This window comes from Acinetobacter tandoii DSM 14970 = CIP 107469 (assembly GCF_000400735.1).
GTDB lineage: Bacteria > Pseudomonadota > Gammaproteobacteria > Pseudomonadales > Moraxellaceae > Acinetobacter > Acinetobacter tandoii.
Genome location: NZ_KE007368.1, coordinates 407,930 through 465,600 on the forward strand (window position 1 = coordinate 407,930; position 57,671 = coordinate 465,600).

A 57,671-nucleotide genomic window follows, 5' to 3' on the forward strand; every position below is an offset into this window, starting at 1 on the left:
TATCCGACACGCAACAATCACCGTTTGACGCTCTGTCTGAGCGTGAAATGCAAGTCGCCATGATGGTGGTAAACTGTATTAGCGCGCAAGAAATTGCAGATAAACTTTTCGTGAGTGTAAAAACAGTCAATACCTATCGTTACCGTATTTTTGAAAAACTAAATATCGATAGCGATGTAAAACTCACACATCTAGCGATTCGTTACGGTCTCATCAAACCTTAAAATAAAACTATAACTTTCAATATCATAATCGGTTTGCAGCATGCAACATTCCCAATATTTCGAATTAAATCAATACTTTTTTGGGCTGTGGTATGCCGCTTACCGCTTATTAATCACCAGTTGTCTGGTCCTGATTTTTATTCTGACCCAAGATGAACTAGCAAACAACTACGAATTTCCTCAACTGTATTTTTATGTACTCTGGGGTTATTTTTTCATTAACTGCGTACAGTTTTTTAATCTCAAACATTTTAAACAGCATATTCCGCAGCAGTTTGCATTCATTTTTATTGTCGATGTTATTGCCTTAAGCCTACTCACCATCGCCACCAATGGTCCAAGTTTAAGTATCAGTATTCTGTTCTTAACCACCATTTTTGCCGCTTCATTACTCCTCAAGACACAAAAAGCCTTAATTATTACCCTCATTGCGGTGATTGCTGTTATCTATCAACAATTCTTGATCAGCTTTCTAACCCAACACTCGTTTCATAATTTGGGTAATAGTGTCATCTTGGCGGTTTTATTTTTTGTCTTTTATGCTTGTGGGCAAATTGCAGTTCGACGTTTTCAGCTGCTCGATCATGTCAACTTTTCCCAATCGCAGGAATTAAAACGCCTGCAAAATATTAATCGCTATATCTTAGAGCAAATTGAAACAGGCTATCTGGTCTTAGATGAAAACTGCCATATTGTTTTAAGTAACCCTGCCGCCTGTGCTTTATTGGGCATTGCGCCATTTTATGCCTTTGATAAATATCCACTGTATAAATTACAACCTGATTTGTTTGAGTTACTGAACTTTGATCAGGTACAAAACGGAGAGAAATTTCAGTTTGAATCTCAGCTTAGCCGCTACCATTTGCATATTGAAGTGCAGAAACTGATTGTACCACAGCAGGTACTGACACTTTTGGTGATTCAAGATGGGCAGAAAATGAATCAGCAGGTACAACAATTAAAATTGGCTGCTCTGGGACAACTCTCAGCCAGTATTGCACATGAAATTCGTAATCCATTAGCCGCTATTGTTCAGGCCAATGAACTCTTGCCACATAGTACGATTGATCAGCAGCAAACGCTGAGCCAAATGATTAGCAAGCAGACCAAACGCATTGATAAAATTGTGCAAGACACCTTAAGTATGGTGCGTAATCAAGCCACTCAACCCATTACCATTCAGCTTGATCATTTTATTCCTCTTTTTATTCAGGAAGATCTACCAGATCTTAAAACCAAAATCTTATGTCACATTGCTCCTCAACTCAGCTTAAATTTTGATGAGGCACAATTTAGACAGGTATTAATTAATTTAATTCGCAATGCAATCCGACATAATTCACCTGAACGCAGTACAATAGAACTCCACTGCTATACGCAGGATAAAAACATTCACATTGATGTGTGTGATTTTGGGGAAGGCGTGGCGATTCAGGATCAAGCCCACCTGTTTCAACCGTTCTTTAGTACTGCAATTACAGGAACAGGTTTAGGATTATATCTATCACATAGCTTTTGTGAGGCCAATCAAGCCCTCTTAAGCTATGTAGAACAACAACAGGGAGCTTGCTTTCGCATTCAATGCCGACAGCTGACTTAATAATTCAATTTTTACTGGGGTGTTATAGTGGCGCAACAACCACTCGTTTTATTTGTAGATGACGAAGAAGACCTATGTACGCTGATGCAAATGATGCTCAGCCGTATGGGGATCGAAACGCATGTAGCTTATCGTATAGCACAGGCCAAAAAAATGTTGTCTGAACATCATTATGATGTCTGTTTTACCGATTTAAATCTTCCTGACGGAAGTGGCTTGGAATTGGTTGAAGAAATTTCTCAACAATATCCGCAGTTACCTGTCGCAGTGCTGACAGCCTACGGCAATATGGATATTGCGATTGCCGCACTCAAAGCGGGAGCTTTTGACTTTGTCAGTAAACCGATTAAACAAACTCATCTTGAGCAACTCTTGCAAAAGGCTCTGAACAATCCTGTACAGCCACAAGCTTCTAGTGAAGATGCACTTGAACAACGAATGTTGATTGGTCAGTCTGCACCTATCGAACAACTCCGCGTGACTTTAAAAAAGATCGCTCGCTCACAAGCTCCCGTGTTTATTACAGGTGAATCTGGTACAGGCAAAGAAGTTGTTGCAAACTTGGTACATCGCCTCAGTAATCGCAACGAAGGCCCTTTTATTGCCATTAACTGTGGTGCGATTCCTTCTGACCTACTCGAAAGCGAGTTGTTTGGACACAAAAAAGGCAGCTTTACAGGTGCAACTCAAGACAAACAAGGTTTGATTCAATCGGCACATGGCGGAAGTTTATTTCTAGATGAAATTGCCGAACTACCACTGAATATGCAGGTCAAATTACTCCGTGCAGTTCAGGAAAAAGCCATTCGTCCAATTGGCTCAGATACTGAAATTGATGTCGATTTTCGAGTGATCAGTGCCAGCCATCAAGACTTAGAATCACTGGTGCAACAGGGTAAATTCCGACAAGACCTGTTTTTCCGCATCCATGTGATGGATCTGGTTCTCCCCCCTTTACGCGAGCGTGGTCAGGATATTTTAATTCTCGCGCAGCATTTTATTCAGAAAGTCTGCCGTGAATGGGAAATTGAAGTCAAAGCATTAACTACACGTGGCAAAGAATTCTTACTGGCACAGTACTATCCAGGCAATGTTCGTGAACTGCGTAATATTATCGAGCGGGCCATTACTTTAAGTGATGATGACTATATTGATGTACAGCATTTACAAAGTGCCCCGTTCCGCCGTAGCGTCAACACCCCAGTATTATCAATTGACCAAATGTTGACAGCACCTTCAGAATTAACGCTCGCGCCACGGAAACTGCCTGATGAAGGTTTGGAACTTTATCTAGAAAATATTGAAAAAGAGATTCTGCTCAATGCATTGAATATTACCCATTGGAATCGTACTTTAGCGGCCAAAAAACTAGGGATGTCCTTCCGTTCTTTGCGTTATCGCCTGAAAAAGTTTGGACTGGATACAGATGAATAATTAACGGCGATTCGCAACAATCTCTGCAACATGCTCTAGATAAGTCTCTTCTTTCATATCATGTTGCAAGGGATATAGCTGATCAGGCTGAATGCCAACCCCTTCAATCATTTTGCCTGATGGGGTGTAATAATGCGATACCGTCATTTGTAGTGCAGCGCCATTCGACAATGGGAACAGTTTCTGCACCACACCTTTACCATAACTTTTTTCTCCAACCACCCAAGCACGACGATGCTCTTTCATCGCAGCCGTAAAAACTTCTGCCGCTGATGCCGAACGAGTATTAATTAATATACCGACTTTAAGATTCTGAAACTCTGAGCTTGGTAGAGCTTGAAATTGCTGATTACCTTCAGAACGGCTTTTGGTAGTGACAATAATGCCCTGATTTAAAAATAGGTCTGCTGTTTCCACTGCTGCGGACAATAAACCACCAGGGTTATTTCGCAAATCAATCAGCACGGCCTTAAGACGAGATGGATTATTTTCTTCAATTAAACGCTTAATTTCATTGGCGGTATCTTGTTGGAATACCCGAACTTTAAGCAGTAGCACTTGGTTATGTAGCAGTTGTGCCTCAATGTCTGTTTCAATTTTCTTGGTCCGAACCAAGCTAATTGGCTTGGTGGTCTGCCCCAATTGCACACTCAAAGTCGAGCCAATCGAACCATACAACAACGCATTGACCTGTTCACGGTTCAACTTTCTTAATTCTTGATCATCAATTTTGAAAACGGAAACGCCATTACGCAAGCCTTGCTTATAGGCATCGGCTTCTGGCTTGAGTCCTTGAATCGTCCATTGTCGCTGATTGTCGTAATTTAAATTAAAATCGACTGAAGCCAAGTCACCATCGGTATATTGCACCAACTGCTTATAATCTTCGGGTGATAAATAACGAGAATAGCGATCTAAACCACTCACCAAACCTTGAATGGCTTGTTGGAAAAGTTGTTCATCATTTTTATTATCGACGTAATTGTCTTTGACAATGCCATAAATCTGGACAAACTGCTGAATCGATTCAACAGGGACTTCGGGATAACTTTGTTCGACTTCATCAAAATCTGGAGCAGTGTCAGTCTCATTCACTGCCCCAATTGCAGGTCCACAACACATGAATACCGCTGTTAAGGAAATAGCACATTTCAAGTGTTGTGTCATTGATTCACCTATAAAAAGCCAAATTAGGCTTGTAGGGTAATAAGGTTACGACCTTGCATTTCTGCTGGAACGGGTAAGTGCATCAAGTTTAACAAGGTTGGCGCTACGTCAGCCAATACACCACCTTCCGCGATTGTAGCTTGCGTTGGCCCCACATAAATAAACGGCACCAATTCCGTTGTATGTTGAGTATGCACTTGACCACTCACGTAGTCCTGCATTTGCTCTACATTACCGTGATCGGCAGTAATCAACATATGGCCTTTTTTAGCCATAACTGCATCGTAGACACGACCTAAACAGGTATCCACAGCTTCTACAGCTTTCACTGCTGCTTGGAATACACCTGTATGTCCGACCATGTCACCATTGGCATAGTTCACCACCAACAGATCATATTCACCCGAATTAATCGCCGCGACCAACTCATCAGTCACTTCATAAGCGCTCATTTCTGGTTTTAAATCATAGGTTGCCACATTCGGTGATGGAATTAGGATACGTTTTTCACCTGGATATTCATCTTCACGGCCACCACTAAAGAAGAACGTCACATGCGCGTATTTCTCAGTTTCCGCAATACGCAACTGTGTTTTACCCAAAGTCGAAAGGTATTCACCCAATGAATTATGCAATGCCTCAGGCATATAAGCCACAGGAGCATCAATAGTTGCTTGATAACGTGTCAACATGACGAACATCGACAAGTTCGGCACAACTTTACGTTCGAAGCCAGCAAAATCTTGCTCTACAAAAGCTTTGGTAATTTCACGCGCACGGTCAGCACGGAAGTTCATAAAGACAATGCTGTCACCGTCTTGAACTTTAGCCACATCACCAATGCGGGTTGCTTTGACAAATTCATCAGATTCATCGGCTGCATATGCTTGCTCTAAGCCTTCAACTGCCGTTGCTGCTGTACGAACTGCCTCACCTTCTGTCAATAAACGATAAGCTTGTTCCACGCGATCCCAGCGATTGTCACGGTCCATGGCATAGTAACGACCAATCAGGGTGGCAATACGTCCTTGATTTGGATATTGCGCAAATAAAGCATCGAGTTTTTCTAATGAAGGTTGTGCACTTTTTGGTGGTGTGTCACGACCATCTAAGAAGGCGTGTAAATACACCTTCGCACCACGTTTCAGTGCAAGCTCTGCCATCGCGACAATATGGTCTTCGTGTGAATGTACACCACCTTCTGAGAGCAAACCCATAATATGGACTGCACCTTGAGCGGCTTTGGCTTTTTCAACCGCATCAATCAAAACTTGCTGTTCAAAGAAAGCGCCTGTACGAATATCTTTGGTAATTCGAGTAAAGTCCTGATACAACACACGACCAGCACCCAAATTCATATGACCGACTTCAGAGTTACCCATTTGTCCATCTGGCAAGCCAACGTCTTCACCAGAACCAGAGATTAATCCATGCGGATGTTTTTGTTGCATAGCAGTCAAGTTTGGTCGTTGTGCTGCAAGGAAGGCATTATCTTTAACCGCTTCACGGTGTCCAATACCATCCATAATTACCAATACGTGGGGGACTTTGCCAGCAATTGCATCCGTCATGATTTACACTCTTGTCTATAAATTGGTCGCTATATCTTACCGAATTTTCGTGCAAGACTCCATGTATGCAACAGGCTTAAACTCACTTGTACAGATTGTTTTCGTCAATCTGTACAAATTCCTAGCGAGCACGGCGCAATAAATAACCACCAACCACAAACATAATGACAATCGGGACAAAGACGAACCAAGCGGGCGATGGACTATAGACCAAACTGGCATAACCCAGAAAATCTTGTAAATAGAAGAATCCTAAGCCAATAAATAAGGCAATCACCAAACGGAAACCCATGGATTGTTGGCGCAAAGGTCCGAAAATAAAAGAACAGGCGATTAAAACCAGTGCAATTAAAGCAAATGGCGAACCGACTTTTTGCCAGAATGCCAACTGATAGGTTTTTGGGACTTGGCTATATTCATGCATATACCGCATAAAACTCACCAGTTGGCTTGGTGATAAATCTTCAGGATCAATGGTCACCATGTGGACATATTTCGGTTGCAATGCCAAAGCCAAAGGTTGTTGCGCTGCATCACGTTTGATTGCATTGCCCGCATCCTGAATTGCCATTTGTTCGGTATCTTGCAAATTCCAACGACCATCCTGAACAAATTGTCCCTGTTCAGCATTCAGTACGCTATTCAAACGATATTCTTGGTCAAAATCAACCACTTGAATATTCCGCAATTGACCTTGTGAGTTGGCATAATCAATATAAATAAAGCGCTGCCCTTCTCGAGTCCAATAGCCTTTGACCTCACCTAACGCCGCAACGCTACGGTGACTTTTCACACTCTTGGCCTGTTCATTGGTATAAGGAATCACCCACTCACTTAAGACGAAGGATAAAATCACTAAAATTAAAGCCGAACGAATCACCCAGCCGACAATACGCCACAGGCTAATCCCGATGGAACGCATCACAATCAATTCACTGTTGGATGCCATTGTTCCCAAGCCTAATACCGCCCCAATTAAAGCAGCAATCGGCAAAATCTCATACAAGTACCGCGGTGCGCCCCATAAGACATAAATCAGCGCCTGCCAAGCAGTATAGGTATCGTTCAGTTCACTCAATTCGCCTAAATAGGTAAATAGAATCTGTAATACCGACAAGACCGCTGTCGCCCCCAACATGGCATAGGCTGTGGTCTTAGTCACATGTTTCGCGACAATACGACGTGCAAACATTTTAAGACCTCACTCGCTGAATCTGCTTCTTAATTTTTGGAGCTAGTTTTTGCTTACGCGAGAAAATCGCGGCTGCCATTGCATAGACAAAAAGCACCAATGGGTAGGCCCAAATTCCAATTTCCTGTTTGCTGACACGCGTTTTAATCGCCATCATCGCGACAATTAAACTGGCAAAAATTAACAGTGCAGGAAATAGTTTTAAATAACGTCCCTGACGTGGACTCACTTCAGATAAAGCTACGGCTAATCCTAATGCTACAATCATGACCAGTGGAACGAACATCCGCCAACCCAACTCGCTGGCCACAATTGGATCATTACGGTTTTGCCATAACTTACCCGTGGTTAAGGCCTCAACTTCTGAGCTTTCGAATTTAGCTTCTTTATCATTTTCTAAACGTAAGCGATAACTTTGAAATTCGGCTTGGGTATATTTTGGCTGACCTGGATAAATTTCATAACGACGACCTTGTACCAAATCGACCACATTGGCAGTGTCATTCGCGACTTCAACCCGTGTTGCCTCTTTGGCCAAAATCATGACATCAGGCTTACCTTCTTTTTCTGCACGCTGATAAAAGAAAATATCTTTTAGATTTCGCCGATCTTCTGATAAATCGCCAGCGTAGATAGTATAAGGGCCTGAAGAAATGAATTCTTTCGGGCGCACCAAATCAAAACCTGTACGAACTGCCTGACTGGTGGTGAGCTGTTCAAATTGACGTAAGCCCCAAGGCGACATCCACAGCATTAACACACCCTGTAACAGCATAAACACCAAGGTCAAGGGAATAAGCATACGTGCCAATTGATGTCTACTAACGCCACTGCCATTTAGCACAGCCATTTCATGGTCGACATATAAACGACCAAACACCAGCATGAGACCAATGAAGAAACCCAAGGGAAAAATCAGCGTTAAAAACTCAGGCAAACGATAACCGATGATGCTGAATAAAATGCCTGCATCTAAACGACCTTGAGCAGCTACGCCGAAATACTTGATTAATCGGCCACCCATCATGATTAAGGTCAACAAGCCAATCACAACCAATGAATTAGACACCACTTGCTTGACTAAATAACGCCGAATAATCAAATTGATTCTTCCAATTTCAAAAAGAGTAAAAACTACCGTTAGTTTACCCGAATGTTAAAAATATAAAACCTATTCCCCTGCTTCTGCATTGAAACTCGAACCATAAAAATGTTTCAATGGCTGAATGACTTAAAACCCTCAAAGGCGTGAAGACCCCCTATGAAACTCAGCTTGAATACCGCTCTACCCGCTCCCGCTAACAATCAGGCTTTATTCATTTTAGCCGACAATACTCAGCTTGCTCAGATCGCATCAACATATCAAATCAATGACTTAGAGCAAATTGCACAAGCTACGCAATTTAAAGCTGGATTCAACGAAACTTTACCACTCTTGGCAAAGATTCCTGAATTTGCCCATGCCACTCTGATTGGACTCGACAAAGTTGAAGATTTGCAACCTGCAAAATTAGCAAAAATTGCACAAACTATTATCAAATCTTCACAAAAAAAATATCAGCAGATTCAAGTTGATCTGAATGCTTTGCCTGAAGCCTTGCATTATTTATTTGCCTTAAGCCTGACCCAAGCGGCTTATGGTTATGATGAGTTTAAATCGAAAAAGAACGAATTTTTACTCAATGAAATCGGACTCATTGCTGCGCAAAGTCCTTTAAATAATTCACAATTAAGCCTGATTCAAGCCATTCAATCGGGTCAGGATTATGCACGTGACTTAGGCAACCGTCCGGGCAATATCTGTTTCCCTGAATATTTAGCCGATCAAGCTTTGGCTTTGGCACAACAATACCCAGAACAACTCAAAGTCACCATCATTAATGAACAGGAAATGGCAGATCTGGGCATGTTTGCCTTTTTAGCGGTCAGCCGTGGTTCAGACCGCCCAGGTCGTATTATTACTCTCGAATATAAAGGTCAGCCAGATCAAGCACCTATCGTTTTGGTTGGCAAAGGCATCACTTTCGACACAGGTGGCATTTCACTGAAACCAGGTCTAGGCATGGACGAAATGAAATTCGATATGTGTGGTGCCGCCTCTGTACTTGGCACCTTACGTGCTTTATGTGAAGCTAAGTTACCAATTCATGTGGTAGGTGCAATTGCCGCCGCAGAAAATATGCCTTCTGGTCATGCAACCCGCCCAGGGGATATTGTCACCAGTATGAGTGGTCAAACGGTTGAAATTTTGAATACCGATGCTGAAGGCCGTTTGGTGCTCTGTGATACCCTGACCTACATCAAACGTTTTAACCCTGAATTGGTGATTGATATTGCGACCTTAACAGGTGCATGTGTGGTGGCTTTAGGTTCTGTCTTAACAGGCATGTTTACCCCAGACGATGAACTCGCTGCTGAATTAAATGCCGCAGGTCAGACCAGCTTTGACCGTGTATGGCGTATGCCTGTGATTGATGATTATCAAGAGCAGCTTGATTCACCTTTTGCTGACATTGGTAACATTGGTGGTCCAAAAGCAGGTGCAGTAACCGCTGCATGCTTCTTGCAACGCTTTACCCGTGAATACCGTTGGGCACATTTAGATATTGCAGGCACTGCATGGCTTTCAGGCAGCAGCAAAGGTGCAACAGGCCGTCCAGTACCGTTGTTAATGCAATTCTTAGCCAACCGTGTTAATACGAATGGCTAAAGTTAGCTTTTATCTGTTTGAAAAAAGTCCAGAACGGCAAGTCGAAAGTACTTGCCGTTTGTGTCGTAAAATTCTGCGTCAACCCAAACGGATTTGGCTCTATTGCCCCGATGCTGCATTACAGCAGCAATTGGATGAACGCTTATGGAGTTTCGATGCAGCCAGCTTTATTGGACATGGTATTGACCAAGAACATGCAAATGTCTGCATCTCGGCACGCTTACCCACAGAAAATGATTGGATTGTGTTTAATTTTAACAATCAGGCACTTGATCAATTTCATGAATTTAGCCAAATTATAGAAATTATTGAAAATAATGATTCTGCTAAACAGCTCGGTCGTGAAAAATTTAAACAATATCGACGTTTAGGCATTGAACCTCAAACTTTCAAGCTTTAACTGTTCAACCTTAGGGAGAAATATGGTGGCATTAAATGTCGGTCCAGATTTTAAACAGCGCTGGCTAGAAGCGCCTGAAGCTGTACGTCAGACATTTATGGATGATCTGAATCATATTTGTGATTTATTACAACCCGAGACACAGACTCAACTCTGGCTTGCAGCAGATCAGAAAGCTCAAGCACGAGCACAGCAGGTTATAGAACAAGCTTATGCAGATTTAAAAGCACGTCTGATAGAAGAAGCACGAATTCGTCGTCAATTGGCTTTAGAACAATCCTTAGCCAATAAGCGGGCTGCAACTGAACAATATGCCCAACAATTATTTGAGGATGAAAAACGTCAATATGCTGAACAAACACATACTTTAGACAGCTTGCGCCAGCATATTGAACAAGAAACGCTACGCTATACCGAACGCTATCATGTCAATGATAGTCACCAAAATCTGAACTTTGCCCCAGGCATGGTGCATGTTTCAGATCAACAAATTTTGTCTGAATTAGAAACTGTGCGCTTACGCTTAGAACTCGAGGCCGAAGCTCACATTGAACAAGCTGTGAGTAAATTCCGTAATAAATTACGTTCCGCAGCGCAAGAAGAAATTGAATACATATTACATAATTCTAATTTTTCTGATGTAAAACCAACCGTTTAATTTTTCTACTTCAATTTGATGGGTGTCATGAAAATGACACATAAATGTCACAATATAGTCATCACTTTAAAATAAACGCTTTAAAGTGTTGACGCCAAAAATTGACATATCAATAAATTAGGAAGAAAAAATGGACCTACTGAACCACGTTTCTCACCGCATTGCTGCTCTCGATTCAGGCGAACAATGGATTGTGTCTGCTCAAAAACTACTGATCAGCCGCACCGATTTTCAATCACTTTCGATCTTTCTTTCCCGCGAGTCAGAAAAAGGCCATTTCAGCATTTCCCCACAGGGACTCAACGCAAGCTACCATGCTGAACCCGTGGTGACGATTATTAAACATTAACTATTGACCATGAATCTTTAAATATTCGCTTCGCAAAGTTGAGTGACTTGTTTGCGCAAGTCACTCGATAAACTCAAGGGTTGCAAAAAAGATATTGCCCGCGCCATAACCAATACTGAGTAAAACGCCAATCCAGATTAAACTTCCAATGGTGTTGTACCACATAAAACTAGAAAACTTCATCTCTCCTGCACCCGCCGCAAAAGGAGCAAATGAGCGCACAAAAGGGATAAAACGCGCCAGAATAATGGTTTTGCCGCCATGTTTAACAAAGTAATGATTGGTTTTACTCAGATATTCAGGCTTCATCCAACGTGAATGACGATGTAGATACTTAAAGCCTAATTTTTTACCCGTATAATAATTCACGGCGTAACCTAATATCGCAGCAATTATGAGTAATATTCCCATACTATGTAGCTGAATAATCGCAGAGGATGAACACAAAGCGCCTACGGCGATCAATAAACTATCGCCAGGCAGAAAAAACATAAAGACAAAACCCGTTTCTGCAAAAATAATCAGAAACAAAATGGCATAAATCCATGTTCCATACTGCGACAGCAAAAGAGGCAGCATTTGTTCTAGATTTAGAAAAAAATCAAGCATTACATAAATCTAGGCTAATCAATTTAAGTATCACGTGCTTTGTTTCACTCGAATAAAAAGAAAACAGCCCTTTATTTTAGGCTGTTTTTGCATCTGATATGTATTTTTATTTTAAAAAGCCATTTGCCGCCAAGAAATCCATACTGATTTTAGACTGTGCTTGAGTCTCTGCTGCTTTATCACCTAGCAATAAACGTTCGATATAACGTGCTAAAACATCGACTTCCAAATTCACTTTCGAACCCGCTTTCCACGTGCCAATATTGGTACGTTCTGCCGTATGTGGAATTAAGTTCAGGCTAATAATATTACCGCGCAAATGGTTAATCGTTAAACTGATACCATCTACTGTCACCGACCCTTTCTCGGCCAAATATTTGGCAATTTCTACAGGTGCCGTCACTTCAAAATAAAGTGAACGCGCATCCTCACGGACCAAGGTAATTTCACCGACAGCATCAACATGACCACTAACAATATGTCCACCAAACCGTGTGGTCGGCAACATGGCTTTTTCTACATTGACAGGTTGTCCGACCTTCCAGTGACCCAACGTCGTTCGATTTAAACTTTCACGTGACACATCTGCAGCGTACCAATTGTCGCCCCATTCAATCACCGTTAAGCAAATCCCATTGGTTGCAATTGAGTCACCTAAGTGTACATCTGACATGTCCAAATCCGTTTGAATACGTAAACGTACATCACCACCCACGCTTTGCAAGCTTTCGACTCGACCAAGGCTTTCAATAATTCCTGTAAACATAATCTTTCTCTTTTTTTTGAATTTGGACTTACCACAATGCCAATTGGGTACTCACACCTGAGGTATCGACGCCACCCAATTCTGCGAAATGATACAGTTGACCGAGTAACTGACGTAATGGCGGACCTGGCTTCGCATGAGTATCGGTAATCACAATAAATTCCAATACACGTGCACGTTCCGACTGGCGTTGCTTACTCACGCGATAACGCGGAACATCTTGGGTTAACAACGTGACACGTCCACGCTCAAGATTGGCTTTAAGTAAATCGGCCGCTTCAATATTACCATCGGTTGAATAACTGGTCAGAATATAACGTGCATTGATGGTCGACAATAACTTTTCATAGGCTTCCTTAGCATACTTAGAAGAATTGTACGGACTCGGGCGCTCTTTACGCCATGCGCGGTCAATTCCACTCTTAAAACCTTTGGTGTCTGGACTAGGCAAATCTACTTGATCCCATAAGGTCAAGGCATTTAATACATGATAGTTACTGCTATAAGCATGTTGGTTATAAGGTGGATCTAAATACGCTACATCCACTTCAAAACCACTCATCTGATTGGCCAAATGCTGTGCATCGACACACCACATTTCTGCGGCAGGCCGTTTTGGATCGCCTATTTCACAAAAACGGCTTGGGGTCAGCCAAAGCAAGGATTCAATACGCTCCAGGGCTGTTTGGGTTTTACCACCCCAACCATGATGAAAACTTTTAAAGACACCACTGGTATTGCTGACAAAACTGGCTGAATACAATAATGGCGCCAATAAAGCACTCATTTCCACATCATCAATCGCACCTTGCGCTTGCCAAGTGGCAATTTGCTGACGAATTGCATCTATCCGCATGCCATTGCGACGTTTAAAGAACAATCGGTCACGGGCAGGGTCGTAAATTTCATCGTTACGTGGGCATAGGTTATGTGTCACCCAACCCTTGACTTCTGGCAGGCGGTTTAAATAGTCAATTGCCTTTTGATAGCCACCCAATTCTTTAAATGCAGGTGCATCCACACAGGCCAAAATGGCATGGTTCAAGGCATGACTATAAGGTTCCCAGTCATTGGCAATCACACGATAACCATTTTGACGGGCCAAACGGGAGACCACACCACTACCCGCAAAAAAGTCAGCAAAAATAGGCGAACGACCTTTGGCATTCAAGGTTCCCGTCTGTTCAAGTGCCTCTAAAATCAGATGTAATAAACGACGCTTGTTTCCTAAGTAAGGAACCAATTGATGGAATAAGTATTCGTCTGTGGTCCGTGCCGCGTGACGTCGTTTATGATAAACCGTAGACTCTTGATTCATATAGACTCTTGAAGGGGAGTTAGTCTTAAGCGCACATCATTTCCAACTTGGGAAACATCGATGAGCTTAAATCGAAGTTGCTCTGCCAAATGCTCAAACTCTGCATTAAACATCGCGCGTGCGGATTGACCTAATAAGGTGGGTGCAACATAACTGATCAGCTCATCCACCAAACCCTGCTGTAGGAAAGCACTGGATAAAGTCGCACCTGCTTCTACCAACACATCGTAAATTTGAAAATCTTTTAAGGTTCTTAATAAACTTTCTAAAGATTGAATTTCTAACTGTATCACACCCAACTGCGCCAGTTCAGGACGGAAGGGTCCCATGACCATGACCGTATCGGGTTGTTGTAAAATTTGGGCATCTAAAGGTAGTCGGCCTTGTCGATCTAAAATAACGCGTTTGGGCTGAACCACGGTATTGATATCTTCAACATCTGGCAGTTGACGCACATTTAATAAACAGTCATCTGCTAAAACCGTATCAATGCCTGTAATCACTGCGCCTGAAATGGCACGCCAATGCTGAACATCCAATCGAGCCTCTGCGCCAGTAATCCATTTCGATTCCCCTGATGCCATTGCAGTTCGACCATCTAAACTGGAAGCAACTTTCAAGCGCACATAAGGCAAACCTATTGCCATCGCCTTAAGAAAGCCACGGTTCAATGTCGCAGCTTCAGCCTCACACACCCCAGTCCTGACTTGAATACCGGCTTCCTGAAGAATATGAATACCTTTACCTGCCACTAAAGGATTAGGGTCGGAACAAGCAACGACAACTTGGGCTATTCCCGCTTCAACCAAGCCTTTGGCACAAGGCGGAGTCCGACCATAATGTGCACAAGGTTCTAAAGTAACATAAGCCGTTGCACCATGTGTTAAATCACCTGCTTGCCGCATGGCAAATACTTCTGCGTGAGGTTGTCCCGCACGTGGATGAAACCCCTCACCCACTAACTGTCCATCTTTGACAATCACACAACCCACATTTGGATTTGGCTTAGTGGAATACTGCCCCTGTTGTGCCAAACGGATAGCACGTTGCATCCACATTTGGTCTTGGTTTAACTCAGACATGGGCATACTCATTCATGTTCACGTTGCTGCATCTGTTCAATTTGACGACGAAAAGCTTCTACATCCTGAAAGTCCTGATAGACCGAAGCAAAACGCACATAAGCGACATGATCCAAAGCAAATAAAGCTTGCATGACAATTTCACCGATGGTGCGTGACTTCACATCACGTTCTCCTAAACGACGAATATGCAGTTGAATATCGCTCAACACAGCTTCAATTTGTTCTTGTGTGACGGGACGCTTTTGTAAAGCATGCATTAACGAACGACGTAGCTTTGCTTCGTCAAAAGGCTCATTTTTACCGTCTGATTTAATCACACGTGGCATGACTACTTCAAAACTTTCAAATGTGGTAAAACGCTCACCGCAACTAATACATTCACGGCGACGTCTAATTTGACAGCCTTCAGCGGCTAAGCGCGAGTCAATAACTTTACTGTCTGCGGCGTTGCAAAAAGGACAATGCATGGCGGTTGAATTAAACATAACATTCTTGAATTCTGAGTGTAGCAAAAATTCTGGTTTTTGTAGAGCATTACGCTAGATATGGAAAAAAAACAGCCCTTTCGGGCTGTTTTACACAATATATTGATTATATCGTAAGAAAATTATTCAATGCGTTCGCCATGTTGACTTAAGTCAAGACCCATACGTTCATCATCAGCTTCAACACGGATACCAATCACAACATCAATTACTTTTAGGATTATGAAAGTTAACACTGCAGAGTAAGCAATAGTCGCAAGTACACCTTCAATTTGAACCCACAATTGGCTCATCATATTTGCAGGTGCTTTATCTCCCATGATGAATTCACTGGCAAAGACTGCTGTGAGAATCGCGCCAACAATACCGCCAACACCGTGTAAGCCGAAAGCATCTAATGAGTCATCTGCTTTAAGGGCACGTTTCAGACCTGTAATCCCCCAGAAGCAGACCACACCACCAATTAGACCCATCGCCAAGGCACCACCAACGGTCACGAAACCAGCCGCAGGAGTAATCACAACCAGACCAGCTACCGCACCAGATGCGCCACCCAGTACAGATGCTTTACCGCGTACCACTTTTTCAGTAATTAACCATGCAATTGCCGCTGCTGCCGCTGCAACTTGTGTGGTGACCAGTGCATAACCTGCGGAACCATTTGCACCCAATGCTGAACCGCCGTTAAAACCAAACCAGCCAACCCAAACAAGGCTTGCACCAATCACCGTTAACGTCAGGTTATGCGGTGCCATAGATTCACGACCTAGCCCCATACGTTTACCTAACATATATGCTGCAACTAGACCCGCAACACCTGAGTTAATATGTACGACTGTACCACCCGCAAAATCAAGTGCACCATCGTTAAATAACCAGCCACCACCCCAGACCCAGTGGGTAATTGGTGCATACACCACAACCACCCAGATCGCGATAAATGCGACAAAGGCTCCAAATTTCATTCGTTCTGCAATTGAACCACTGATAATAGCAACTGTAATAATCGCAAAAGTCATTTGGAAAATAACAAACAGAATTTCAGGAATTGTGCCTGTTAATGCGGTTGTGGTAATCCCTGACAACATGATCTTGTCAAACCCACCAATAAAGGCATTTCCTTCAGTAAATGCAAGTGTATAACCTACAATTACCCAAGCAAGGCTCACTACTGCTGCTGCAACAAAACTATGTGCCATGGTGCTTAATACGTTTTTCTTACGAACCATCCCGCCGTAGAAAAGCGCCAAGCCAGGAATGGTCATTAACAAGACCAATGCTGTGGAAACTAGAATCCAAGCTGTATCACCCGTATCGAGGGTTGGTTCTTCAGCCACAGGAGCTGCAGCTTCTTCAACTGGAGCAGGTGTCGCAACTGCTTGTACATCTGGCGATGCCGCTGCAGTCGTTTCAACTGTTGTTGTGACTTCTTCTGATGGAGCAGATGCGGTTACGTCTTCAGCCCAAGCAACAGAACCACCTAAAAGTGCGCCTGATAGACTCAGCGCGAGTAGCATTTTTTTCATTCGTGTCCCCCAACCTAATTTTGCGAGTTACTCGATACTCTGCAAACTTTATGCCAAATTAAACAGCATCTGGACCTGTTTCACCTGTACGAATACGGATTACTTGCTCTAAGTTAGTTACAAAGATTTTTCCGTCACCAATTTTTCCAGTGCTCGCAACACGAGTGACCGATTCAATCACTGCATCAACCATTTCATCGCTAATCGCGATTTCAATTTTAACTTTTGGAAGAAAATCAACGACATACTCTGCGCCACGATACAGCTCAGTATGACCTTTTTGACGGCCAAAACCTTTGACCTCTGTCACAGTGATCCCTTGGACACCAATTTCTGACAATGCTTCACGCACATCATCTAATTTAAAGGGTTTTACAATTGCAGTTACTAGCTTCATGTTTGTTTTTCCTTCGGCTTTTTTCACCAGTAAGGTTTTATGTTCAATTTTCGTGCCAAGATTTCTAAGGTTGAGGGAAATAAAAACCTGATACACAACTCTATTTATACCTTATTTTTATCTTTTAATCGAAGCTTAGGTCTTTAATATTCGAGATTTTTAGCCAAAAGTCGGCTATTTTCGCCAGATCATGTTCAGGATTATTGAGATAGCACTATAGTCTCTGTCGAAGCAGTGCTACACTGCTCCCGCTCTTCTTCAGCAATGTGGATACAACAATGATTGAAACTTTATTACAAGCCATTCTAGAACAAATAGAACAACCAAAAACCGATTTGGAACATAATTTAAGAGCCCTATTAAATGAGGCCGTGACGAAAATGGATTTGGTTTCTCGTGACGAAATTGAACGTCAGAAAACTGCGCTTAACAATGCCAATCAACGCTTAACCGAATTACTCCTGCAAGTCGAAGCTCTTGAACAAAAAATTCAGAACAAAAAATAAGCACATTATTAGTGCAATAGAAAACCAATAACGATCAAAAATAATGCACCAAAATGGAACAATAACATGTCTTTTGCCAAAATAAATACGCGAGGGCTATTGGGTCTGCACGCCCCACTGATTGAAGTCGAAGTTCATTTAAGTCAAGGATTACCATCACTTACTATTGTAGGATTAGCAGAAGCTGCTGTTCGGGAAAGTAAAGATCGGGTTCGTTCAGCCATTATTAATAGTGGCTTTCAATTCCCAAGTAAGCGACTCACGATTAATCTCGCACCCGCAGATTTGCCCAAAGATGGTTCACGCCTAGATTTACCGATAGCGTTGGGTATTTTAATTGCATCTGGGCAACTCCCAGAACAAAATATCGATCATCTTGAATTTATTGGAGAATTGGCACTAGATGGTCAATTACGTCCAACCACTGGGACTTTAAGTATTGCCATCGCATGTCAGCAAGCTCAGCACCAATTGGTTTTGCCCGAACAAAATGCATTTGAAGCAGCACAACTACCCCATTTTGATGTGTATGCAGCAAAAAATCTCAAAGAAGTTTGTGAACACTTAAGCCAACACAAACCGTTATCTCCAGTGCAAAAGCCTGTCGACTCGCCTTTACATCGCTATAAATTTGATCTGGCTGATGTGAAAGGACAACTTCGTCCACGGCGTGCTTTAGAAATTGCAGCAGCAGGTGGTCACTCCTTACTGTTTCGCGGCCCCCCTGGCACAGGCAAAACCTTATTGGCATCGCGTCTACCTAGTATTCTGCCACCGCTCAGTTCTAGTGAGAATTTAGAAGTAGCCAGTATTTATTCTGTTGCCAATACGCAGCATCATTTTGGACACCGCCCCTTTCGCGCGCCACATCATACCGCTTCAGCCATTGCCTTGGTGGGTGGAGGTTGTCGGTTCCACAAATAAATCAGAGTTTACACAAATAAACTAGAGTGATTAAAAAAACTATATTATTTATACACTAACTTCATTAAATCCAATAAGAGACATGTCTACTACGAACAATGAAAAAGTGGTAACTATTGATTGTTTTCCAAATGATAATATACGCAGAGTAGCGTATAGATATGGTGGCTTTTGTCGGAATGAAGGTAGTGACGCCACAAACCCTTTAATAGAAGTTTTATTAATAGAAATTGGTAAGAATGACCAATGGCTTGATTTGAAGAAATGCTCTACTTTTTTCGTACCATTTCTGGACATTGATGCTGTCCAACAATGTAGTATTTGGAAAGGTAATGTATTAACAGATGAAGTCTATAATTTCTTAGGAAAGCTATCCTCTCGACAATTTATATTTGATTTTACAAATCATAAGCCAAAAAACATTAGATCTATAGATAAGATTCCAAACACATCTGAATATTATATTCCTCTTAAAAAAATTATGCTGCCTCAAAAAAATGATTATGTTATTCAAGGCTACCCTTTTAACAAATATAGTCCTGAGTCATATCATAAAGTAAATTATTGCCTAATGTTATCTAATGACAATATCCAAGTAATCACTTCCGCAGTTCATATCTTGCATAGCCTATTTGTCAATCGCAAAGATATTAGAGGATCACTATTATTCACACCAATCCAAACCATTGTTAATCGTTATCTTGAGTTCTATACAACAGAAATTATTGATGACCAAACTGATTATAAAATTAAGATAAGAAAACCATATGGACACTTGGGCGATACAGCCATTATCTTTCTTGCAAATCTTGCATTGAATGAACACGTACAAAATATTATTGATAAAATTCAATATAGTATGGAAATATCTAATTTCAATGCTTTGTCTTTGCAAAACAATAATAATGCAAGGTATCCCATTGTACTTCCCCCACATCCAACAAAGCTTTCTGTTGAAGCGGAAGGCATTTGGTTAGATGATAAAAAAGAACGATTCTTCATCACTCGATTCAAAAGAGTTGATCCTATCGACGATCATGTAATTGATGTAAATCAAGACCATGTAGATACTGTACCGAAAGATACTGATCATAAACCTATACCACGCGAAAGAAGCAAGAATAAGAATGAACACATCAATACTCAACAGCCACCCTCAAGAGTTAATGGTGAGTACCGAAAAAGGTCAGATGTTCAGGCAGGAAATACTCATGGAATACTAAAATACTCATTTAATGAACCTAAAAGTGATCCAGTAAAAGTTGATACCAATATTCAATCCTATACCGATAAGTCTGAGGATGTTGAAACTTCTTCAGATCAACCTTATGGTAATGAAAAATCAGATGTTAAGAAATCTGAAACAGTCGATAAACCACCCGTAAGAGATGAACGCTTTGATATTGAATATATTATTCAATCACTTCAGAGCCTAGTCTTAAAAAAAGACTCACCATTAAAACAGGTGTCCTCAGTTAATGAATCTGGCAATAATGTAGCTGGATTCAATTTACTTCAAATCAAACCTCTTATTCCTGCTCCAGAACACCCATCTTGGGTTGATGCAAAATTAGGAAGAAAAATTTTATTTTTAAAACTTGAATTAGAAAACCACAATGGTCATTGTTATTTAATTGATATCCACAAAAACAGAAATCATGAAGCTTTCTGTGCTTTTCTTATTCTTACAAATTATAAGCTAACCAGTAATCAAATAAAAAAAATATGTATAGCGCTTGAAAAAACAAAAGGTGTTAAGAGATGGTGTCAGGAATGTAGCAGATTTACTAAAAAAATTATACCTATTACACACTCATGTGCTACGCCCGATGAGTGGGCTAATAAATTTGGAAGCTTATTTTTAAATTTAAGCAAGTAGATCAAAATAGCCTTTAATCCAATAGCTTAACTGAAGGAAATATGTTTCAATTAGACATAGATTAAGGGTTAATTTCTTATATTTCTTCATGTTATCCAATTTTAATCTAATAAAATTTAATATTTTATTATTGGTCAATTTATTTCAAGAGAAAAAATATGGCTACAAGTGTAATTAAAGCATTTGATGATTTCATGAAAGAAACTGTAAATCTAGATCAATCAAGAGTTGCTACAGCTCGAAATAGTAGAAACTGGCTTCTAGACAGGATTGCCTCATTTCCAGAGAATGACTTGTCTTTCCCAATTTTGCATAATGAATATAACCTAAATTATGGTTCATTTGAACGAAAAACAAAAACAAGACCTCTTGATGATATTGATATGATGATTGGCATCAAAGCTGATGGCTGTACTTATATCGAAACGAACGTTAATGATGTCAAAATTTATTTTCCTGATCATTATAATGGTCGTCTCAATGCTTTTAGGCATACAACTTACGGAAAGGAAAGTACTCTAAGTTCTACAAGAGTGGTAAACAAATTTATTAAGAATCTTTGTGAAATAGATCAATATAGTAAAGCTGAAATTAAACGTACAGGTGAAGCTGCTACTTTAAAACTCATTTCATATGAATGGAATTTTGATCTTTTGCCATGCTTTATGACAACATCAGAAAGTGATGGTAGATCTTATTATTTAATTCCAAATGGAAATGGCGATTGGAAGAAAACAGACCCTAGAAAAGATCGAGCAAGATTAAGCTCAATCAATCAATCATGTAATGGCTACGTCTTAAATGTTATTCGGGCTTTTAAGTACTGGAACCAGCGCCCCTATCAAACTAGATTGCCATCATATTTACTTGAGACAATGATTAGCGATTACTATCAAAATGAAATTCATTACTCAAGAAGCAGTCAAGTCTCAAAATATGTGGATATGGAATTCATAAAAGTTCTTGAGTATTTAATAGATAACATATATTTGACTGTCCATGACCCAAAAGATATCACATATAATATTAATGACTTAAATTTTGAACACCAGCAATCTATGCGTACTAGATTCAGTGTTACACTAGAAAAAGCTAGACTGGCTAGACAATATGAATCAGATACAAAACCGAAGGAATCTATTAAGAAATGGCGAGAAATTTTTGGTGATGATTTTCCTGAATACACTGGAACATAAATATGTCAAATATCGCTCAACGCCAAAATGAGCCTGAAAATATCAAGATATTACAAGCTCAAAGACAAATGTACTCAGATGTAAAATTTCGAATGATATTGATTTTTGGAGTGGGCGTTATTCTTCCAATAATTGTTTCATTTTTAACATTTGCACTCAATAATGATTTTTTCGCAAAATTATTAGCATTTGAAAAAAAAGATATAGGTTACTTCTCAGCATGTATCGGGATATTCTCAGCTATCGTTGTTGAAGTAATTAGCAATTTTTTAAAAAAAATGAAAGAAGATGCTGCCAAAATCCAAGAAGTATTTGATACAAATGTGTTCGATCTACCTTGGGATAGCATTAATATCGGGAAAAAGCCTGATCACAGTCTAATATTTAAAAAAAGTAAAGAATTCAATAAACGACATCCTACTTATACTGGATTTGATGATTGGTACACTCTTAAAGCTGCAACATTCAAATATCCTGAGGCAATAGCATTTTGCCAACAACAAAACCTTAATTGGGATAGCTCATTAAGAAAAGATATTGTAACAGCTTCAAAATGGATATTAGTTGTTATCATTTTAATAATGCTAGTGCTAGGCATTATAAATGATTTCACCTTAAGAAACCTTCTAACAAATGTTGTATTACTTGTATTACCAATTTGCTTATTTTTCTACAAAATAATTACAGAGAATAATGAAACAATTCAAGAAATGGATCGATTGAGAGAAATTAATGAAAATTTAATTGATTCTACAATTTCAAATAGCTTGAATAATACTAATTTTATATCCAAATGTCGCCAACTACAAACAGCCATTTACAGCCATAGAAAATCCGCAAGACCAATACCCAATTGGCTACATAAAAGAAGGAAAAAATATCAAGAAGAGGAATCTGCTGATAGGATGCAACAATATCTAGATACACATCAATAAGCTGTCATTAAAAAGTAAACATGTATTCTTTTCCGAATTGGTTTGATACTCTCTCCACCCATTGCTCTATTTTATCAGCTGTCATGACTTGAAAATCTCGCCAATAATATTTCATCTGCTTCCATACCATCTCGATTCGATTTAACTCAGGGCTATAAGCTGGAATAAAATACAAATTCGTCGAAAAGTTACTTTTAAGTAGCTCTCTGTAATCAGCCATCTTTTTACTTCTATGAATCGAGGCATTATCAACAATAAGAACCAATGGAAGGTTATAAGTCTGTTTTACTTGTTGAGCTATTCCAGTTAAATAGGCATAAAACCAAGTGCTTGTAACTGACTCTTGTAAACAACTTGTCACCAGTTTCCCCGTTGAAAGCAAACACCCCATGACATTAACTCGTTTTAATCTTATTGCATCAACCGCATGAACATCACCTATCTTTGTCCATGCATAGCGGTTATCAGGTGTAGATGAAAACCCTGTTTCATCAACATAACCTAATATAATTTCACCACGTGCCGCTTGCTCTCGTAATTTTTCAATCTGCTGTGTTGCTTGTTCAAATGCAATCGGATCTCTTTTTTTTCAAGCTATGACGGGTACGCTTGAAGACCATACCTGAATCACGTAAAAACTTACGAATGGTTTCAACAGACACGGACACTTCGTATTCTTCATGTAGTTTGACTCGGATTTGTTCTGCATTGAGTGGACTTGTATTGACCCAATCTAGGATTTTCGCCTGATAGTCTGAGATCAATGTATTGGGCCGACCTGAGCGATGACCTTCTTTAATCGATTCAAACTCATACAATTCCCAACGTCGGCGTTGTAGCCTTATGGTTTCTGGGATACGTTCTTGTAGAGTGGCAACTTCCGCAACACTTTTACCTTCAGAAAGCCAGAGAATAGTTTGGGCACGTTGTCTTTCACGCCAATGTTTTGCATGCTTGGCCAGAAAAATGAGTCGTTCTCGCTGTTCTAAACTAAGTGGTACAGAAACAATTCGAGGCATGTGTGAACATCTGTTAACTAAAAAAACTTTTTCGCATGATTAGTTATTTTTGTCAACTTAAAGAAGAGTAAGAGTAATACTCTTTTAGACGAGAATTATCAAATGTTTGGGGAGTTTCTAAAAACTTACAAAGGGCCATTACCTGAAATTAAATCACAAAAAGCAGAGATCGAAGAAGACTATATAGAAAAATACAAAAAATACTCTAAAGAACCCCGTGACGAATTTGACTTGATAGAGAACACGTCTATGAAAATTGGTGGTCGGACTGTATTTGGAGGATATGGTACTGGAAAAAAACGCTAAAAATTAGGGCAATAATTCTTTCATGTCTACTTCTAGTGCGGTGGCGATTTCATACAGCTTTTCAACAGTAAGGTTTACTTCGCCACGCTCAATGCGACCGATATAACTGCGGTCAATACCACACTGTAACGCTAAAGCTTCTTGTGTAATTTTTTTCTCTTTTCTTTTTTTGCGTATTAATTGACCAATCTCAATAGATAATTCTAACATTTAAAATAAATTGTTCAAAAAATAGAAATATCACCGTATATTTTAAATTGAATATAAATCATCATTGATCTAGAAATATAATGAGAACTGAACAAGAAATTTTTAAAGAATTAGAGCTACTTAGTACCAAGGAAGGGTTTTGGGAAGTTGTAGCTTTTTTTTGCTGGAAGGACACTTTTATTCACTTTTCTAGTGATAAATTGGATAGAGAAGCTTTTTCACAAGCATTCGATAGGACTCGGCTATCTAGAACCGAGCTTTCGACACTCGTTGGTCTTGCGTGTAAAAGTGGATTCAATACAAAAAAATTGGGTTCTGATGAATTAAAAGAAAGAGCTGAACATATATGGAAACTTTTTGATGAACTACATCATAGCTTTTACCCATCACTAGATATAGCAACCTTATCTGAACAATTTGATACCAAAGATGGGGATGGTTTAGCTGACTTTGGTGAATTCATGAAAAAGCTAACCCGAAGTGAAAATAAAAATCACTTTATGCGTGAAGCTATTTTTTACGGAGGCGATGGAGTTTTTAAACATCAATATAGAGATTTAGCTAAGCGTCGCTATTATCTCGATGAAGATTGGGTTGAAGTAAACAAAGGCTTTAAAATTTCTCAAGCAGTCGATGTCATTTCCACAATAGAAAAAATTCAATTAGAAAAAGCTAATAAAGCTATCTCATCGGCAAAAAGTTGGCCATTACCCTACCATCTACTTGTATTTAGTTTCGATATCTCCGAAATTGTAACGCAAAGTGGTTTAAGCAAAGAAACTGTCGGAGCCGTGGTAGCTGCATTTTCTGCCAAACCTGAAGAAGGAATGGATTGCTTTAAATCTGTCGATGATTTTAATCATAAAAATGCGTTCCCCATAGCCAAAATTGATGAGAATACCTTCGTAAGCTTTCAAGCATATAGCTTATGGGAAGCCTTATATGAAAGTCCATTTTTTTGGTTTAATGCAGATGACACCTATAAAGCTGTAGCAAGCAATCATAGAGGAGTTTTTACAGAGGAGTTTACTGCTGAGCGTTTAGCACTGGTATTTGGTGAAGAGAATGTTTTAACCAATATAGATATCTTTGATGGTAAAGACAAAGCTGGTGAAATTGATGTGTTAGTTACATTTGGTGATTTTGCAATAGTAGTGCAAGCCAAATCGAAAAAGCTAACTCTTGAAGCTCGTAAAGGAAACAGTAAACAGCTCGAAAGTGATTTTAAGAAAGCGATTCAGGATGCTTATGACCAAGCGTATTTGTGTAGTCAGCTATTACAAAAAGACGGATATGTGTATAAAAATGAATCTGGAAACGAAGTGAATATTCGATCTAAGTTCAAGATGATGTTTCCTGTTTGTATTGTATCAGATCATTACCCTGCTCTTGCTGCTCAAGCTAGGCATTTTCTAAATTATCAGACTACAGATGTGATAAAACACCCTTACGTAATGGATGTTTTTTTAATTGACATGATTACAGAAATGTTGCCATCTCCTTTAAGGGTTCTCGACTACCTTATTAAGCGAAGTGACTATGGAGACTCGCTCTTTTCTAATCATGAACTGGTAATACTCTCAACTTACATTAAGCAAAATCTTTATTTTGATGAAGATCCTGCGCTAATTATGCTTGATGATGATATCTCTGTAGATCTCGAACTGGCAATGTTAGCTAGAAGGGATGGATATGAAGGTGAAGTAACACCTGAAGGTTTTCTCACAGCACATAAAGATACACACGTAGGGAGAATAATCGAAGATATCGAATTTTCAAGTGATTATTGCCTTCTAAAACTAGGATTACATCTTCTGTCGATGTGTGGTGATAGTATTAATTTACTCAACGAAGCAATTTCAAAGATGATTGATCAATTTAAAAAAGATCAGTGTCATCATGATATATCTCTTCCCATATTAGAGGATAAAACTGGTTTAACGATTCACTGTAATGAAGAGGCTAATGAGATAGCCTTTAAGAAACTCATTTCACATTGTGAAAAGCGAAAATATACTTGTAAAGCAGATTCTTGGGTAGGGTGCTGTTTTAGCCCAAACCGTGCTAGATTTCGATTCGCTTCTTATCATGAAAGTAAGTGGGTCCAATCAGATGAAATGGAAAATTTAGTTGCAGATCTGAAACCTATTTCACAAGAACATCATATAAGAGACTTTAGAAAGCTTTCGTTTGGAGATCAATCACGGATACCCCATAAAAAAATAGGAAGAAATGAACCTTGTCCATGTGGCAGTGGCAAGAAGTATAAACGTTGCTGCATACCATAATTTAGGAGGCAGTATATTTTATTTTTTCGATCATATAGTGTAGAAAAAATCAGGAAAATTATTGGGAGTATTAAATTTCCTAAATTGTTAAATTTGAGATAATATTTTTTGAATAGCCGTTAGAAAACCTGCCCTCAAAAAATAGGCGTTCTTTCTCATCTTTCACTGTACCATGACTTGCAACAATCCAACCTTGAGTTCAAGCAGCGTTCCATTTATGAGCAGATAGTTTACCATACTACATGTGTCAATAAAGGCAACGATCATGCTTTTATCATTGCTGATATGCCATTTATGAGCTATTCATCTCCAGACTATACTTTCAAAAATACTTTCCTTCTCATACAACCTAGCTCTCATATGGTGAAAATTGCAGGTGATTTATGGCTTTCAGAAATAATGAAACAATTCATTCAAAATGGTATACCTATAGCCATCATTATATTGATGACGGTTAATTCGTTAATATACGATTTTGAAAATCTACTTTAGGTAACCAATAAGACTGATTATTTAGTAAAATACTATATCCATCATCTGCTTCTGTAATCATTTCAAACCTGACCTTTAAAGAATCCACATATGATACGTTATGAAAATAACGTAATCCATGTTTCACCCAACGTAATAAATCTTCTGTGTTATTCAGTTCTTTATTCGCTAATTTTATAATTTCATCTTCTATTTTTTGCTTTCGTTTTTCATTGAAATTTTTTGATTTTTTAAAAGCCAAATAATCGATGGATGTATCAAAATTTTTATTCAAAAAATTAATGAACCCTGTTAGTGCAGCAGCCTGACCAGAAAAGTCGATAAGATAAGCTTTTACATGATCTAAGTTAGGTAATGCAGCTCCCGATGCACAAACATAGTGCATAAGAGCAACCGCAGGCTTTATTGCCAGTTTTATTGAACGGATACTGGTCTTTCCATCTTTCATTTTTATATCAAGCTCACCTTTATAAGACATAACCACATCATAAGCAGTAGAGGGTTGAGCAAGGCTTAAAATCAGTTTTTCTATCTGATCTTGTTGAGAGCAAAAATCTTTATCCCCTAATGCTGCTTTAATGTGATGGACTTCATCTAGCCAATATGTAACCAACTCAAATTTTCTAAGCCCACTAGTTCTTAAAACAGCCAATAACTGTTCAGCTGTAGGAATTGTATCAGTCCATAATTCTTCGGTTTTGATAAAAAAGTGGGTATGTTTATTGAGGTACAAAGCTGCTTTATTTGCACCCACTTTATCTTCTAACCAGAGTAAATATTGCTCATATTGAGCCTGTAAGTGGTGGGATTGCAATGCTTTAATATTCCGTCTAGCTTTCTCCCATAGATTCTTATGCCAGTAACAATTGTCACATAGATCAGGATAACCTGCTGGTATCATGACATCACATTGCTTGCATTTCTTTTGGGCATTATTCCTACATTTTTTACAAATCTTAGCCCCTGTATCGTCTTGCTCTAATATGCGATATTTATGACAAGAGGCGCATGTTTCATAATCTCTAGTAGAACATTTGGGACATACTCTTAAATCATCACCAAATCTTGAAATATGCGTCAGTTTTTGTGATGGTGTATCACATCTCTCACAACGCTCAATTGGGCGAAAATAGACAGAACAGCTATTACAAACCCTACCATATTCAGTGAGCGTTCCTATCGGCTTATTGGCTTGATTACAGCGAATACAAGGCTGTTTTTTAATGCATTCGTTACAAATAGCCTCATCATCATTTTTTGGCAATCGGGCATATTCGCCACATTTTGGGCAAGTCCTTTTTTTAAAAATTCGGGCATAACAAGTTGAACAATACTTGTTGCCCTTATATCTTTTTTTAAATTTATCAATATTAACCCTGTTACAGCCACTACAGCCTTGTTCATGGGGCAATTGAGCTAAAGTCACTTGTTCCCCCTTTCTGTAGCTTTCTTAAAAGCCTTAACCACTTCCGTTGTACACTTTTTTTGGATTTTGGTTTACCCATTGCAATGGCATTATCTTTAGGCAAAACAATCTTACTTGGCTTCAACATTTTTTCTTTCATTAATTGAAGCTGTAAAGGTAGTTTTTTTCTTTTATCCCAAAAATAAGAACGACTTACACGATACTCTAAAGAACGTTCCACAATCAAATCACAAGGTAGTGCCATAATTTTATTTAAAATTGACAATAATTTTTCACGCTCCTGAACAGACAGAAATTCAAAGGCTACAGGTGTAATAGGATAATCTATATTTAAATCAATATTAAAACTTTCAAACATTTGCAAAAGATTAGGACTCTTCATATTTAGAGGGGATCGAATGAAACTCAACCATGTACGAGCAATCTCAAACCACTCTGTTGATGAAATATTCTTTTGGTTATATTGCCCAAGCTGTGACTCTAAAACCTGATCGGCTTGATGCTGAAATCTTAGTGCATCCACGTCTACTGGACGTTGAATAAATGTACTTAAATCAGCATAACATGAAGTACAAATCGCTAATGAGCCATGTTCTATATCAACTTTTGTAGGTTGTAGTGTAATTCTGCATTGAGGGCAATGATCTATTAATATAGTTTTATGAATATCACAGCCACTATGCCACCCCATACGCCATTTAATACGTAAATATGGTGGTGTATGGGTAAAACTTAGACATTGCGTACAAATTTGACGACCTGATACATTTGAACGATTCCGAATACCTAGAGCCAATATCCAAGGTATACGCTGATTTTTGTTATAATTTATTGGGATCAAAGCAGGGAAATAGCTGCTTAACATAGTTTCCTGAACTTCATGTTTATTTATAAAACAATGTTTTAACAATACATCTAATTTTTCTTCACTTAATCCCCGATCAATATCTATCGTTAGTCCTCTCCATTTTTTCCACAAAAGATTTACTAAAGTTAATGGTGAGCAGCCTAAATCCAAAGCAGAACGTATGAGCCAAGAGGAAAATACTTCACCCTCTTGAATAGGGGTACGAATATACCAACGTTGTTCTACTTGTCGCATGGCTATTTTCCTATGAAAAACAGAATACCTAAACCACGTTAAGGTTTAAATTTCTAATATTCCTCATACCCTCGGTTGGTTTAAGCCATTTAAATTTATGAACAATTTCTTCAGTAATTTCTTCATCACCTTGTACGATTGCCTCTTTAGCACACTCAATCAATAATCTATTTAAGTCACCAAAATTCCCACCTGAAATTTCAAATATAAGGGTGGCAAGTCTTTGAGATGCTAAATCAGAACGTTTCTTTAAAGGCAATAACCGTACATAGCTTAATAATAGCCTTAGAAAATCCTGATTCAGTTCCCATTTTGGCAACATTGCTACATCAAAACGGCTGGCATATTGAGCATCGGTATGTAGGATCGTGACTGCTTCACGAGTTCCAACGCCAACGATATTCAGACTTAGATCATTACTTAGATTCTTTAAGGTATTCATCACTTCGGAAAGAAGTTTGGTAGAACCTGTTAAACAATTATGGATTTCATCAATAATCAGCATTTTTGTTTCATACTTCCGCATTAGGTGTACAGCCTGATTCCGTAACTTTGCTTCGGGATCAGTAGGACGAAATGGGACAAAGAAATGATCCAATATATTGATATAGAGTTCTTTTACATTCGCTTTAGCAGGAGCTAAAATGGTTAAAACAGGTTTTTTTACAGACAGCAGCTCCATATCTATGTCATTCACTGTTTTGGTATAATGCTGCTTTGTGAATTCGTGGATAATTGTCGTTTTACCCATATTAGAATCACCTACAATCAATAAACATTCTGGGCGAAGTTTCCTAGGACGATTCAAAATGTCAGTTAAAGTATCCAAAATTGTGACTGCTTTTTTATAGCCAATCCAACGATCAGAAAATAAAGTATTGATACGATCACTATCGCTTAGAGACATTACTTCAAGTACATCTTCTGCAAGATGTTCATATTTTTGCATTGTCATCCCCTTAGATCCTCAAATGCAGTTAATGGAATACTCCATAAATCATTAGTCGGCTGAACACTGTTTTCGACAACAGCCGGTTTTTCGGGTTCATTTTTTACAGACAAATGATGCGTTGCTTTTGCATTTTCTTTTTTACGTTGATTTACCCTCCGTTGCTTCCTAGTCAAACTACGGGATTGTTTCAATTGCTCTCGTAAATGAAGAATTGCCTTATAAATCTCATCCTGATTTTGGTTATCCTGCTGTTCACCACGAAGATATTTCTGCACTTGTTTGTATTCAAATAAGCTAATTGGTGGTATTTCTCTTTTAGCAGTAGGCACTTTAAAATATGTGTTGGATAGAGGTTCATAAAACCAAATTAGAGAAATATCCCTTGGATCACGTTTAAACAGAAATTTCTTTTTTTTCTTTTTATTTACATCTTCAGGGTCAATACAATTCACCCATTGTCGCAAACAATCAGCAAAATAAAATAGATTGTCTTTCTGCACACCTACACGTTGAATTGTTGATTCAAATTCAGGAAGAAAATCAATAAATAACGTGTCTTCATCCGAAACTCTCTCTTTTAAACCTGTTCCGACTGTAGTTTTCGTTCCCCAAACACCATCTTGCCATTTCTGTAAAGGTGACATACCGAGCTTGGAGTGTTTCTTTTGGTGATAAACTTTAGTGATCCAATAAACAATATAATATTCTAATTCTTTCAGCGTCATACAAGCATGACCTGCTGAATCATAGGTTCCACGTTCTTGGATATTTGAGAAAGTTGTACCATCCAATATGTGCATTTCAAGGTTAACAACACCAATTAAACGTTCAATATGTCCACCAAATCTTGCCCCACCAATCGGACGAAACTCCCAATGAATCCCATATTTCAAGCAAGCTCGACTGATATGGTTAGTTCTAAAGTCAGGACCATTATCTGTATGCACAGAATCCATAAGACCTTCAACTTGCCAATCAGCATCTATATCTAATTCAAGAAGCTTCCGTTTTTTTGACAAAATACTGGAAGCAATACACATGGCAACAGATGTTGCACTAGGGGCTTCTAAGGACAAGTAATAACCAACCACCATTCGAGTATTTACATCAATAGCTAATGTTAGAAATGGTCGTCCAATCGCCTCTCTAAATTCATCATCAACAATTTCAATATCTAGTGGAGTATGATCTACCTGTACATATGCCAAGGGATAATCAGCATTCGGAAACTCTCCAGCAGCTGATGCATACTTATCCTGTGCTGCCTTAGAACCATGACGAGCCTTAATCACCATATAGTCATTTAAGGCTTCTATTTTTCTACGAATTGAATTGTCATGGGGTGCTTCTAGTTTAAGACGAGAACATTCTGCCTTAATAAAATCTATAGTCTTTGCAATACTAGGCTTTCTGGCATTGAGATATTCCTCTTGAATACCTTGGTTAATAATATTCATAATTTGAGGAGATAACCTAGACTTCTTGGTCGTCCACCCCCTTTTTTTAGGAACTAACACTAAGATAGAATTATTTTCTCTAAAATCTTTTAACCATTTCCATAAAGTGGAACGGTTAATGTCATATTCACTTGCTCTTTGCTCGACCAATTCAGTTGTTGAATACTTAATTAACGGCTTAATAACTTCATAACGGTGTAAAGCTATTTTCCATGCTTCATGCGTAATATCCCAATCACCCTTATTTATATCTTTAGTTTGGATATTTTCAGCTTCAAATACTTGTAGACAATCTGCACTTACTTGCAAGCAACGTACAGAATCTAAACTAGAAATCACAATATCGTTGGCATTCAGAACATTAGCAATCTTATACGGTTGCCCTTCATACTTAACGATAACATTTGGTTTGAGTATGATCCGACTCCGATCAATACTTACAGTATCAGCCTGAACCATTTAAAATCTCCTTACAATTCGATCATCTTGATTTACCCAAATCACTGTCTCTGCTGTTAAGGGACAATATAAATCACACATAATTTTTCTTTTTGCGACCAATGCCCATACTTGATGAATACCTCTAAGAATATTGGTTTTATCCTTAAAAATATGTGCAGGTAACTGATTAATAGTCGATTGACCAAGACTATCTAAGGTCTCAATTAAAGTTTGTTCGTCATAGACATCCACATGAGAACGTCTAAATCTTTTCAAAAAATTAATATTTTCCCAATACTGATCATATAACCTTGATTCATTTATAATCTTGAATTTCCAACCTTTTTCTTTAGCAAAAGCATTAGCTGCCTTAAATTTTGGCTTTAATTTATTCCAATCCTCTATAAGCTTTTTTCTAGGTTTTATTTCTATTAACAGTGGACAGGGGATTTCCTCAAAATCATCACAATTTGCACTAGAAAACTGTACTAGGAAATCAGGAGTATAAGTAGATTCATTACCCAACTCTGTTATATAAGGAATGGTAATAGGCTGACTTACTATATCTATGACATTGTTATTGAACTCTTGCTTAATCAAAAAATCACGCTCAAGAGTAGATTCACACCAAATTGTCTTTTCCCCTCTAAAAGCGTAATTTACCGAAATACTCCCATATACAGTTTGAGATTTCCTAACTGGGGAATATTCATCACTGATTCTTTTCATAGAATGCCTCTTACAGCCACTCGTGCCTATTCATGTAAATTTGCAAGCCACTCTTGCTTATTACTGTCATTACTCTAATCTATTTGTGTAATTTTAGAGTGGCAACTAATTGTTTTCTTATCATGCCACTCTTATCTATTGCTGTAAATGACAGAGGTTCACATCCTAAACCAGGCGAAATTACTTTAGCCCATTTAGGCGTTCTATTTTTAGATGAACTTCCTGAGTTTGATCGTAAAGTCTTGGAAGTACTTAGACAGCCTTTAGAATCTAAAGAAATTGTGATTTCTCGGGCATCCCGTCAAATGACTTATCCTGCCAATTTTCAGTTAATCGCTGCAATGAATCCTTGTCCATGTGGCTATGCATTTAATCAGGATCAGCGTTGTCAATGTTCCACAGAGGCCATCAAACGTTATCAAAATCGAATTTCTGGTCCCCTATTAGATCGGATAGATTTGCATATTGATGTACCACCGCTTACGGTACATGAATTACAAGAACATGCACCTGCTGAAAACTCTGATCAAGTGCGTCATCGTGTGACTCAAGCCTATGAGCAACAAATTCAACGACAAAATTGTTTAAATCATGCTTTGAATCCACAACAACTGGAACAATTTGCAGGATTGAATGAACAAACCAAAAAAATGCTTGAATTGGCTCAACAACGTTTAAATTTATCTGCACGGGCCTATCATCGGGTATTAAGAGTTGCCAGAACCATTGCTGACCTAGCAAATTCTGTTGAAATTCAAACTGGACATTTAAGTGAAGCTCTATCGTATCGGCAGCAAAGCCTTTAATAGGGTTAAATTCCAAATAAAAAACCTCTAGTCCTAAGAACTAGAGGTTTTTTAACACCCTTAAATTTAGAATGTTTTGGTTAAGGTAAACACTGCGCCTGTTTCTACACCACGAGCTGTTGCATCATCCATAGCATCTGTATCTATATTTGTACCTACTGCTGCTAATTCAGCAGTTGCCCCAGAAATTGATTTAAATGCATAGTTAACACCGACTTTCCAATCTACATAGTTATCGTCGCCGCCGAATGAATATTTATCTTCATCATCCACAACGGTATAGCCCACACTTGCTACACCACCAAAACCTGTTGAACCAAATGGAACAGAATAACCTGCATTCACATTCCAGCTATTTGTATCAGCACCTGCATAGTCATTGGTAAAGTTCACATTGGTCAGAATGCTATCTCCTTCAGCCAACACACTTGCGAAAGTCAATTTGCCATAAAATTCAACCCAACTTAAGTCAGATGCGCTTGGATAGTTGTAATACAGGACACCCACATCCAATAAAGGTTTGCTGGCAAAGCTATCCAAGGTGGTTGCAAAACCAAGCGATGGATCTAGCTCTAGATTTGGCGTCCCTGAACCAAAGTTTATATTCGAACCCCAAAGCCCAAAATACACGCCTGAATCATGTGCAAGTGTGAAACCTGCTTGTACTGCTGGATCATTTTGAGTTTGAGACAGTCCACGAAAACGGTAGTCTGTTGTTACTGCTGCATTGCCGCTAAAAGAAAGACCAAATGGTGATGCTGCTTGATCATCCGCAAAGGTAAATGTTGAAGCCGCTGCAACAACCGCCATAGATAATACTTTTAATGTGAATTTCATTCTGAGGTTCCCCCACATCGAATTACGACGTTTTGCTGTAATTAATAAACTCAGAAATGTATTAGCAAGCGCTATGCCAACTTTAAAAAATATTTGTACATTGCTGTTCGCTGTCAAATATTGAGAAACTTCAGGCTGAACTATCAATTTCCATAGTGATAGCGTTTTATAAACCATACGCTGTGTCTAAAAAGTTCTGAACTTGATCGGCCATACCATAAAATGACTCAACATATCTGTAACGTAAAAAGACCGTAAATTTCATATAAAACAATAAATAATAAATACTTAAAAAAATTATTCTTTTGCTTGTTATCAAAACTTCTTAATAAGGCTGATCAATATTTCTCATCGGGACAGCTCAAATGATCAGCATCACCCCCTATCGAAAAAGCGTTGGATACATCACTCAGACCATTCATAGTTCTTATATTGTTCCGTTGAAAACGGCATAACTCGCTAAATAAACAGTATAAAATTTATTTTAAGCTTACCAATCAATAAAGTCGTGTAAGCCCCGTATGACATTTATATTGTTCTCAATATCATTAAATTCACATTTATCATGGTATTTGTAGCAAAAAAAGAGACTGGGGTGATGAGGTACATTTCTGTTTGGCTTTTACAATGAAGAACACATTGGATTGGCAAAATTTAAATCAACAGCGCTAACTGAGCATGAAAATGCTTTATTTTTGTTCACAAGTTAATTTTCTCACCCTAAATTGTACAAAATACATGCACTATAACTGACCATGTCCGAATTTAGAATTTAATGCGAATCACAATATAATCCAACATTCCATGCTACGCATTCAGCGCAAATTGCTCTGCACCTAAATGAAACATTTCTCATTTTCATTTAGAAATTGAATTGATTCATAAAAGCAAGACACAATCTGAATATAAAACGATCAATTAAGTCGATAATGAAGAAAAAATAAACAAAAGAATATGTGATTTTTCTGTGTTTGATCGAAACAAAAACAGTGGAAATTTTCCATTTAATAAAATATATTTTTATTATGAATTAAAGGCTTAAACATAAATAATGTTTATCACTAGCAAAACAACAAGAAAGCAATTTCGTCAAGTAGCTCGTAACAAGAATGAAATAAAATTAATAAAAATCTATCTTTTTTATAGATTAATTATACAATTTATTAAAATTTCGAGTTATGCCAAAAAACGAAATTCTGAATCTATCTTTTTTTGAGGTTGTTTCTTATGCCAAAGGCGCAAAAACTTACATTAGCAGTATTAATTCAGGCTGCCCTTATTACTACAGCTTATGCAAGCGAACAAAGTGAAGCAAAAGGATTTGTAGAAGATGCTGAAGGATCAGTGTTGTTCCGCACTGGTTATTTATCTCGTGACAAAAAACATGGTACAGCAGATACGAGTTCAGCTGCTCAAACTGCAATGGTTAAAATTGAATCTGGTTATACCAAAGGCCTTGTTGGTTTTGGTGTAGGTGTAATTGGTGATGGTTCATTCAAACTTGGCGAAAATAACCACGCTGGCAATGGGATGATTCCATTACACAATGATGGTGCAAAAGATGCAAATGGTCATGTTGATGCTTATGACCACTGGGCTCGTGGTGGCGGTATCGTAAAAGCACGTATCTCTAATACTGAAGTTCGTTATGGTACTCAAGTACTCGACTTGCCAGTACTTGCAAGTAATACTGCGCGTCTAGTTCCTGAATATTTTGAAGGTGTTTTAGCGACTAGCCGTGAAATTAAAGGTTTAGAGCTTACTGCTGGTAAATTCACTAAAAACCAATATTCAGACCAAGTAACCACTGATGGCAATGAATTAGATCGCGCAGTGGTTTGGGGTGCAAAATATAAATTTAATGATCAATTAAATGCATCTTACTATGGTACTGACATTAAAGACCGTTTAGAGCGTCATTATATCAATACCAATTACAAGCAAGCGTTGGCAAACAATAGCTCATTAACTTATGACTTCAGTGGTTACCACACTGAATGGGATAAGGGCGCGAATAAATATTTGTATTCTCAAATTGGTTCAGCAAACGATTCTTTTGACAACACCATTTTTGCATTTTCTACGACCTACAACACTGGTCCACACAATGTAATGGTTGCGTACCAACAAAACAGTGGTAATACTGGTTATGACTATGGCTTAGGTAAAGGTGTTGGTGATGGCCATCAAACAGTTTACTTACCAAACTCTTACCTTTCTGACTTCATTGGTAATGATGAAAAATCACTTCAACTTCAATATAGCCTAGATTTTGCGAATTATGGTGTACCTGGTTTAACGTGGACTACTGCATTTGTTTATGGTTGGGACATTAAAGCAACTGACAATAAAGGCACTATGATCAGTGATAATGAACAAGAACGTGAATTCTTTAACCAAGTCAAATATACAGTTCAATCTGGTTTCGCGAAAGATGCAAGCTTACGTTTACGTCACTCATACTACCGCGCAAGCGATGCTTACCAATCTGCATACATCGGTGACACCAACGAATGGCGTATCTGGTTAGATATCCCTGTAAAATTCTTCTAATTTGAAGACGTTTTCAGAGATCTAAAAAAAACCTGCACAATGTGCAGGTTTTTTTATGGATTCAGAAAAATTAATTTATCCAAATCCTTATTTTATTGAGAAATTATTTTGCAGCTTCAATTGCTTTAAGCACTTCTTGCTTAGCAACTTCAGCACCTTCCCAACCTGTTAACTTCACCCATTTGCCTGGCTCTAAATCTTTGTAGTGAGCAAAGAAATGCTCCACTTGCTGAATTAAAAGCGGAGGAAGATCAGTATATTCCTGAACATCTTTATAGATTGGCGTTAATTTTTCGTGTGGAACCGCGATAAGTTTCGCATCGATACCACCGTCATCTTCCATGTTCAATTTGCCCACAGGACGGCAACGAATGACTGAACCTGGCTCAACTGGATGCGGTGTTACAACAAGCACGTCAAGCGGGTCACCATCTTCAGACAAAGTATTTGGTACATAACCGTAGTTCGCTGGGTAGAACATTGCTGTACCCATGAAACGGTCTACAAATAAAGCGTCAGAATCTTTATCAATTTCATATTTGATTGGCGCTGCATTTGCAGGAATTTCAATGATGACATAAATGTCATTTGGTGCATCTTTACCCGCAGGGATATTGCTGTAACTCATAGCATCACTCTTTAACGATTTAAATTATATTGAGACCGAAATTAAAGTCTTCGGTTTAATCACGGAGCGATTATACATCTGCCCCGCAAAAATAGGGAATATGCACGTTCATTAGCTGAGTTTGATCACCAAAATCAGCAGTGAAATTGGACACAATAAAGATAGACACCAGACAATTGAACGCAATGTCGCCCAATTGGCCAAATAACACACCCCATAGATCACACGTAAGACCAAATAAGCAATACCAAAAGTCATAATCACAGATTGTGACACAACCATATATTCCGCCATTAAAACAGCAGCAATAAATAAAGGTAATCCTTCAAAACTATTTTGTTGTGCGGCATTGGCACGTGCAGCAATACCTGTTGAATTGTTCAAAAACTCACGCGGATATTGATTGTCTTTGGCCTGAAAACCACTCGTAAGTCTGGCAATAAAACTAAAAACATAAGGTAATAAACATGCAAATAAGATGAGATAGACAATACCGCTAATACTGTGCATCAATTGAGTTCTCGTAAGAGTATTAATTAGCCTTATCATAGCATGGCAATTCTAGAATATTTTTTGTTAAATATAGTGTTTTGATTACCAAGCCATTCGGGAATATCTATGTCATTTAATGCGGAGCAACACAAACTGTTCGATGAACTGGAAAAACAACGCCAACATCAACGGCAGATGGATCGTGTACTCGCTATTGTGTTCCCTATTGTTGCTTTTTTACTCACAGTCATTTGCGCCAATATGAACATTTGGTCTACTGTCTGTACCTTTATTTTGCTCTGGGTTGCATTTTGGGCTGTAGGCATTCGTCGCCTGCCCCTCTGGCATTGGGTGCTGATTACCCTGATTTACTGCTTGGTGGATAATTTCTTGAGCTACGGCACTTTTAATCGTTCTGGCTTTAGCCGTCAGTTCGGCACCATCTTTATTTTTATTGGTATTGCAGGTGTAGGCCGCCCTTATTTTGACCGCTGGCTGATGAAGAAAAAATAAGCCATAGCAAAAAAAAGCGCCCTGAGGCGCTTTTTTATACAAAATTCTATGCAGTCTTACGTAAATCTTTACGTAAAATTTTACCTACATTTGATTTTGGTAATTCTTCCATAAACTCTACATAACGTGGGCGTTTATAGCCTGTTAAGTTCTCTTTTGCAAATTCAAGAACTTCTTCAGTGGTTAAAGAGGCATCTTTTTTCACAACAAACAATTTTGGTACTTCGCCTGATTTTTCATCAGGTACACCAATTGCAGCAACTTCAAGCACTTTTGGATGCTTGGCAATCACTTCTTCAATTTCAGAAGGATAAACGTTGAAGCCAGACACTAAAATCATATCTTTCTTACGGTCAACAATTTTGGTGTAGCCGCGATCATCCATTACACCGATGTCACCTGTACGGAAGAAACCATTCACCATCACTTTGGCAGTTTCATCTGGACGATTCCAGTAACCTTTCATCACCTGAGGACCACGAATACAGATTTCACCTTGCTCGCCCAATGCAACTGGATTGCCATCATCATCTAAAATTGCAATGTCAGTTAATGGTAATGGAATACCAATCGTGCCACTGAATTCATCCGAAGCAGGTGGGTTTGCTGTTGCTACAGGTGAAGTTTCAGATAAGCCATAACCTTCAATAATGTTCGTACCTGTGACTTTCTTCCACGCTTCTGCAGTCGATGGAAGTACGGCCATACCACCGCCCATAGCCATTTTAAGTTTGCTGTGGTCGAGCTGTTTAAACTCTTCATTATTGACCAAAGCATTAAATAAGGTATTTACTGCTGGGAAGAATGTTGGTTGATATTTGCGTAATTCTTTCATCACCGCAGGTAAATCACGCGGGTTCGGAATTAAAACATTGGCTTGACCTTTATACATACCGTACATAGCACAAACCATAAACGCGAAAATATGATACAGCGGCAAAGCACAGAAAATACGGTCATCTGGCTGACCATCTTGAGCACCAAATTTACTTTGGAAAATACCATCACACTGTAATAAGTTAGCCACAAGGTTACGATGGGTTAACTCAGCACCTTTAGAAACACCCGTAGTACCACCAGTGTACTGTAAAACAGCCGTATCACTGAGGGTTAGATTTGGACGTTTATAGTTGCTTGGGCTTACTTTTGACATAGCCGCGTTAAAACGGATATGACCTGGAATATTCCACGCAGGAATTTGCTTACGTACTGAACGCAACACAAAATTCACTAGAGTCCCTTTTAAAGTACCCAACATGTCACCGACAGAGGCAACCACGACATGTTTTACTGGCGTTTTACCAATAATGCTCTGATAAACCGAAGCAAAGTTTTCAATAATGACTAAAACTTCAGAACCTGAATCATTTAATTGATGTTCAAGCTCACGCGCAGTGTATAGCGGATTAACGTTCACAAGCACCAGACCTGCACGCAATACACCAAGAGCAACCACTGGATATTGGAGAACGTTTGGCATCATGACTGCTACACGAGAACCTTTCGCCAAACCTAAACTTTGTAGATAAACAGCAAATTTACGACTCGCTTCGTCAAGTTCACTGAATGTAAGCGCTTTATCCATAAAGATAAAAGCATCACGTGAACCAAATTTTTGGAAATTACGCTCAAATACATCAACCAAAGAGGTGTTCTCTGGCGGTAATTCTACAGTTTCAGGAATTCCTGTCTTGCGGTATTCAGCGAACCAAATCTTTTCCATAATCCCAATCTCTCCAATCTATAGTCCTTAAAATATGCAGCTTTTTTTTCGGGTTTGTGTGTGTTTATTTAGCTTGTTGATGCACATTCCCGTATCCATTTTCACGAACACAGCCACATATATAACTTATTTCAACAAATACATGCTAGTTTTATCTCTGAACCAACAGTCTATTTGCTTTTTGATATCCACGTGGTAACAGTTGCCCTTTTGTCGCACGCTTGCCCATGTATTTTTGTAAATCATCGCCTTTTATTTTAAGTTGTTGCTGGCCTGCAACCACTTGAATTATTTCATCTAAATTTAAGGTTGTCATAGATATAATTTGATCTTTATCTTCAAGTTGTATCAATTTATTACCTTTACCTTTATTCAGGATTGGTAATTCTGACAAATCGATAATGAGTAACCGTCCAGCCGTACTTAATAATGCCAAATGGGTCGCGCCCTTTAAAGGATATAACGGTAATGGTTTGGCATCCTCTGGAATTGTCAGGAAAGCTTTACCTGCTTTGGCATTGGTATCAAGCTGTTTGGCTTGAGTCTTAAAGCCGTAGCCTTTCGTACTCATTGCTAAAATTTCTGCTTCATCTTCTTCAATCAGCACTTGAAGGAAACCTACCCCACTGACAGGCGCAAGCTTGGAACTCAAAGGTTCACCTAGACCACGGGCAGAAGGCAAACTATTAATTGCCAGCGCATAACTGCGCCCCGTCTGATCTAAAATATAAACTTTTTGATTAGACTTGCCTTGTGCGTGACTGCGGTACTGATCGCCCGCACGGAAATTCAGGTTCTCGGCATCAATATCATGCCCTTTCGCACTGCGAATCCAACCTGCTTCTGACAACACCACTGTTACAGGATCAGCAGGCATCAAATCTTGCTCGCTAATGGCTGTTGCTTCCGCACGTTGTACAATTGGCGAACGACGATCATCACCAAAACGTTTCGCATCTTCTTTTAGTTCGTTAATAATCAGTGATTTTAAAGATTCTGGATTCGCCAATTGTTCACGAATAATAGCAGCTTTGGCTTCCAGTTCTTCTTGTTCACGGCGAATTTCCATTTCTTCTAATTTCGCCAAGTGGCGTAATTTCAATTCCAAAATGGCTTCGGCTTGAATCTCATCAATGCCAAAATGTGACATCAATTCCGCTTTCGGATGCTCTTCTTCTCGGATGATGCGAATCACGGTATCGATATCTAGATATGCGATGAGCAAACCTGCCAAAATGTGCAGGCGTTTTTCAATTTTATTTAAATGATATTGCAGACGACGCGTGACTGTTTCTTTCCGAATTTCAATCCATTCCAATAAAATACGACGAATCGATTTCACTTGCGGACGACCATCTGCACCAATCATATTCATATTGACGCGATAGCTAGATTCTAAATCGGTTGTGGCAAATAAATGACTCATCACCGCTTCTGCATCAATCCGGTTCGAGCGCAGGACAATAACCAATCGAGTTGGGTTTTGATGATCCGATTCATCACGAACATCGCTAACCAATGGCAATTTTTTCGCTTGCATCTGATCAGCAATTTGTGTGATCACTTTTGATCCTGACACTTGGTAAGGCAAGTCGGTAATCACAATTTCATTTTTTTCAATGCTGTACACCGCACGCATACGGTAACTACCACGACCTGTGGTTTGAATTTTAAGTAATTCACTCGGAGGGGTAATAATTTCAGCTTTGGTCGGTAAATCAGGAGCAGGAATATATTCTGCGACTTTCTCATCGCTTAAATTTGGGTTGCGAATCAAAGCGATTGTGCCTTTGACCACTTCACGCAAGTTATGCGGTGGAATGTCAGTGGCCATACCGACCGCAATACCTGTTGTACCATTTAACAGAATATTCGGCACACGAGCAGGCAAATTGACAGGTTCTTTCATTGAACCATCAAAGTTATCTTGCCAGTCACAGGTGCCCTGTCCCAATTCTGCCAACAATACCTCACTGTACTGTGACAATTTGGCTTCGGTATAACGCATGGCAGCAAAGGACTTAGGATCATCAGGTGAACCCCAGTTGCCCTGACCTTCGATAAATGGATAACGATAGCTAAACGGTTGTGCCATCAACACCATGGCTTCATAACATGCCGAATCACCATGTGGATGGTATTTACCCAATACATCACCCACAGTACGTGCAGATTTTTTCGGTTTACCACTTGGTTTGAGTCCAAGCTCACTCATGGCGTACACAATACGGCGTTGAACAGGCTTTAAACCATCACTGATGTGAGGCAAAGCACGGTCCATAATCACGTACATGGCATAATTGAGGTAGGCGCGTTCAGTAAATTCTGCGACGGAGCGGTTTTCAGTTGCGTGATGCGCAAGGTTCGTCATAACAACCTTTCATCCTAATCAAATCGTTTTTTTATCTAAGTTCTTATGCTAAGTCTCAGACTGTGACTGCACAAGGGTGTGCCATCTACTACCACGACAATTTGTGTCTTAATGGGTCTCTGATGTCGTAAAATTATCCACTTTTAAATAAATGATCAACTTATAATTTTTTATTTTCACAGCAATGGGTTTAACACACGTTCAGCTAATAAGCCAAAATATAGAATGGCGACAATTTTGCCGCCCAAACTCTCTGCAAATTCTACATACCAATCGATTCTAATGTTTTGCCTTTGGTTTCTTCACCTAAAACCAAAATGACCAATGCTACAGCAAACAAGACTGCGGTAAACATCATAAATACATGATGAAAGCCATTGCTCTGCACCATCATTTGCGTCACTACCAACGGCGCCACGATGCCGCCCATACGCCCAATCGCAGAGGCCCAACCCGAACCAAAGGCACGAATATTGGTCGGATATTGTTCTGGGGTATAAGTATAGAGTACGCCCCATGCCCCTAAATTAAAGAACGACATCAGACAGCCCCAAAACATAATCAAAGTGACGGTATTTGCCTGTCCAAAGAAGTAAGCCGAAACAGCACATAAGCCAATAAAACCGGCCAATGTCCATTTACGTCCTAGTTTCTCGACCAGCCAAGCGGCTGCGATATAGCCTGGAAGTTGTGCCAAAATCATCACCAGTACATATTCAAATGACTGCACAATGCTATAACCTTGTTTGACTAACAGGCTGGGTAACCACGTGAAAATGCCATAATAAGAATAGACAATGCCAAACCAGATCAGCCACAGCATTAAAGTACGTTTTGCAAAAGGGTTTGACCACAGTTGTGAAAAAGATACGCTTTGCTTGGCAGCAACTGGTTTTACTTCAATCTGCTGTATGACTTCCACGCCACATTCACGCTCCAGTTTTTGCACCAAAGCATGGGCTTCTTCAATCCGCCCACGGTTAATTAAATATGGTACTGATTCAGGGACTTTCTTTAAAATCATAAATACATATAGCGCAGGCAAACCGCCAATTAAGAACGCGACATGCCAGCCATAACTCGGAATCACAAAATAAGACACCAAAGCGGCGACTAACCAACCCAGTCCCCAAAAACTTTCCAGCAATACAATAAATCGCCCACGTACCTGTGCAGGAATGTATTCACTGACCAAAGTCACCGCAACAGGGAGTTGTCCACCAAGCCCTAAGCCGACAATAAAACGAAATACCAACAACCAAGTCAGATTTGGCGCAAAGGCACACAACGCTGTGGCAATACTATAAGTGACCAGAGTCACCGCAAAAACATTGCGTCGCCCCCAACGGTCAGCTAATGCTCCTGAACAGACCGCACCTATCGCCATACCGACAAAACCAATCGACACCACCCAGCCTTTTTCTGCGGGACTCATACTCCACTCGGTTGCCATCTTGGTTAGAATGAAGGAAATCAACCCAGTATCCATGGCATCAAACATCCAGCCCAAGCCAATCACCCACAGCAAGGTATAGTGGAACTTTCCAACAGGTAAACGTTGTACACGTGAAACTAAATCCATAGTGATGACTCAAGTTAAGATGAGGAAAATAACAACATTGAAAAGAACTGCTATGCAATTTTATGTTGTTACAGAAGAAAAAATACCACGCAGTCTATTTTAATAAATTTTGTTGAGCGATGGGGAAATGAAATTTATTTTATATTTTAAGTATATGCCCAAATTTGGCTTTGGGCATTATCATTTTAAATTTTGGCAAAATTGCAATCGTTGATTAATGCGTATCGGTTGAAGAGGCAGAATCGGCATCATCATCTTTATAAATAAATTTCGGCATTTCCAGACCAAAATAAATCGCAATCAGACGTAAAGAAAATCCAAAAATCAGGGTTGAAATCACCGTCAACTCTAGAGATAGTCCAATTTCCAGACAGACCCAATAACAAATCACTGCGACAAAAGAAATACTGGCATAGAGCTCACGACGGAATACTAATGGGACATCGTTACACAAAATGTCACGCAAAATCCCACCCGAAACCCCTGTCATAATGCCTGCCACTGCGGAAACCACAAAACCATGTTCCATCGTCAAGGCAATTTGGCAACCAATAATGGTAAAGCCGATTAAACCTAATGCATCTAACACCAAGAAAATATTGTGTAAATGGCGCATCCACTTGGCAATCAAAATGGTAAACAACGCTGCACAGCAAGTAAGGACCAAATATTCAGGATGCTTGACCCAAGTCAAAGGATAATGTCCAAGCAATACATCACGGACCGACCCACCACCTAAAGCGGTCACACAGGCAATCAGAATTACCCCAAACCAATCCATACTACGTCGACCAGCAGACAGTGCCCCAGTCATGGCCTCAGCCGTAATCGCAATAATATAAATTATGGTCAGTAACATCGCCCTGCGCTTCCATTGAAGGGTTAAGATGCGGGCTATTCTAAGCCAAATCCAAACTGAACGTTATAAAAATTGTGCACAACATTGCTTAAATTTTTTACCCGAGCCACAAATACAGGGCTGTTTCATGGTGATCACTTGCTCTGTGGTTGGATCAAGGAAATACCAGTGCCCTGCCTGTTTCACAAAATGTGAAACTTCATGATGTGTTTGGGCCTGTTGCCCATCATGATAATGTGCTTTGAATTCCACTTGGGCATGGGCCTTGTCCAGTTTTTCCTGCGCTTGTACCACTTCTAGACCTAACCATTGATTAGATTCACTCCATGCCTTAATCGCTGGGATATCTAAAGCAGATTGCTGCCCAATCGCCGTGGTCTGCACAATATAGTCAATCTGCTGTTTGGCAAATGCGCTATAACGCGAACGCATCAACTGTTCCGCACTGAGCGCAATACGTTGCCCTAAATGCAAAGGCTGACAACACTCGGCATATAATCCTAAGCCACAAGGGCATTGTTCTTCTGACATACATTTTCCCAATAAAATAGCCCGAACATTGCGGGCTATTTTAACTGAAGTTTAAACGCGGGTTTCTACAGCGTTAATCATCTTTTTCCACGATGTGTTTTGGAATCACATGAACTTTCTCAATTTTATGACCATCCATCGTCACGACTTCAAAAATAAAGCCATCAGCTTCGATACTAGAACCATTTTCAGGCAAACGGCCTAAATGGAACAATAAATAACCCGATAAAGTTGAATACTGTTCTGAGTCATCCACCAAGTTTTTGCCCAATAACAGGGAAACATGGCGAATATCGGTCGAACCATCCAGAATCAAACTGCCATCTTCTAGGCTTTCTGCCGCGGTTTCCAATTCATCTTCATCAGGGAATTCACCTGCAATCGCTTCAAGGACATCAATCGGTGTGGCAATCCCTTCAATCGAGCCATATTCATTCAATACAATCGCCAACTGTAATGGCGCTTGACGCAATTGTTCCATCACCATCAACACTTGTGCATTTTCATGGACGATCACTGGGTCACGTAAATGCTTCTCGAAATTCAATACCCCAGTTTCGATGTATTCATTCATGACTTTATGCGTCAGAACTACACCTGCAATATTATCCAGCTCACCATGTGCCACAATCAAACGAGAATGGGTCATGCTCAACAATTGTTGTTTGATCGCTGCTTCATCTTCATCTAAATCTAGCCATTCCAGTTCAGGACGTGGAGTCATGACAGATTTGACTGGACGCTCGGAAAGCCCTAATACCCCTTGCACCATAACACTGTGATACACCCCATTTTCCTGATCAAAGACTTCATCAGCAAAAGCGCGGGTTGCCAAGACATCTTCGTTTTGATGTTCAGGTGCATCACTGGCATTTTTCCCCCCCAACATACGCAGTACTGCTGAAGCTGTGCGATAACGTAAATCGTTGGTGGTGACCATTTTTTCCTGATTTTTCTTCACCGTTTGGTTCAGGAACTCGATCATGACCGAGAAACCAATTGCGGCATATAAGTAACCCTTCGGAATATGGTAGCCAAAACCTTCGACCACCAAAGAGAAACCGATCATCATCAAGAAACACAAACACAGAATCACTACAGTCGGATGTCTGTTCACAAAATCCATGAGTGGCTTAGATGCCCACAACATAATGCCCACAGCAATAATGACCGCAATCATCATCACCGACAGATGCTTCACCATGCCCACGGCGGTAATTACGCTGTCTAAGGAGAACACTGCATCTAAAATCACAATTTGGACAATCACCATCCAGAAAGTCGCATGTACAGGATTTTCTTCCTTTAAGGCAGGCTTTCCTTCAATCCGCTCACGTAATTCCATGGTGCCTTTAAACAGCAAGAAAACCCCACCCAGCAGCAAGATTAAGTCTCGCCCAGAAAATGGATGTTCAAAAATGTGGAATAACGGATTGGTGAGCGTCACCACCCATGCAATGGACGCCAATAAAATTAATCGCATACCTAAAGCTAAAATCAGCCCGAGAATACGCGCGGTATTGCGTTGTTCTGGTGGTAATTTTTCTGCCAAAATTGCAATAAAAACGAGGTTATCAATCCCCAATACAATTTCAAGCACTACTAAGGTCGCTAAGCCTACCCATGCAGAAGGATCAGACATCCACTCAAAAATCATTGAATGCTCTCCTTCATCAGGAATTCAGGATCAATAGGGCGAGGTTTAAGTGCAAATTGGCTCTGCATCTTCTCTCTTATTATGGCAAAAATGTGTGTTCGTTTAGTGCGACAACAGTCACGACTCATGTTGATTCATTTGTTGTAAAACAGAAGCTCAGTATAGGCAAGATCAGTACTAAATTCATCTTTTTTTAGACAATGCATATTTTGCGTCACCAAGCAACAACATAAAAATAGCCACAACAATAATACGCAACATCGCCTTGTCATATTTCTTACATAAGCTAGAGCAGCCAACAAGAAAGTGATAAGGTAAAATAGAGAATGATGAATAGCGTATTAAAAATGACTGTAAAACATGAAAAAGTAACAACGAAAACTTCTCAAGCCCTCATTGCGCTCTACTGCGGTTCACGTTCTGGTAATCATCCCATTTATAAAGAAAAGGCGATTGCACTGGCAAGCGCCATTGCAGAACAAGGTTTCGGTCTCGTGTATGGCGGTGCGAGCATAGGATTAATGGGTCAAGTTGCCGATACTGTAATTGAACATGGCGGTGATACCGTAGGGGTGATCCCTGAATTTATGTTGGATTATGAAATTGCGCATAATCAACTGACAGAATTACATGTGGTCAAAACCATGCATGAACGTAAAGCCATGATGGCAGAGCGTGCCAGCGCTTTTGTTGCCTTACCTGGTGGCTTAGGCACATTTGAAGAAATTTTAGAAATAGCCACTTGGGGGCAACTCAATCAACATCAGAAACCCATGATACTGTATAACGTCAACAATTTTTATGATGCCTTAATTGCTCAACTGGATCATGCTGTACAAGAAGGCTTTTTACCGCCGCAACATCGTGCCAAACTAATTGTGTGTAATCATGCCGAACAAATTTTAAATGCACTGAAGAACCTGCAAGCACCTGTACATTTCGTGATTTAGTCAAATTTACTTATAAAAAAAGCGAGCCCTTCATGCTCGCTTTTTTTGACTTGATTGAACGTTTACCCGAAATTTCAACCTGAAATGTGTTGATACAACCAAGGTAATCCAGTTGCCAACAGTACACTGATAGCCAAGCCAAACATTAATTTCATGGCATCTTTACTAACATTACGTGAAGTCCGATATTTATTGACTTCCGCCAAATGCATGGACAACGCAAACTCACGTCCTGCCAGCAAGCCCAAGAATACCCATGTGGTACTCATTGGGATATTACTCCACTCTTTAAACACCAGCAAAATGATGGCATACATAAAGTCGATAATCGTGGCTGCGCGAATATCTGCGACCCCAGTTTTGGTATCGATAATGTTTTGAATTGCTCCACCACGGCGGTAAAAAATCCAACCGAGCAATACCACAAACACCAAAATGCCAAAAATTAAGAATTCAAATGGCACTTGGCGCGGGACATAAACAAAGATATTGGCTAAATCTTGAATTAGCCACTGGCTCCACAAAAATGCCGTCGACACCCATTGCAAGCCAATCCAAATATGTGAAGGTTCCTTATGACGGGTTTTACTTAAATAGATGCTAATCCCTTTCATCACAAAGCGATAAACCAAAATCGCGACCACAAACGCAACGGCATAACCCATCATCGATTTGGTCAACATAGCGCTTAAGCTGCTCGGAGAAAAAATCGTGAGCACTAAAAAGGTGGTACTGACTGGAATCCCATATTTGGTCAAAATAATCAATAAAATTGGGGGAACAATATACAGCCAAGTAATGCCTGTCTCTGGGAAAGGAATGGTTTCTAAACGTCCATAAGAGGCGTCTCCTGTCCCTGAAGCAAACCAGCCATATAGCAACACCACAACTAGAATACTGCTGGTATACAGCCAAAGGACCCACCAAGGTCGGTGCGCATTGGAGGAAATAAAGGTTCCTAAAGTTTGTGGCACATCATTTCCGACAATTGAGTATGCTGCTAAACAGAAACCCACAATCATCAAAATTTCAATTGTCATAACACCTAAGCCTTTATCAGAAAAATCTACCCTTATGGGGTGGCATTTAAATTATGACATTTTTATTTCATTTTAATGACACTGGTGTGACGGGCAGCACACTTCTCTGAATAAGTAAGCGCTTTATTGTTGAATTTAATTAGATTATTTACTCATCTATAGGTGAGCAATTTCTAAATGCTCTAAACCCATAGCTTCCCCCTAAGTACGTTCGTTTGATTGCTAATTTATGTGATTTATTGAGCACTGTTTCTCTGTGCTTTGCTATCATGACTTTTAACATTATCTTGATCCATTCCATTTCTAATCTATGAGCCAAGCCATTTCACATCGCGCCTTACAACCTGAATACCGACTCTTGGTTTTCTTGGTGTCGATTGGCTTTTTTATGCAGGCTTTAGATACCACGATTGTCAACACCGCCATTCCTGCAATGGCTAAACACTTACATGAAGACCCCCTGAATATGCACAGTGTGGTGGTGGCGTATGTCTTGGCTGTCGCCGCATGTATTCCTTTAAGTGGTTGGCTTGCCGATCGGTTTGGCGTACGCAATACCTATCTAGCGGCGATTATCATTTTTACACTGGCTTCACTGGGTTGTGGTTTATCGCAGAGCCTCAATCAATTGCTGGTATTTCGTATTATTCAAGGCATCGGGGGAGCATTGCTGTTGCCTGTCGGTCGTTTAGCCATGCTAAAACTGATTCCACGAGATCAATTTTTATCTGCCATGAGTTTAATGAGTCTGGCGGGGTTGATTGGGCCCTTAATTGGACCAACTCTGGGGGGATGGCTGGTTGAAGTTGCCACTTGGCACTGGATTTTTCTGATTAATTTACCGATGGGTGTTTTAGGTATTTTAGTGACCTTAAAAGCCTTACCAAACGCCACTGAACCCAGCGTTCAAGCTTTCGATTTTAGTGGCTTCCTGTGGTTAGTCATCGCTATGGTGGGGCTGTCTTTAGGCATTGAAAGCTTTGCCAGTACAGCTCATAGTCATTGGCAAGGACTCGCTTTAATTGGCCTAGGATTATTCAGCTCCGCTATTTATGCCTATCATGCCCATACGCATCAAAATGCCCTGTTTCGTAGTCGATTATTTAAAAACAACATCTATGCGATTGGGATTTTAGGCAATTTCTTTGCACGACTGGGTGGCAATGCCTTTCCCTTTTTGCTGCCTTTAATGTTGCAAGTAGCTTTCCATTTTGAACCCTTCATCACTGGATTGATGATGATTCCTTTGGTCTTAGGTTCATTGGTTTCTAAGCCGATTGTGCGCCCTGTGATTCAAAGATTTGGCTACCGCACCGTACTGGTCGTCAATACGATTCTCGTCGGGAGTGCCCTCGCCAGTTTTGCCTTGACCACGGCGGATACACCACTATGGCTAAGAACACTACACTTTTTCATTTGTGGCATGTTGAACTCGACCCAATTTGTCGCTATGAATACCTTTACATTGAAAGATCTGTCTCAGCAAAATGCCAGTAGCGGGAATAGTTTCCTGTCCATGATCATGATGCTCTCTATGAGTATTGGGGTCGCACTCGCAGGTACATTAATTAACCTCTTTACCGCACATTATGGTGTTGCACAAGTCACGACGGCTTTTCAAATGACCTTTATCTGTCTGGGTGCCATCAATATCATCACTGCTGCAATTTTCTGGAAAATTCCCAAAAACAGCAGCATATAGTACTTTTGCAAAATGCACATGGAGTCAATTTTATGCTCGCGTTATCATAGCGCCACTTGATGAGATTAAAACACGCATGACCAAATCAACACGCATAACAAAATCCAGTTCCTTCATTGCTTCCTGCATTGGTGTCGGGACCGTTTGTCTTGCAGTGATGCTGTATGTTTTTATTTTTCATCAAAATCCCGCTGCTGCGCAGGAATTTCCAGTGCAGGGCTTCGATGTCTCACATCATCAAGGGGACATTAACTGGGAACAGGTACCACATCAAAAATTCCAGTTTATCTATTTGAAAGCAACTGAAGGGGGCGATTTTAAAGACCGAAAATTCCAAGATAATTGGCTAAAAGCCCGTGAACATGGTTTTTTGGTTGGGGCTTATCATTTTTATCGTCTCTGCCGCGACGGCAAAATTCAAGCACAAAATTTTATTGAAACCGTACCGAATAAACCTGATGCCTTGCCGCCAGTCATTGATTTGGAATACGACAGTAACTGTATCAATGCCTATACCAAAGAGCAGTTATTGGCTGAAATTCAAATTATGCATGATCAGCTACAACAGCATTATGGCAAACAACCGATTTTTTATATTTCAAAAACTTTCTATAACATAGTTTTGGCCGGTGAATTCAAAAATACACCGCTTTGGGTGCGTGAATATCAAGGGCAACCTGAACTTAAAGGCAATCCCCAATGGACCTTTTGGCAACATACCAATCAAGGCACAATTCAGGGCATCAGCAAACCCGTCGATATGAACGTCTTTCATGGTTCTGTGTATGACTGGAGTATTTTCTTACAAAAGAACGGGATTCAACCGCTTACCCCCACCACACCTTAAAGACTTTTTTATGACTCCATTCACGGATTAGCTCTATTAGCCGTCATGTTCTGTCGCGCTGATGCATGTCGAGCTACACAACTTTGTTGGAGCATGCCATACTCGCAAGTAGAGGTTAGTGAATTTTGGGCGATATGAGAAAAATCATACATATTGATATGGATGCGTTTTTTGCATCAGTAGAATTACGTGGTCGTCCCGATCTGCAACACTTACCTGTAGTGATTTCATCGCATCATCCTCGCGCGGTCATTGCCGCAGCCTCTTATCCCGCACGGAAATTTGGGCTACGTTCCGCCATGTCGATGGCTCAAGCGAAAAAACTTTGCCCTCAAGTCGTGGTCATTGAACCCAACTTTAATCAGTATCGTGAAGTTTCCGCACAAATTCACCAAATTTTTCAACGCTACACGCCACTGATCGAACCACTATCTTTAGATGAAGCCTATCTGGATGTCACCGAAAATTTATATGGTTTGGCCAGTGCAACTGAAGTGGCACAGCGTATTCGCGCAGAAATTTTCCAAAACACAGGTTTAACTGCTTCGGCTGGGGTGGCACCGAATAAGTTTCTGGCAAAAGTGGCTTCGGATTGGAATAAACCCGATGGTCTTTGTGTAATTAAACCCAGCCAAGTACAAAATTTTATTCAGCATTTGCCCCTTAAAAAAATTCCAGGCGTCGGTAAAGTCACTCAAGAAAAATTAAAACAACTGCAATTGGAAACTCTAGGGGATTTACAAAAAATTGAGGAAAGTACACTAATTCATCACTTTGGCAAATATGGTCACCAACTGTTTTTATATGCTCAAGGCATTGATGAACGTCCTGTACAGGCTGAACGTGAACGGCAGCAAATTTCCAAAGAAACCACATTTGATGATGATTTTACTTTACAACAATGTCAGCCCTATTGGGCAAAACTCACGACACAGGTCTGGGAAAGTTTAAATAAAAAGCAGCTTATGGCACGCGGAGTAACGGTCAAACTCAAATTAAAAAACTTTCAGGTGCTTCAGCACAGCAAAAGTTTTAAAATTCCTCTTCATAATCATACCGAGCTGACGCAAGTGTTAGAATTGTTACTCAGTGAAATGTATATTCCTGCCGAATACCAATTCCGCCTGATTGGCGTAGGTGTCTACCAATTAGCCCCTGCCGATGATCTACCCCAACTGAGTCTCTGGTAAGCTCTTCTTGTATCTTTTTTAGACAAAAGAATAAAAATACAACAATTAACCCTACACTTTTTTTATTTTTAGGTTAACCTATTTCACGCGATACATTATCCATGTAAACGCTGAAATGCTAAAAATCACCTTTACTTTTAGCATGTTGTCCTGTGGTGAACGCGACGATCCAATCCGAGTATTACAGGGCAATTCTGAACATATTACATGGGTTTTGTTCTTCTCATCCAAAAAACAATGCTTCCTCATTTTAAAACCGCATCAACATTTTATAGCTCTCATTGATTCATATTTTTAAGCCCTATTTCCAACGCTTACCCAAAATAATTATCTTCACCTCCTACAGTACAGGTCATACAAAACACCATTTGCAGATCATCACGGATCACGTAAACTGACCGTTCTCTTTACATCATGGAAATCACATGACGGTTCAACGTTTACATGTCGAAAAGCGTTTTTCTGAAATTGCCATTTCAGGTAACTTGGTTCATCTTGCAGGTCAGCTTGCAGCAGATACAACGCTCGATATTAAAGGACAAACCCAACAGACTTTAGGCATTATTGATCGTTTTCTTGCCGATGCAGGCACAGATAAACGTCATATTTTGTCGGTCATGATTTTTTTGAAAGATATAGAAAATGATTATGCAGGCATGAATGAAGTTTGGGATGCATGGTGTGCAGATATGCAAGCACTGCCTCGCACCTGCGTTGAAGCCAAAATGTACGCCCCTGATGTACTGGTTGAAATGACCGTAACCGCAGTGCGTCCAGAATAATCTGAACTTAAATCAGCTTGAACAAGCATTCAGGCTGATTTTAACTCCATAGTTTCAACTTACGTTTTTCATGATTGTGATAAAAATTATACTTTTTCAAAGATGTATCTAGTTCTTGTGTATCAGGTTCATGCCACTCTTTACGGAGTTCACCTAAAAAGTCTCGTCGAATTTGCTGATAACTCGGCACTTCATCGTAACGAATCACACGATAGCCTGCCATCGCCAATAGTGCATCTTTATACTGTGTTTGCTGAAAACGCTTTAACACATTCGGATCATCTAAACCAATAATCGCTACAATCTGATGGGATGCATCGAGCACCACAAAATCAGCCAATAAATTACGATACTTATTTCGAGTACGGCTATATTTTGTCGTCATTAAGGCATCATAAGAAACCTGCGCCAAGATAGTATAGCTTGGAAGAATTTCTTTTAAGCGAGCAAAGGTCAACTGCTGATTTAAACTAAAAACTGCACGCCGCTTAAGTACACTATCCTGTTGTTTTGATTGATTATTAAAACTTTTAAAAATCATGCAACTGAACAACAATAGGAGTCCTATCAGTAAATACATACTCATAAATTTATTCCTTTAATCTATTTTTATAATCCTGCGGCTTTATACCGATTTTTTATGCCGAAAAATCGATTATAGCGCCTCTATTTTTATTCAAACGTTCAAGTTAAAAAACTACATTCATCTTGACGAAATTATTATAAAAAATGACCACACGTCACTTGACGAGAGCCAATTAAATTGCATATTTTTTATATGCAAAATGATTGAATAAAATTACTTTAGCTCAATCTCCCTACATGTTGCAATTCATCTTAAGTCTAGCGCAGAACAATTCCGACGAATAGAAGGATAAAAAAAGACGCCGTAGCGTCTTTTCGTTCATTTTAGGCCCGTGCTTTTGGATTTTTTCTTTTCTTTGCTGCATTGGCATTAAAAGGTCGCTTCTCACCCGTTTCACGCGGTGGCAAACCCGTATGTTGGGTCAGCACTTGACCTTTTTTCGGACGGTGATTTTGTCCTTGGGTCTGTTGTCCACGCGCGCCCGCCGAACCAGTACGTTTCTGAGAATCACCCGCAACAGTCGAGTTTTTCTTACGCGCAGACTGATATTGGCCTTCAGTTCCTTGCGGTTGATAGGTTGGAATTAAATGTTGCTTAGAATTACCAATTAAGTCTTGGCGCCCCATCTCCTTTAAAGCCTCACGTAGCAATGGCCAGTTATTTGGATCATGATAACGCAGGAAGGCTTTATGCAGACGACGACGCTTTTCCCCTTTTACAATATCAACATTTTCAGTATAACGTGCCACTTTGGCCAAAGGATTTTTAGCCGTGTAATACATTGTTGTCGCTGTTGCCATTGGCGATGGATAGAAGGTCTGTACCTGATCGGCACGGAAGCCATTCTTTTTCAACCAAATTGCCAAGTTCATCATGTCGTAATCCGTGGTTCCTGGATGCGCCGCGATAAAGTATGGAATTAAATACTGCTCTTTGCCTGCTTCCTTACTAAAACGATCAAACATTTGCTTGAAACGATCATAGGTCCCGATTCCAGGTTTCATCATCTTAGACAATGGACCTTTCTCAGTATGCTCAGGCGCAATCTTTAAGTAACCACCCACGTGATGGGTAACTAACTCTTTCACGTATTCAGGATTCAGCACTGCTAAGTCATAACGCAAGCCTGAACCAATCAGAATCTTTTTGATGCCTTTAATGGCGCGTGCTTTACGATATAACTGCGTTAATGGAGCATGATCCGTATGTAAGTTTTGACATACGCCTGGATACACACAAGAGGGTTTACGACAGTTCTTTTCAATTTCAGGGTCTTTACAGTGCAAACGGTACATGTTTGCCGTTGGACCACCTAAGTCTGAAATAATGCCTGTAAAGCCCGGAGCCGTATCACGAATTTTCTCAACTTCACGCAGAATTGACTCTTCCGAACGGTTTTGAATAATTCGCCCTTCATGTTCTGTAATCGAGCAGAAGGTACAGCCCCCAAAACAGCCACGCATGATGTTCACAGAGAATTTAATCATATCAAATGCAGGGAAACGGGCTTCACCATACACAGGATGTGGTAGACGTGCATACGGCAAATCAAACACATAGTCCATTTCTTCCGTCGTTAATGGAATCGGTGGTGGATTTAACCAAACATCACGCTCACCATGTTTTTGTACCAAAGCACGCGCATTTCCAGGGTTGGTTTCAAGGTGCAAAATACGGTTGGCATGGGCATATAAAACTGGATCATTTGCCACTTCTTCAAATGCAGGTAGACGAATCACTGCCAACTCACGTGGCGGTAATTTATGTTTAATTGCTTTTGACGATGGCTGTAGCTGTACAATTTGTGTGTCTGCATCCAATTGATCGCCTTCACGAACAATCGGGTTGGCAACCAATTCTTTTTGGAAATTTTGGTATTGGGTTAAAGAATTACCCTTATCTTTTTCAATTTCACAGCCGTCTAAATCTTCGGTCATCACATAAGGATTGATGATGGGATCAACACGCCCCACGGTATCTACATCATTAGATGCAATTTCAACAAATTTGGCTTTCGATGCACGATTATGCTTATTAATAATAAATGCCGTACCACGTACATCAGTAATTTCGTGGATTTTTTCACCTTTGGCTAAACGATGCATCACTTCAGTGATCGAACGCTCACCATTACCATACATCAATAAATCCGCTTTTGAATCCATTAGTACTGAACGACGGACTTTATCTGACCAATAATCGTAATGGGCGATACGACGTAAAGAGGCTTCAATCCCACCTAATAATACTGGCACATCTGGAAATGCTTCACGCACACGTTGGCAATAGACTGTCGCCGCACGGTCTGGGCGTTTATTCGGAACATTGTCTGGTGAATAAGCATCATCTGAACGAATCTTACGATCTGCCGTATAACGGTTAATCATAGAGTCCATATTACCCGCGGTTACACCCCAAGCAATATTTGGCTTACCCAAAACGCGGAAGGCTTCAACATTGGTCCAATCAGGTTGTGCGATAATACCAACACGGAAACCTTGCGCTTCTAAAGTACGACCAATAATGCCCGAACAGAATGAAGGATGATCGATATAAGCATCACCACAAACCAAGATAAAGTCGCAACTATCCCAACCGAGTTGATCCATTTCCTCACGCGACATCGGCAAAAATGGCGCAGGTTCAAAGCATGACGCCCAATATTTGTC

General features: G+C 39.8%; 52 protein-coding genes and 2 pseudogenes (2 of these 54 running past the window's edge). 23 read left to right on the plus strand and 31 right to left on the minus strand.

Features of this window, described 5'->3' with window-relative positions; genetic code table 11:
- The 3 genes in view from gacA to I593_RS15315 are tightly spaced (at most 40 nt apart) and all read left to right on the plus strand, a layout consistent with a single transcriptional unit that may run on beyond the window.
- Nucleotides 1-224, plus strand: partial view of a response regulator transcription factor GacA gene (gene gacA / locus I593_RS15305; protein ID WP_016168485.1) — the 3' portion only. 412 nt of this gene lie to the left of the window's left edge; 224 of the gene's 636 nt are visible here — the last part of the coding sequence; the start codon falls outside the window, past its left edge; the stop codon is at nucleotides 222-224.
- A 40-nt stretch (nucleotides 225-264) separates the two neighbouring features.
- A complete protein-coding gene (locus tag I593_RS15310; protein ID WP_016168486.1) occupies nucleotides 265-1,824 on the plus strand; it encodes a sensor histidine kinase in 1,560 nt (519 codons plus the stop codon).
- Nucleotides 1,825-1,848: 24 nt separating this feature from the next.
- A complete protein-coding gene (locus I593_RS15315; protein ID WP_035302248.1) occupies nucleotides 1,849-3,258 on the plus strand; it encodes a sigma-54-dependent transcriptional regulator in 1,410 nt (469 codons plus the stop codon).
- Here I593_RS15315 and I593_RS15320 read toward each other — a convergent pair whose 3' ends face one another.
- The 4 genes from I593_RS15320 to lptF form a co-directional block, all read right to left on the minus strand.
- Nucleotides 3,259-4,425, minus strand: a complete 1,167-nt coding sequence (locus I593_RS15320) for a S41 family peptidase (RefSeq protein ID WP_016168488.1) — start codon at nucleotides 4,423-4,425, stop codon at nucleotides 3,259-3,261.
- 23 nt (nucleotides 4,426-4,448) lie between these two features.
- On the minus strand, nucleotides 4,449-5,996 hold the full coding sequence (gene gpmI, locus I593_RS15325) for a 2,3-bisphosphoglycerate-independent phosphoglycerate mutase (protein WP_016168489.1): 1,548 nt from the start codon (nucleotides 5,994-5,996) through the stop codon (nucleotides 4,449-4,451).
- Between the two features lie 121 nt (nucleotides 5,997-6,117).
- Nucleotides 6,118-7,188, minus strand: a complete 1,071-nt coding sequence (lptG, locus tag I593_RS15330; RefSeq protein WP_016168490.1) for an LPS export ABC transporter permease LptG — start codon at nucleotides 7,186-7,188, stop codon at nucleotides 6,118-6,120.
- Nucleotide 7,189: 1 nt separating this feature from the next.
- Nucleotides 7,190-8,290, minus strand: coding sequence for an LPS export ABC transporter permease LptF (gene lptF, locus I593_RS15335; RefSeq protein WP_016168491.1), 1,101 nt, complete (start codon nucleotides 8,288-8,290; stop codon nucleotides 7,190-7,192).
- A gap of 159 nt (nucleotides 8,291-8,449) precedes the next feature.
- Here lptF and I593_RS15340 point away from each other — a divergent pair, with 159 nt between their 5' ends.
- The 4 genes from I593_RS15340 (at nucleotide 8,450) to I593_RS15355 (ending at nucleotide 11,305) form a co-directional block, all read left to right on the plus strand.
- Nucleotides 8,450-9,898, plus strand: a complete 1,449-nt coding sequence (locus I593_RS15340) for a leucyl aminopeptidase (protein ID WP_016168492.1) — start codon at nucleotides 8,450-8,452, stop codon at nucleotides 9,896-9,898.
- Complete coding sequence (locus I593_RS15345) at nucleotides 9,891-10,298, plus strand: DNA polymerase III subunit chi (protein ID WP_016168493.1); 408 nt, start codon at nucleotides 9,891-9,893, stop codon at nucleotides 10,296-10,298. The genes I593_RS15340 and I593_RS15345 overlap by 8 nt, the downstream gene beginning before the upstream one ends.
- A 22-nt stretch (nucleotides 10,299-10,320) precedes the next feature.
- Nucleotides 10,321-10,956 carry a cell division protein BlhA gene (gene blhA, locus I593_RS15350; protein WP_016168494.1) on the plus strand — a complete coding sequence of 212 codons (636 nt, stop codon included), beginning with the start codon at nucleotides 10,321-10,323 and terminating at the stop codon, nucleotides 10,954-10,956.
- Between the two features lie 130 nt (nucleotides 10,957-11,086).
- Complete coding sequence (locus I593_RS15355; RefSeq protein ID WP_016168495.1) at nucleotides 11,087-11,305, plus strand: hypothetical protein; 219 nt, start codon at nucleotides 11,087-11,089, stop codon at nucleotides 11,303-11,305.
- A gap of 60 nt (nucleotides 11,306-11,365) precedes the next feature.
- Here the strand turns inward: I593_RS15355 and I593_RS15360 are convergent, their stop codons facing one another.
- The 7 genes from I593_RS15360 to glnK all read right to left on the minus strand — a co-directional run bounded on the left by I593_RS15360 (nucleotide 11,366) and on the right by glnK (nucleotide 17,491).
- Entirely contained in the window at nucleotides 11,366-11,914 is a 549-nt protein-coding gene (locus I593_RS15360) for a VTT domain-containing protein (protein WP_016168496.1), read from the minus strand.
- Between the two features lie 106 nt (nucleotides 11,915-12,020).
- Nucleotides 12,021-12,680 carry a riboflavin synthase gene (locus tag I593_RS15365; RefSeq protein ID WP_016168497.1) on the minus strand — a complete coding sequence of 220 codons (660 nt, stop codon included), beginning with the start codon at nucleotides 12,678-12,680 and terminating at the stop codon, nucleotides 12,021-12,023.
- 28 nt (nucleotides 12,681-12,708) lie between these two features.
- Nucleotides 12,709-13,998, minus strand: a complete 1,290-nt coding sequence (locus tag I593_RS15370) for a DNA adenine methylase (protein WP_016168498.1) — start codon at nucleotides 13,996-13,998, stop codon at nucleotides 12,709-12,711.
- Nucleotides 13,995-15,080, minus strand: coding sequence for a bifunctional diaminohydroxyphosphoribosylaminopyrimidine deaminase/5-amino-6-(5-phosphoribosylamino)uracil reductase RibD (gene ribD / locus I593_RS15375; RefSeq protein WP_016168499.1), 1,086 nt, complete (start codon nucleotides 15,078-15,080; stop codon nucleotides 13,995-13,997). The genes I593_RS15370 and ribD overlap by 4 nt, the downstream gene beginning before the upstream one ends.
- Nucleotides 15,081-15,088: 8 nt before the next feature.
- On the minus strand, nucleotides 15,089-15,550 hold the full coding sequence (nrdR, locus tag I593_RS15380) for a transcriptional regulator NrdR (RefSeq protein ID WP_026441105.1): 462 nt from the start codon (nucleotides 15,548-15,550) through the stop codon (nucleotides 15,089-15,091).
- A gap of 140 nt (nucleotides 15,551-15,690) precedes the next feature.
- The gene (locus I593_RS15385) at nucleotides 15,691-17,094 is read right to left on the minus strand and encodes an ammonium transporter (protein WP_016168501.1); all 1,404 of its coding nucleotides are present in this window, start codon (nucleotides 17,092-17,094) and stop codon (nucleotides 15,691-15,693) included.
- Nucleotides 17,095-17,152: 58 nt separating this feature from the next.
- A complete protein-coding gene (gene glnK / locus I593_RS15390; RefSeq protein ID WP_016168502.1) occupies nucleotides 17,153-17,491 on the minus strand; it encodes a P-II family nitrogen regulator in 339 nt (112 codons plus the stop codon).
- A 278-nt stretch (nucleotides 17,492-17,769) separates the two neighbouring features.
- Between glnK and I593_RS15395 the strand changes: the two genes are divergently transcribed.
- The 5 genes and pseudogenes from I593_RS15395 to I593_RS15415 all read left to right on the plus strand — a co-directional run bounded on the left by I593_RS15395 (nucleotide 17,770) and on the right by I593_RS15415 (nucleotide 22,931).
- On the plus strand, nucleotides 17,770-17,997 hold the full coding sequence (locus I593_RS15395) for an accessory factor UbiK family protein (RefSeq protein ID WP_016168503.1): 228 nt from the start codon (nucleotides 17,770-17,772) through the stop codon (nucleotides 17,995-17,997).
- Between the two features lie 66 nt (nucleotides 17,998-18,063).
- Nucleotides 18,064-18,903 (plus strand): annotated as a pseudogene (locus I593_RS15400) (YifB family Mg chelatase-like AAA ATPase); the annotation flags it as partial.
- Between the two features lie 100 nt (nucleotides 18,904-19,003).
- Nucleotides 19,004-20,800: a hypothetical protein gene (locus I593_RS15405; protein ID WP_016168505.1), complete on the plus strand. Its 1,797-nt coding sequence runs from the start codon at nucleotides 19,004-19,006 to the stop codon at nucleotides 20,798-20,800.
- Between the two features lie 158 nt (nucleotides 20,801-20,958).
- Complete coding sequence (locus tag I593_RS15410) at nucleotides 20,959-21,996, plus strand: hypothetical protein (RefSeq protein WP_016168506.1); 1,038 nt, start codon at nucleotides 20,959-20,961, stop codon at nucleotides 21,994-21,996.
- A 2-nt stretch (nucleotides 21,997-21,998) separates the two neighbouring features.
- Complete coding sequence (locus tag I593_RS15415) at nucleotides 21,999-22,931, plus strand: S-4TM family putative pore-forming effector (protein ID WP_016168507.1); 933 nt, start codon at nucleotides 21,999-22,001, stop codon at nucleotides 22,929-22,931.
- 7 nt (nucleotides 22,932-22,938) lie between these two features.
- On the opposite strand, the gene I593_RS15420 is transcribed toward I593_RS15415, so the two are convergent.
- Both I593_RS15420 and I593_RS15425 read right to left on the minus strand, forming a co-directional pair.
- A complete protein-coding gene (locus I593_RS15420) occupies nucleotides 22,939-23,505 on the minus strand; it encodes an IS630 family transposase (RefSeq protein WP_121533679.1) in 567 nt (188 codons plus the stop codon).
- On the minus strand, nucleotides 23,495-23,950 hold the full coding sequence (locus I593_RS15425) for a helix-turn-helix domain-containing protein (protein WP_004973749.1): 456 nt from the start codon (nucleotides 23,948-23,950) through the stop codon (nucleotides 23,495-23,497). The genes I593_RS15420 and I593_RS15425 overlap by 11 nt, the downstream gene beginning before the upstream one ends.
- A 102-nt stretch (nucleotides 23,951-24,052) precedes the next feature.
- On the opposite strand from I593_RS15425, the gene I593_RS15430 reads away from it, so the two are divergent.
- Nucleotides 24,053-24,256: a hypothetical protein gene (locus I593_RS15430; RefSeq protein ID WP_016168508.1), complete on the plus strand. Its 204-nt coding sequence runs from the start codon at nucleotides 24,053-24,055 to the stop codon at nucleotides 24,254-24,256.
- A gap of 3 nt (nucleotides 24,257-24,259) precedes the next feature.
- Here I593_RS15430 and I593_RS15435 read toward each other — a convergent pair whose 3' ends face one another.
- Nucleotides 24,260-24,466 (minus strand): helix-turn-helix domain-containing protein, encoded by a 207-nt coding sequence (locus tag I593_RS15435; RefSeq protein WP_005401581.1) that lies wholly within the window; start codon nucleotides 24,464-24,466, stop codon nucleotides 24,260-24,262.
- 80 nt (nucleotides 24,467-24,546) lie between these two features.
- Between I593_RS15435 and I593_RS15440 the strand changes: the two genes are divergently transcribed.
- Together I593_RS15440 and I593_RS21060 are read left to right on the plus strand one after the other, a co-directional pair.
- Nucleotides 24,547-26,754: an SEC-C metal-binding domain-containing protein gene (locus I593_RS15440; protein ID WP_016168509.1), complete on the plus strand. Its 2,208-nt coding sequence runs from the start codon at nucleotides 24,547-24,549 to the stop codon at nucleotides 26,752-26,754.
- 177 nt (nucleotides 26,755-26,931) lie between these two features.
- The gene (locus I593_RS21060) at nucleotides 26,932-27,246 is read left to right on the plus strand and encodes a 3-methyl-2-oxobutanoate hydroxymethyltransferase (protein WP_035309964.1); all 315 of its coding nucleotides are present in this window, start codon (nucleotides 26,932-26,934) and stop codon (nucleotides 27,244-27,246) included.
- Here I593_RS21060 and I593_RS15450 read toward each other — a convergent pair.
- The 5 genes from I593_RS15450 to I593_RS15470 are packed head-to-tail and all read right to left on the minus strand — an operon-like array spanning nucleotide 27,209 to nucleotide 33,353.
- Complete coding sequence (locus I593_RS15450; RefSeq protein WP_016168510.1) at nucleotides 27,209-28,672, minus strand: hypothetical protein; 1,464 nt, start codon at nucleotides 28,670-28,672, stop codon at nucleotides 27,209-27,211. The two genes, I593_RS21060 and I593_RS15450, sit on opposite strands and share 38 nt — an antisense overlap.
- Nucleotides 28,647-29,774, minus strand: a complete 1,128-nt coding sequence (locus tag I593_RS15455; protein ID WP_016168511.1) for a TniQ family protein — start codon at nucleotides 29,772-29,774, stop codon at nucleotides 28,647-28,649. Before I593_RS15455 ends, I593_RS15450 begins: the two co-directional genes overlap by 26 nt.
- A 28-nt stretch (nucleotides 29,775-29,802) precedes the next feature.
- On the minus strand, nucleotides 29,803-30,723 hold the full coding sequence (locus I593_RS15460) for a TniB family NTP-binding protein (RefSeq protein WP_026441101.1): 921 nt from the start codon (nucleotides 30,721-30,723) through the stop codon (nucleotides 29,803-29,805).
- A 2-nt stretch (nucleotides 30,724-30,725) separates the two neighbouring features.
- Nucleotides 30,726-32,642: a Mu transposase C-terminal domain-containing protein gene (locus I593_RS15465; protein ID WP_016168513.1), complete on the minus strand. Its 1,917-nt coding sequence runs from the start codon at nucleotides 32,640-32,642 to the stop codon at nucleotides 30,726-30,728.
- The gene (locus I593_RS15470; RefSeq protein ID WP_016168514.1) at nucleotides 32,643-33,353 is read right to left on the minus strand and encodes a heteromeric transposase endonuclease subunit TnsA; all 711 of its coding nucleotides are present in this window, start codon (nucleotides 33,351-33,353) and stop codon (nucleotides 32,643-32,645) included.
- A 146-nt stretch (nucleotides 33,354-33,499) separates the two neighbouring features.
- Here I593_RS15470 and I593_RS15475 point away from each other — a divergent pair.
- Nucleotides 33,500-34,159 (plus strand): annotated as a pseudogene (locus tag I593_RS15475) (ATP-binding protein); the annotation flags it as partial.
- A gap of 66 nt (nucleotides 34,160-34,225) precedes the next feature.
- On the opposite strand, the gene I593_RS15480 reads toward I593_RS15475, so the two are convergent.
- The gene (locus I593_RS15480) at nucleotides 34,226-34,996 is read right to left on the minus strand and encodes a TorF family putative porin (RefSeq protein WP_026441100.1); all 771 of its coding nucleotides are present in this window, start codon (nucleotides 34,994-34,996) and stop codon (nucleotides 34,226-34,228) included.
- A 1,227-nt stretch (nucleotides 34,997-36,223) separates the two neighbouring features.
- Between I593_RS15480 and I593_RS15485 the strand changes: the two genes are divergently transcribed.
- A complete protein-coding gene (locus tag I593_RS15485) occupies nucleotides 36,224-37,549 on the plus strand; it encodes an OprD family outer membrane porin (protein ID WP_016168517.1) in 1,326 nt (441 codons plus the stop codon).
- Between the two features lie 103 nt (nucleotides 37,550-37,652).
- Here I593_RS15485 and ppa read toward each other — a convergent pair whose 3' ends face one another.
- Together ppa and I593_RS15495 are read right to left on the minus strand one after the other, a co-directional pair.
- Nucleotides 37,653-38,177 carry an inorganic diphosphatase gene (gene ppa / locus I593_RS15490; RefSeq protein WP_016168518.1) on the minus strand — a complete coding sequence of 175 codons (525 nt, stop codon included), beginning with the start codon at nucleotides 38,175-38,177 and terminating at the stop codon, nucleotides 37,653-37,655.
- 111 nt (nucleotides 38,178-38,288) lie between these two features.
- Entirely contained in the window at nucleotides 38,289-38,687 is a 399-nt protein-coding gene (locus tag I593_RS15495) for an MAPEG family protein (protein WP_016168519.1), read from the minus strand.
- 108 nt (nucleotides 38,688-38,795) lie between these two features.
- Here I593_RS15495 and I593_RS15500 point away from each other — a divergent pair, with 108 nt between their 5' ends.
- Entirely contained in the window at nucleotides 38,796-39,182 is a 387-nt protein-coding gene (locus I593_RS15500; protein WP_016168520.1) for a hypothetical protein, read from the plus strand.
- Nucleotides 39,183-39,228: 46 nt separating this feature from the next.
- Here the strand turns inward: I593_RS15500 and I593_RS15505 are convergent, their stop codons facing one another.
- The 6 genes from I593_RS15505 to I593_RS15530 form a co-directional block, all read right to left on the minus strand.
- Nucleotides 39,229-40,905 carry a long-chain-fatty-acid--CoA ligase gene (locus I593_RS15505; RefSeq protein WP_016168521.1) on the minus strand — a complete coding sequence of 559 codons (1,677 nt, stop codon included), beginning with the start codon at nucleotides 40,903-40,905 and terminating at the stop codon, nucleotides 39,229-39,231.
- A 151-nt stretch (nucleotides 40,906-41,056) separates the two neighbouring features.
- Complete coding sequence (gene parC / locus I593_RS15510; RefSeq protein ID WP_016168522.1) at nucleotides 41,057-43,276, minus strand: DNA topoisomerase IV subunit A; 2,220 nt, start codon at nucleotides 43,274-43,276, stop codon at nucleotides 41,057-41,059.
- Nucleotides 43,277-43,538: 262 nt separating this feature from the next.
- Complete coding sequence (gene niaP, locus I593_RS15515; protein ID WP_016168523.1) at nucleotides 43,539-44,858, minus strand: niacin transporter NiaP; 1,320 nt, start codon at nucleotides 44,856-44,858, stop codon at nucleotides 43,539-43,541.
- 214 nt (nucleotides 44,859-45,072) lie between these two features.
- Nucleotides 45,073-45,717 (minus strand): trimeric intracellular cation channel family protein, encoded by a 645-nt coding sequence (locus I593_RS15520; RefSeq protein WP_016168524.1) that lies wholly within the window; start codon nucleotides 45,715-45,717, stop codon nucleotides 45,073-45,075.
- Between the two features lie 63 nt (nucleotides 45,718-45,780).
- A complete protein-coding gene (locus I593_RS15525; RefSeq protein WP_016168525.1) occupies nucleotides 45,781-46,248 on the minus strand; it encodes a YchJ family protein in 468 nt (155 codons plus the stop codon).
- A 73-nt stretch (nucleotides 46,249-46,321) separates the two neighbouring features.
- Nucleotides 46,322-47,905, minus strand: coding sequence for a TerC family protein (locus tag I593_RS15530; protein WP_016168526.1), 1,584 nt, complete (start codon nucleotides 47,903-47,905; stop codon nucleotides 46,322-46,324).
- A gap of 329 nt (nucleotides 47,906-48,234) precedes the next feature.
- On the opposite strand from I593_RS15530, the gene I593_RS15535 reads away from it, so the two are divergent.
- Nucleotides 48,235-48,855: an LOG family protein gene (locus tag I593_RS15535; RefSeq protein ID WP_026441098.1), complete on the plus strand. Its 621-nt coding sequence runs from the start codon at nucleotides 48,235-48,237 to the stop codon at nucleotides 48,853-48,855.
- Between the two features lie 74 nt (nucleotides 48,856-48,929).
- On the opposite strand, the gene I593_RS15540 is transcribed toward I593_RS15535, so the two are convergent.
- Nucleotides 48,930-49,895 carry a hypothetical protein gene (locus I593_RS15540; RefSeq protein ID WP_016168528.1) on the minus strand — a complete coding sequence of 322 codons (966 nt, stop codon included), beginning with the start codon at nucleotides 49,893-49,895 and terminating at the stop codon, nucleotides 48,930-48,932.
- A gap of 310 nt (nucleotides 49,896-50,205) precedes the next feature.
- Here I593_RS15540 and mdtD point away from each other — a divergent pair, with 310 nt between their 5' ends.
- From mdtD to I593_RS15560, 4 genes are all read left to right on the plus strand, one after another.
- Entirely contained in the window at nucleotides 50,206-51,597 is a 1,392-nt protein-coding gene (gene mdtD, locus I593_RS15545; RefSeq protein ID WP_016168529.1) for a multidrug transporter subunit MdtD, read from the plus strand.
- A gap of 76 nt (nucleotides 51,598-51,673) precedes the next feature.
- Nucleotides 51,674-52,444 (plus strand): glycoside hydrolase family 25 protein, encoded by a 771-nt coding sequence (locus I593_RS15550; RefSeq protein WP_016168530.1) that lies wholly within the window; start codon nucleotides 51,674-51,676, stop codon nucleotides 52,442-52,444.
- Nucleotides 52,445-52,578: 134 nt separating this feature from the next.
- Nucleotides 52,579-53,634 carry a DNA polymerase IV gene (gene dinB / locus I593_RS15555; protein ID WP_016168531.1) on the plus strand — a complete coding sequence of 352 codons (1,056 nt, stop codon included), beginning with the start codon at nucleotides 52,579-52,581 and terminating at the stop codon, nucleotides 53,632-53,634.
- A 425-nt stretch (nucleotides 53,635-54,059) separates the two neighbouring features.
- Complete coding sequence (locus I593_RS15560) at nucleotides 54,060-54,416, plus strand: RidA family protein (protein WP_016168532.1); 357 nt, start codon at nucleotides 54,060-54,062, stop codon at nucleotides 54,414-54,416.
- Between the two features lie 40 nt (nucleotides 54,417-54,456).
- On the opposite strand, the gene I593_RS15565 is transcribed toward I593_RS15560, so the two are convergent.
- Together I593_RS15565 and I593_RS15570 are read right to left on the minus strand one after the other, a co-directional pair.
- Nucleotides 54,457-55,002 (minus strand): DUF2726 domain-containing protein, encoded by a 546-nt coding sequence (locus tag I593_RS15565; protein ID WP_016168533.1) that lies wholly within the window; start codon nucleotides 55,000-55,002, stop codon nucleotides 54,457-54,459.
- 323 nt (nucleotides 55,003-55,325) lie between these two features.
- On the minus strand, nucleotides 55,326-57,671 hold the 3' portion of the coding sequence (locus tag I593_RS15570) for a YgiQ family radical SAM protein (protein WP_016168534.1). It continues 51 nt past the right edge of the window; 2,346 of the gene's 2,397 nt are visible here — the last part of the coding sequence; its start codon lies off the right edge, out of view — the gene reads right to left on this strand; it ends in the stop codon at nucleotides 55,326-55,328.

Bases quoted from the DNA above. Each gene is read 5' to 3' on its own strand.
- I593_RS15310 (WP_016168486.1), top strand. From the start codon at position 265: ATGCAACATTCCCAATATTTCGAATTAAATCAATACTTTTTTGGGCTG.
- I593_RS15320 (WP_016168488.1), bottom strand. From the start codon at position 4,425: ATGACACAACACTTGAAATGTGCTATTTCCTTAACAGCGGTATTCATG.
- gpmI (WP_016168489.1), bottom strand. From the start codon at position 5,996: ATGACGGATGCAATTGCTGGCAAAGTCCCCCACGTATTGGTAATTATG.
- lptG (WP_016168490.1), bottom strand. From the start codon at position 7,188: ATGTTTGCACGTCGTATTGTCGCGAAACATGTGACTAAGACCACAGCC.
- I593_RS15340 (WP_016168492.1), top strand. From the start codon at position 8,450: ATGAAACTCAGCTTGAATACCGCTCTACCCGCTCCCGCTAACAATCAG.
- I593_RS15345 (WP_016168493.1), top strand. From the start codon at position 9,891: ATGGCTAAAGTTAGCTTTTATCTGTTTGAAAAAAGTCCAGAACGGCAA.
- blhA (WP_016168494.1), top strand. From the start codon at position 10,321: ATGGTGGCATTAAATGTCGGTCCAGATTTTAAACAGCGCTGGCTAGAA.
- I593_RS15355 (WP_016168495.1), top strand. From the start codon at position 11,087: ATGGACCTACTGAACCACGTTTCTCACCGCATTGCTGCTCTCGATTCA.
- I593_RS15360 (WP_016168496.1), bottom strand. From the start codon at position 11,914: ATGCTTGATTTTTTTCTAAATCTAGAACAAATGCTGCCTCTTTTGCTG.
- I593_RS15365 (WP_016168497.1), bottom strand. From the start codon at position 12,680: ATGTTTACAGGAATTATTGAAAGCCTTGGTCGAGTCGAAAGCTTGCAA.
- I593_RS15370 (WP_016168498.1), bottom strand. From the start codon at position 13,998: ATGAATCAAGAGTCTACGGTTTATCATAAACGACGTCACGCGGCACGG.
- ribD (WP_016168499.1), bottom strand. From the start codon at position 15,080: ATGTCTGAGTTAAACCAAGACCAAATGTGGATGCAACGTGCTATCCGT.
- nrdR (WP_026441105.1), bottom strand. From the start codon at position 15,550: ATGCATTGTCCTTTTTGCAACGCCGCAGACAGTAAAGTTATTGACTCG.
- I593_RS15385 (WP_016168501.1), bottom strand. From the start codon at position 17,094: ATGAAAAAAATGCTACTCGCGCTGAGTCTATCAGGCGCACTTTTAGGT.
- glnK (WP_016168502.1), bottom strand. From the start codon at position 17,491: ATGAAGCTAGTAACTGCAATTGTAAAACCCTTTAAATTAGATGATGTG.
- I593_RS15395 (WP_016168503.1), top strand. From the start codon at position 17,770: ATGATTGAAACTTTATTACAAGCCATTCTAGAACAAATAGAACAACCA.
- I593_RS15405 (WP_016168505.1), top strand. From the start codon at position 19,004: ATGTCTACTACGAACAATGAAAAAGTGGTAACTATTGATTGTTTTCCA.
- I593_RS15410 (WP_016168506.1), top strand. From the start codon at position 20,959: ATGGCTACAAGTGTAATTAAAGCATTTGATGATTTCATGAAAGAAACT.
- I593_RS15415 (WP_016168507.1), top strand. From the start codon at position 21,999: ATGTCAAATATCGCTCAACGCCAAAATGAGCCTGAAAATATCAAGATA.
- I593_RS15425 (WP_004973749.1), bottom strand. From the start codon at position 23,950: ATGCCTCGAATTGTTTCTGTACCACTTAGTTTAGAACAGCGAGAACGA.
- I593_RS15430 (WP_016168508.1), top strand. From the start codon at position 24,053: ATGTTTGGGGAGTTTCTAAAAACTTACAAAGGGCCATTACCTGAAATT.
- I593_RS15435 (WP_005401581.1), bottom strand. From the start codon at position 24,466: ATGTTAGAATTATCTATTGAGATTGGTCAATTAATACGCAAAAAAAGA.
- I593_RS15440 (WP_016168509.1), top strand. From the start codon at position 24,547: ATGAGAACTGAACAAGAAATTTTTAAAGAATTAGAGCTACTTAGTACC.
- I593_RS15455 (WP_016168511.1), bottom strand. From the start codon at position 29,774: ATGCGACAAGTAGAACAACGTTGGTATATTCGTACCCCTATTCAAGAG.
- I593_RS15460 (WP_026441101.1), bottom strand. From the start codon at position 30,723: ATGCAAAAATATGAACATCTTGCAGAAGATGTACTTGAAGTAATGTCT.
- I593_RS15465 (WP_016168513.1), bottom strand. From the start codon at position 32,642: ATGGTTCAGGCTGATACTGTAAGTATTGATCGGAGTCGGATCATACTC.
- I593_RS15470 (WP_016168514.1), bottom strand. From the start codon at position 33,353: ATGAAAAGAATCAGTGATGAATATTCCCCAGTTAGGAAATCTCAAACT.
- I593_RS15480 (WP_026441100.1), bottom strand. From the start codon at position 34,996: ATGAAATTCACATTAAAAGTATTATCTATGGCGGTTGTTGCAGCGGCT.
- I593_RS15485 (WP_016168517.1), top strand. From the start codon at position 36,224: ATGCCAAAGGCGCAAAAACTTACATTAGCAGTATTAATTCAGGCTGCC.
- ppa (WP_016168518.1), bottom strand. From the start codon at position 38,177: ATGAGTTACAGCAATATCCCTGCGGGTAAAGATGCACCAAATGACATT.
- I593_RS15495 (WP_016168519.1), bottom strand. From the start codon at position 38,687: ATGCACAGTATTAGCGGTATTGTCTATCTCATCTTATTTGCATGTTTA.
- I593_RS15500 (WP_016168520.1), top strand. From the start codon at position 38,796: ATGTCATTTAATGCGGAGCAACACAAACTGTTCGATGAACTGGAAAAA.
- I593_RS15505 (WP_016168521.1), bottom strand. From the start codon at position 40,905: ATGGAAAAGATTTGGTTCGCTGAATACCGCAAGACAGGAATTCCTGAA.
- parC (WP_016168522.1), bottom strand. From the start codon at position 43,276: ATGACGAACCTTGCGCATCACGCAACTGAAAACCGCTCCGTCGCAGAA.
- niaP (WP_016168523.1), bottom strand. From the start codon at position 44,858: ATGGATTTAGTTTCACGTGTACAACGTTTACCTGTTGGAAAGTTCCAC.
- I593_RS15520 (WP_016168524.1), bottom strand. From the start codon at position 45,717: ATGTTACTGACCATAATTTATATTATTGCGATTACGGCTGAGGCCATG.
- I593_RS15525 (WP_016168525.1), bottom strand. From the start codon at position 46,248: ATGTCAGAAGAACAATGCCCTTGTGGCTTAGGATTATATGCCGAGTGT.
- I593_RS15530 (WP_016168526.1), bottom strand. From the start codon at position 47,905: ATGATTTTTGAGTGGATGTCTGATCCTTCTGCATGGGTAGGCTTAGCG.
- I593_RS15535 (WP_026441098.1), top strand. From the start codon at position 48,235: ATGAATAGCGTATTAAAAATGACTGTAAAACATGAAAAAGTAACAACG.
- I593_RS15540 (WP_016168528.1), bottom strand. From the start codon at position 49,895: ATGACAATTGAAATTTTGATGATTGTGGGTTTCTGTTTAGCAGCATAC.
- mdtD (WP_016168529.1), top strand. From the start codon at position 50,206: ATGAGCCAAGCCATTTCACATCGCGCCTTACAACCTGAATACCGACTC.
- I593_RS15550 (WP_016168530.1), top strand. From the start codon at position 51,674: ATGACCAAATCAACACGCATAACAAAATCCAGTTCCTTCATTGCTTCC.
- dinB (WP_016168531.1), top strand. From the start codon at position 52,579: ATGAGAAAAATCATACATATTGATATGGATGCGTTTTTTGCATCAGTA.
- I593_RS15560 (WP_016168532.1), top strand. From the start codon at position 54,060: ATGACGGTTCAACGTTTACATGTCGAAAAGCGTTTTTCTGAAATTGCC.
- I593_RS15565 (WP_016168533.1), bottom strand. From the start codon at position 55,002: ATGAGTATGTATTTACTGATAGGACTCCTATTGTTGTTCAGTTGCATG.